Source organism: Streptomyces sp. NPDC043427 (genome assembly GCF_056436655.1).
Window position 1 is genome coordinate 1 of the sequence record NZ_JBWKCC010000051.1, and the last position, 47,751, is coordinate 47,751.

General features: G+C 69.9%; 37 protein-coding genes and 1 tRNA gene. 3 read left to right on the plus strand and 35 right to left on the minus strand.

Translation table 11 applies throughout. The features are described from left to right. Nucleotides 1–1,167: dihydrolipoamide acetyltransferase family protein (locus tag AC067M_RS44290; protein WP_478702677.1), on the plus strand; the 1,167-nt coding region annotated here is incomplete at its 5' end. Between the two features lie 66 nt (nucleotides 1,168–1,233). Here the strand turns inward: AC067M_RS44290 and AC067M_RS44295 are convergent. The 7 genes from AC067M_RS44295 to AC067M_RS44325 form a co-directional block, all read right to left on the minus strand. Next, nucleotides 1,234–1,306: transfer RNA gene (locus AC067M_RS44295), tRNA-Ala, on the minus strand. A 92-nt stretch (nucleotides 1,307–1,398) separates the two neighbouring features. Then, nucleotides 1,399–2,061, minus strand: coding sequence for a histidine phosphatase family protein (locus AC067M_RS44300; RefSeq protein ID WP_478702678.1), 663 nt, complete (start codon nucleotides 2,059–2,061; stop codon nucleotides 1,399–1,401). Beyond that, nucleotides 2,058–2,504, minus strand: coding sequence for a ribosome silencing factor (gene rsfS / locus AC067M_RS44305; protein ID WP_478702679.1), 447 nt, complete (start codon nucleotides 2,502–2,504; stop codon nucleotides 2,058–2,060). Before rsfS ends, AC067M_RS44300 begins: the two co-directional genes overlap by 4 nt. 69 nt (nucleotides 2,505–2,573) lie before the next feature. Then, entirely contained in the window at nucleotides 2,574–4,301 is a 1,728-nt protein-coding gene (locus AC067M_RS44310) for an LCP family protein (RefSeq protein ID WP_478702680.1), read from the minus strand. 16 nt (nucleotides 4,302–4,317) lie between these two features. Further along, complete coding sequence (nadD, locus tag AC067M_RS44315; protein WP_478702681.1) at nucleotides 4,318–4,992, minus strand: nicotinate-nucleotide adenylyltransferase; 675 nt, start codon at nucleotides 4,990–4,992, stop codon at nucleotides 4,318–4,320. A gap of 79 nt (nucleotides 4,993–5,071) precedes the next feature. Next, nucleotides 5,072–5,236, minus strand: coding sequence for a hypothetical protein (locus tag AC067M_RS44320; RefSeq protein WP_037675646.1), 165 nt, complete (start codon nucleotides 5,234–5,236; stop codon nucleotides 5,072–5,074). 127 nt (nucleotides 5,237–5,363) lie between these two features. Next, on the minus strand, nucleotides 5,364–5,525 hold the full coding sequence (locus tag AC067M_RS44325; RefSeq protein WP_478702682.1) for a hypothetical protein: 162 nt from the start codon (nucleotides 5,523–5,525) through the stop codon (nucleotides 5,364–5,366). A 128-nt stretch (nucleotides 5,526–5,653) separates the two neighbouring features. Between AC067M_RS44325 and AC067M_RS44330 the strand changes: the two genes are divergently transcribed. Next, nucleotides 5,654–6,748 (plus strand): M48 family metallopeptidase, encoded by a 1,095-nt coding sequence (locus AC067M_RS44330; RefSeq protein WP_478702683.1) that lies wholly within the window; start codon nucleotides 5,654–5,656, stop codon nucleotides 6,746–6,748. A gap of 60 nt (nucleotides 6,749–6,808) precedes the next feature. Here the strand turns inward: AC067M_RS44330 and AC067M_RS44335 are convergent, their stop codons facing one another. The 15 genes from AC067M_RS44335 to AC067M_RS44405 all read right to left on the minus strand — a co-directional run bounded on the left by AC067M_RS44335 (nucleotide 6,809) and on the right by AC067M_RS44405 (nucleotide 28,080). After that, entirely contained in the window at nucleotides 6,809–7,879 is a 1,071-nt protein-coding gene (locus AC067M_RS44335) for an SCO2583 family membrane protein (protein ID WP_478702684.1), read from the minus strand. A gap of 88 nt (nucleotides 7,880–7,967) precedes the next feature. Then, nucleotides 7,968–8,534 carry an SCO2584 family spore wall biosynthesis protein gene (locus AC067M_RS44340; protein WP_478702685.1) on the minus strand — a complete coding sequence of 189 codons (567 nt, stop codon included), beginning with the start codon at nucleotides 8,532–8,534 and terminating at the stop codon, nucleotides 7,968–7,970. Nucleotides 8,535–8,633: 99 nt separating this feature from the next. Next, nucleotides 8,634–9,920 (minus strand): glutamate-5-semialdehyde dehydrogenase, encoded by a 1,287-nt coding sequence (locus AC067M_RS44345; RefSeq protein ID WP_478702686.1) that lies wholly within the window; start codon nucleotides 9,918–9,920, stop codon nucleotides 8,634–8,636. A 70-nt stretch (nucleotides 9,921–9,990) separates the two neighbouring features. Beyond that, the gene (locus AC067M_RS44350) at nucleotides 9,991–10,458 is read right to left on the minus strand and encodes a hypothetical protein (RefSeq protein WP_478702708.1); all 468 of its coding nucleotides are present in this window, start codon (nucleotides 10,456–10,458) and stop codon (nucleotides 9,991–9,993) included. A gap of 189 nt (nucleotides 10,459–10,647) precedes the next feature. Next, nucleotides 10,648–11,751 carry a glutamate 5-kinase gene (gene proB, locus AC067M_RS44355; protein WP_478702687.1) on the minus strand — a complete coding sequence of 368 codons (1,104 nt, stop codon included), beginning with the start codon at nucleotides 11,749–11,751 and terminating at the stop codon, nucleotides 10,648–10,650. A gap of 117 nt (nucleotides 11,752–11,868) precedes the next feature. Then, nucleotides 11,869–13,101, minus strand: coding sequence for a glycosyltransferase family 2 protein (locus tag AC067M_RS44360; protein ID WP_478702688.1), 1,233 nt, complete (start codon nucleotides 13,099–13,101; stop codon nucleotides 11,869–11,871). 177 nt (nucleotides 13,102–13,278) lie between these two features. Beyond that, a complete protein-coding gene (locus AC067M_RS44365) occupies nucleotides 13,279–15,396 on the minus strand; it encodes a hypothetical protein (RefSeq protein WP_478702709.1) in 2,118 nt (705 codons plus the stop codon). A gap of 187 nt (nucleotides 15,397–15,583) precedes the next feature. Continuing rightward, entirely contained in the window at nucleotides 15,584–17,083 is a 1,500-nt protein-coding gene (locus tag AC067M_RS44370; RefSeq protein ID WP_478702689.1) for a D-ribitol-5-phosphate cytidylyltransferase, read from the minus strand. 332 nt (nucleotides 17,084–17,415) lie between these two features. Continuing rightward, on the minus strand, nucleotides 17,416–18,975 hold the full coding sequence (locus AC067M_RS44375; RefSeq protein WP_478702690.1) for an alkaline phosphatase D family protein: 1,560 nt from the start codon (nucleotides 18,973–18,975) through the stop codon (nucleotides 17,416–17,418). A gap of 170 nt (nucleotides 18,976–19,145) precedes the next feature. Further along, nucleotides 19,146–20,582: a GTPase ObgE gene (obgE, locus tag AC067M_RS44380; protein ID WP_478702691.1), complete on the minus strand. Its 1,437-nt coding sequence runs from the start codon at nucleotides 20,580–20,582 to the stop codon at nucleotides 19,146–19,148. Nucleotides 20,583–20,702: 120 nt separating this feature from the next. Beyond that, a complete protein-coding gene (gene rpmA / locus AC067M_RS44385; protein WP_133926294.1) occupies nucleotides 20,703–20,957 on the minus strand; it encodes a 50S ribosomal protein L27 in 255 nt (84 codons plus the stop codon). 14 nt (nucleotides 20,958–20,971) lie between these two features. Then, a complete protein-coding gene (gene rplU, locus AC067M_RS44390) occupies nucleotides 20,972–21,292 on the minus strand; it encodes a 50S ribosomal protein L21 (protein WP_007381993.1) in 321 nt (106 codons plus the stop codon). Nucleotides 21,293–21,548: 256 nt separating this feature from the next. Beyond that, nucleotides 21,549–25,925, minus strand: coding sequence for an Rne/Rng family ribonuclease (locus AC067M_RS44395; protein WP_478702692.1), 4,377 nt, complete (start codon nucleotides 25,923–25,925; stop codon nucleotides 21,549–21,551). Nucleotides 25,926–26,198: 273 nt separating this feature from the next. Further along, nucleotides 26,199–26,963 (minus strand): TIGR03936 family radical SAM-associated protein, encoded by a 765-nt coding sequence (locus AC067M_RS44400; RefSeq protein WP_478702693.1) that lies wholly within the window; start codon nucleotides 26,961–26,963, stop codon nucleotides 26,199–26,201. Nucleotides 26,964–27,009: 46 nt separating this feature from the next. Then, complete coding sequence (locus AC067M_RS44405) at nucleotides 27,010–28,080, minus strand: hypothetical protein (protein WP_478702694.1); 1,071 nt, start codon at nucleotides 28,078–28,080, stop codon at nucleotides 27,010–27,012. A 679-nt stretch (nucleotides 28,081–28,759) separates the two neighbouring features. On the opposite strand from AC067M_RS44405, the gene AC067M_RS44410 reads away from it, so the two are divergent. Further along, nucleotides 28,760–29,776, plus strand: a complete 1,017-nt coding sequence (locus AC067M_RS44410) for a hypothetical protein (protein ID WP_478702695.1) — start codon at nucleotides 28,760–28,762, stop codon at nucleotides 29,774–29,776. 12 nt (nucleotides 29,777–29,788) lie between these two features. On the opposite strand, the gene AC067M_RS44415 is transcribed toward AC067M_RS44410, so the two are convergent. The 13 genes from AC067M_RS44415 to folC all read right to left on the minus strand — a co-directional run bounded on the left by AC067M_RS44415 (nucleotide 29,789) and on the right by folC (nucleotide 47,514). Next, nucleotides 29,789–31,243, minus strand: a complete 1,455-nt coding sequence (locus tag AC067M_RS44415) for a COX15/CtaA family protein (RefSeq protein WP_478702696.1) — start codon at nucleotides 31,241–31,243, stop codon at nucleotides 29,789–29,791. 72 nt (nucleotides 31,244–31,315) lie between these two features. After that, nucleotides 31,316–33,670, minus strand: a complete 2,355-nt coding sequence (locus AC067M_RS44420; RefSeq protein ID WP_478702697.1) for an ATP-binding cassette domain-containing protein — start codon at nucleotides 33,668–33,670, stop codon at nucleotides 31,316–31,318. Between the two features lie 214 nt (nucleotides 33,671–33,884). Then, a complete protein-coding gene (locus AC067M_RS44425) occupies nucleotides 33,885–35,864 on the minus strand; it encodes a TIGR03960 family B12-binding radical SAM protein (protein WP_478702698.1) in 1,980 nt (659 codons plus the stop codon). Between the two features lie 104 nt (nucleotides 35,865–35,968). Continuing rightward, nucleotides 35,969–37,477: a CYTH and CHAD domain-containing protein gene (locus tag AC067M_RS44430; RefSeq protein WP_478702699.1), complete on the minus strand. Its 1,509-nt coding sequence runs from the start codon at nucleotides 37,475–37,477 to the stop codon at nucleotides 35,969–35,971. Nucleotides 37,478–37,522: 45 nt separating this feature from the next. Beyond that, nucleotides 37,523–38,131 (minus strand): hypothetical protein, encoded by a 609-nt coding sequence (locus AC067M_RS44435; RefSeq protein ID WP_478702700.1) that lies wholly within the window; start codon nucleotides 38,129–38,131, stop codon nucleotides 37,523–37,525. Nucleotides 38,132–38,163: 32 nt separating this feature from the next. Next, on the minus strand, nucleotides 38,164–39,363 hold the full coding sequence (gene rodA / locus AC067M_RS44440) for a rod shape-determining protein RodA (protein WP_478702701.1): 1,200 nt from the start codon (nucleotides 39,361–39,363) through the stop codon (nucleotides 38,164–38,166). Beyond that, entirely contained in the window at nucleotides 39,360–41,615 is a 2,256-nt protein-coding gene (gene mrdA, locus AC067M_RS44445; protein ID WP_478702702.1) for a penicillin-binding protein 2, read from the minus strand. The genes rodA and mrdA overlap by 4 nt, the downstream gene beginning before the upstream one ends. 149 nt (nucleotides 41,616–41,764) lie before the next feature. Further along, nucleotides 41,765–42,436, minus strand: a complete 672-nt coding sequence (gene mreD, locus AC067M_RS44450; protein WP_478702703.1) for a rod shape-determining protein MreD — start codon at nucleotides 42,434–42,436, stop codon at nucleotides 41,765–41,767. Nucleotides 42,437–42,449: 13 nt separating this feature from the next. After that, nucleotides 42,450–43,397, minus strand: a complete 948-nt coding sequence (mreC, locus tag AC067M_RS44455) for a rod shape-determining protein MreC (protein ID WP_478702704.1) — start codon at nucleotides 43,395–43,397, stop codon at nucleotides 42,450–42,452. A gap of 142 nt (nucleotides 43,398–43,539) precedes the next feature. After that, complete coding sequence (locus AC067M_RS44460) at nucleotides 43,540–44,559, minus strand: rod shape-determining protein (protein WP_478702705.1); 1,020 nt, start codon at nucleotides 44,557–44,559, stop codon at nucleotides 43,540–43,542. Nucleotides 44,560–45,159: 600 nt separating this feature from the next. Continuing rightward, nucleotides 45,160–45,573: a nucleoside-diphosphate kinase gene (gene ndk, locus AC067M_RS44465; RefSeq protein WP_133926279.1), complete on the minus strand. Its 414-nt coding sequence runs from the start codon at nucleotides 45,571–45,573 to the stop codon at nucleotides 45,160–45,162. A 51-nt stretch (nucleotides 45,574–45,624) separates the two neighbouring features. After that, a complete protein-coding gene (locus AC067M_RS44470) occupies nucleotides 45,625–45,981 on the minus strand; it encodes a DUF4233 domain-containing protein (protein WP_478702706.1) in 357 nt (118 codons plus the stop codon). A 9-nt stretch (nucleotides 45,982–45,990) separates the two neighbouring features. Next, nucleotides 45,991–47,514, minus strand: coding sequence for a bifunctional tetrahydrofolate synthase/dihydrofolate synthase (gene folC, locus AC067M_RS44475; RefSeq protein ID WP_478702707.1), 1,524 nt, complete (start codon nucleotides 47,512–47,514; stop codon nucleotides 45,991–45,993). Nucleotides 47,515–47,751: the final 237 nt, after the last annotated feature.

Sequence of the window (47,751 nt, forward strand, 5' to 3'; positions counted from 1 at the left end):
TACGTCCAGCCCGGCGACACGGTCACCGACGGCCAGGTGGTCTGCGAGGTCGAGACCGCCAAGGCGGCCGTCGAACTCCCCATCCCCTACGACGGGGTCGTCCGCGCGCTCCACTTCACCGAGGGCACCACGGTGGACGTCGGCGCCCCCATCATCGCGGTGGAGACAGCCCCCCGAGCCCCCGCACCGGAACCCGCGAACCGCGTCCCCGTCCTGGTCGGCTACGGCGTGGCCGAGTCCCCCACCCGCCGCCGCCCCCGCACCACCACACCGACCGAGCACAACGGCCACACCCCCACCGCCCGCCCCCTGGCCAAGCCCCCCGTCCGCAAGCTCGCCAAGGACCTCGGCGTCGACCTGACCGCCGTCATCCCCTCCGGCACCGACGGCATCATCACCCGCGAGGACGTCCACGCGGCGGCAGCGCCCGCACCCGCGCCCGAGCCGGCGGAGATCACCACTGCCCCCCGCGAGACCCGTATCCCGGTCAAGGGCGTCCGCAAGGCAACGGCCGCGGCGATGGTCGGCTCGGCCTTCACCGCACCCCACGTCACCGAGTTCATCACCGTGGACGTGACCCGCACGATGAAGCTCGTCGAAGAGCTCAAGCGGGACAAGGACATGCAGGGCCTGCGCGTCAACCCGCTGCTGCTGATCACCAAGGCCCTCCTGGTCGCCGTCAAGCGCAACCCGGACATCAACGCCTCCTGGGACGAGGCGACCCAGGAGATCATCCAGAAGCACTACGTCAACCTCGGCATCGCCGCCGCCACGCCCCGCGGCCTGCTCGTCCCGAACATCAAGGACGCCCACACCAAGACGCTCCCACAGCTCGCGGAGGCCCTCGGCGAGCTGGTGACCGCCGCCCGCCTGGGCACGACCGCTCCCGCGGATCTGCGCGGCGGCACGATCACCGTCACGAACATCGGCGTCTTCGGCATCGACACGGGCACCCCGCTCCTCAACCCGGGCGAGGCGGCGATCCTCGCGGTCGGCGCGATCAAGCTGCGGCCATGGGTCCACGAGGGCGAGGTCAAGCCCCGCCGGGTCACCACGCTGGCGCTGAGCTTCGACCACCGCCTGGTCGACGGGGAGCTGGGCTCGAAGGTCCTCGCCGACATCGCGGAGACCCTGGAGAACCCGAAGCGGCTCATCACCTGGGCCTGACGGGCCTCAGGGACACGAGAACGGCCCGTACGATGTCGTACGGGCCGTTCTTCGATGGAGCCTCTGTGGAGCTAAGGAGAATTGAACTCCTGACCTCCTGCATGCCATGCAGGCGCTCTACCAACTGAGCTATAGCCCCGTGTGTTCTTCCGCTCGGCGGGCGAACAAGAAGAACTTTAGCCTGCGACCTGCCGGAAAGTGAAATCCGGGTACCGGGGCTGCCCGGGCTGCTCAGTCGTCGTCGCCGAGCACCGGCTCCGGCAGGGTGCCGGCGTTGTGCTCGAGGAGGCGCCAGCCGCGGGCGCCCTCGCCGAGGACGGACCAGCAGCAGTTGGAGAGGCCGCCGAGGCTCTCCCAGTGGTCGGCCTCCAGGCCGAGAAGACGGCCGATGGTCGTGCGGATGGTGCCGCCGTGGCTGACCACGACGAGGGTGCCGTCCTCAGGGAGCTTCTCGGCGTGGCGCAGGACGACGGGGGCGGCGCGGTCGGCGACCTCCGTCTCCAGTTCACCGCCGCCGCGGCGCACGGGCTCGCCGCGCTTCCACGCCGAGTACTCCTCGCCGTGCCGGGCGAGGATCTCCTCGTGCGTCAGGCCCTGCCAGACGCCGGCGTAGGTCTCGCGCAGGCCCTCGTCGTGGGCGATGTCGAGGCCGGTGAGCGCGGCGAGCTCGGCGGCGGTGTGCGCGGCCCGCTGGAGGTCGGAGGCGACGATCGCGTCGGGCTCCAGGGAGGCGAGCAGCCGGGCGGCGCGGCGAGCCTGGGCGACGCCGGCCTCGGTCAGCGGGACGTCCGTGGTGCCCTGGAAGCGGCGCTCCACGTTCCACGAGGTCTGGCCGTGCCGCCACAGGATGACCCGGCGTCCCCGTCCGGCGCCACGGCCGGCGGGTGCGCTCACCGCAGGTCCCCGAACGAGGTCGTGGTGTCCTGAGCGGCCTGCAGCTTGGCGTGCTCCTCGGCCTTGCCGCGGGTGGCCCTGGCGTCCTCGGGCAGCTCCAGCTCGGGGCAGTCCTTCCACAGCCGCTCCAAGGCGTAGAAGACGCGCTCCTCGCTGTGCTGGACGTGGACGACGATGTCGACGTAGTCGAGGAGGACCCAGCGGGCCTCGCGGTCGCCCTCGCGGCGCACCGGCTTGGCGCCGAGCTCCTTCTGCAGGCGCTCCTCGATCTCGTCCACGATGGACTTGACCTGGCGGTCGTTGGGCGCGGAGGCCAGCAGGAAGGCGTCCGTGATCGACAGCACGTCGCTGACGTCGTAGGCGATGATGTCGTGCGCGAGCTTGTCGGCTGCCGCGTGGGCGGCGGTGTTGATGAGCTCGATGGAACGGTCAGTGGCGGTCACTACATGGCTTTCCGTCGGCGGTCACTTGAGACCAAGGGTCTCACGGACCACCGACGGCACCTCATCCGATTACGACGACGAGGGCTTGTAGTCCTGGCCGAGGACCACCGCGACGTCCGCGTTTCCGGGGACGCCGCCCTTGGTGACGCTGCTGTCGGGCAGGCCCAGGGTCTTGGCGACCTCGGTGGCGTTCGCCTTGTCGGCGGCGTCGGAGTAGGTGACCTTGGAGGTGGCCTGCGCGCTGGACGCCGTACCGGCCTCCAGGAAGGTGAAGCCACCGTTCAGGAGCACCACGCGCGCGTCCTCGGTGTCGGCCTTGCTGCCGCTGGCGTTCTGGACGGAGACACTGACGGCCGCGTCCTGGTCGGGGCTCTTCGCGGTGCCGCCGAGGACGTCCTTGACCACGCTCGCGCCGGCCTGGGCGCTGAGGGTGCCGTCCGTCTGCACCGGCAGCAGGGCGGATTTGTAGTCGCCGCCCTTGGCGAGGTCGGCGAGCTTGGCGAGGAAGGTGCCGAGGTCGTTGTCGGTCAGCGACGGGTCGAGGATCTGGGCCAGAGTCTGCACCGTGGTGGTCGCGCCCTTGGGGTCGGAGGACATCTTGCGCAGCACGCCCTGCATGACCTGCCCGAACCGCTCCAGCTGGGCGTTCTGGGCCTCACCGGAGGCGCGGTAGGTGGCGTAGGCGACGGCCATCTTGCCGCTGAGGGTCTGCTCCTGGCCCTTGCGGACGAGTGGGGCGGCGCCCTTCTTCTTGGCGCTCGGGTCCGGCACGTCGGTGTTGGTGTCGACCTCGATGTTGCCGATGAGGTCGACGAGGTTCTGCAGGTACGGCGTGTCCAGGCGCCAGGTGCCCTGGATGTCGGTGCCGAGGACGGTGTCCAGGGCGTCCCGGGTGCCGGAGGAACCGTCGTCGTCGACGGACTTGGCGAGGGTGGTCGTGGTGCCGTCCTCGTCGGTGAGGACGAGGGAGTTGGGCAGCAGCACGGTGGTGCCCTGCTTGGTGGTGGTGTTGTCGACGAGCAGCGCCGTGGAGGTGCCGCCCTTGGCGGTGTTGTGCAGGTGGACGACGATCACGTCCCGCTTCTGGGCGCCCGTGGCCGTGGTGGTGCCGGTCTTCGTGTCCGACGACGACAGGCCGGGCAGCTTCCCGGCGTACCAGAGGTAGCCGACCCCGCCGACCGCGACCAGCGCCAGGACCACGGTGAGGACGATGAGGCGGCTGCGGGCGCGGCGCTTGGCCTCCTCGCGGCGCTCTGTGCGGTTCTCGGTGAAGTTCAGCCAGTCGATGACGTCCTCGGAGTCCTGGTCGGGCTCCTCGACGAACGAGAACTGCTCGGTGTGGTACTCCCGCTGCTCGGGCTCCTGCGCGGGGGCCTCCTCCTCGGGCGGGCCGGCCTGCTGCGGGATGTGGGCGGTCTGCTCGGCGACCCGTGGCTGCTGCCCGCTCGATGCGGTCTGCCCGTAGGGGTCGTACGGGGCCGAGGTGCCGTAGGTACCGGTGTCGTACGAGCCGGTGTCGTACGAGCCCGTGCCGTAGGAGCCGGTGTGGTACGAGCCTGTGTCGTACGCACCGTGTGGCTGCGCCTGCTGCTGGCCGGTGTGGTACGGGTCATAGCCGTAGCCCTGCTGCCCGTAGCTGTCGTACGACGTCTGGGACGCCTGCTGTGACTGCTGCTGCGGCACCTGTGGCTGTGCCTGGGCCTGCCGGTATACCGGTCGGCCGTACTCGTCGTAGCCGACGAGTTCGTACTGGTCGTCGTGACCGCCGCCGTAACCCGCGTCGTATCGGTCGTTCACCGGTGCCCCTCTCGGCTCACTCGCCGCGGTACAGCTCGCGCTTGTCGATGTAGCGCACGACACCGTCCGGCACCAGATACCAGACGGGGTCGCCCTTGGCGACTCTCGCACGGCAGTCGGTCGAGGAGATGGCCAGGGCGGGAACCTCGACGAGCGAGACGCCGCCCTCCGGGAGTCCGGGGTCGGCCAGGTTGTGGCCGGGCCGGGTCACCCCGATGAAGTGCGCGAGGGAGAACAGTTCCGCCGAGTCCCGCCAGGTGATGATCTGGCCGAGGGCGTCGGCACCGGTGATGAAGAACAGGTCCGTGTCGGGGTTGAGCGCCCGCAGGTCGCGCAGGGTGTCCACGGTGTAGGTGGGTCCGCCGCGGTCGATGTCGATGCGGCTCACCGAGAACTGGGGGTTCTCGGCGGTCGCGATGACCGTCATCAGGTAGCGGTCCTCGGCCGGGGAGACCTTGCGGTGGGTCTTCTGCCACGGCTGCCCGGTCGGGACGAACACCACCTCGTCGAGGTGGAACTGCGCGGCGACCTCACTGGCCGCCACGAGGTGCCCGTGGTGGATCGGGTCGAACGTTCCGCCCATGACGCCGAGGCGGCGCTTGGCGGGGTTCGACCGGTCGGTGCGGGGGTTCACCGCGGTGTCAGCGGCGGTGTGCTCCGCCGGACCGGTAGGCATGTCCTGCTCTCCCATGCGTGCAGACCCTACCGGCCCGGCCCCGGGGCCCCGGAAGCCGGACGCCCGGGGTGTACCGGTATGGGCCGACTGCGACTCAGCGGTCGCGGTTGAAGCGGGTGGTGATCCACAGCAGGAGCAGCAGGATGATGAACGCTCCACCGCCGGTGACCAACGGGTTCAGGCTCTCGTGGTTGCCGCCGCGCTCCTCGCCCTCGGCGGCGAGGGTGACCAGCTGGGCAGCGGCGCTGTGAAGGCTCATCTTCGGCAGGACCTATCCGGTGGGCGGGATAAAGATGTCGGCCCATGGTAAGGGGGCGACTCGGCGGCGCTCACGCCGACTCCGCCGTTGGGGATCACGGGCGGGCCGGGGGAACCTTCGCGCGCGTTCAGTCGTCCTTCCGCTTGTAGCCCCGCAGCAGGAACCAGGCGGTCAGCGCACAGCCGAGGATCATCACGATCAGGACGATCCGGAGCAGGTTTCCCGCTCCTTGTTGCGGTGCGGCGCTCGCGGCCTCGACGATCCAGGCGGACGCGGGGTTGTGCTCCATGGACGGGACTCCTTCGCTGTACTGCCCGTCCACCGTATCTCCGCCTAGGCTGGGCTCCGCCTCGGGGACGCAAAGGGCCACACAAGGGTCCGCAAAAGGGCCACAGACGCGTAGTGGGGGAAGAGGACATGTCCGAAGACGGCCACCAGCAGGGCGAGCACGCGAGGGTGCCGAGCAGGCAGCGCAGGCGCTTCCCGGAGATCTCCTCGCGTGCGTACGAGCACCCCGCCGACCGCAGCGCCCTGGTGGCCCTGCGCAAGCTGAGCGGCTTCGACACGGTGTTCAAGGCCCTCAGCGGTCTGCTGCCCGAGCGCAGCCTGCGCCTGCTGTTCCTGTCCGACTCGGTCCGCGTCTCCGACCAGCAGTTCGCCCACCTCAACGTCATGCTGCGGGACGCCTGTTACATCCTGGACCTGGAGAAGGTCCCGCCGATGTACGTCAACCAGGACCCGCAGCCGAACGCCATGTGCATCGGCCTGGACGAGCCGATCATCGTCGTCACCACGGGCCTGGTGGAGCTGCTCGACGAGGAGGAGATGCGGGCGGTCGTCGGCCACGAGGTGGGGCACGCCCTGTCCGGCCACTCCGTCTACCGCACGATCCTGCTGTTCCTGACCAGCCTGGCCCTCCGCGTCGCGTGGATCCCGCTGGGCAACATCGCGATCATGGCGATCGTGACCGCGCTGCGCGAGTGGTTCCGCAAGTCGGAGCTGTCCGCCGACCGCGCGGGGCTGCTCGTGGGCCAGGACGTGCAGGCCTCCATGCGCGGCCTGATGAAGATCGCGGGTGGCAACCATCTGCACGAGATGAACGTGGACGCGTTCCTCGAGCAGGCCGAGGAGTACGAGTCGGGCGGCGACCTGCGCGACTCCGTCCTGAAGATCCTCAACGTGCTGCCCCGCTCCCACCCCTTCACCACGGTCCGCGCCGCCGAGCTGAAGAAGTGGGCCGAGTCCCGCGACTACCAGCGGATCATGGACGGCCACTACCCGCGCCGCACCGAGGACAAGGACACCTCGGTCAGCGACTCCTTCCGCGAGTCGGCGTCGCACTACGCCGACCACGTCAAGAACTCCAAGGACCCCCTGATGAAGCTGGTCACCGACTTCGCGGGCGGCGCCGGCGATCTCGGCGGCCGAGTCCGCCGAGGCTTCAACGGCTTCACGGCCCCTGCGCCCCCGAAGGACCAGCCCCGCGACGAGCCACCGACCACCGAGGACTGAGCTCCGTCTCCCGCCGGTTCCCCTTCCCGCCGGGTCGGCCGCCGTCGGGGCAGCCGCTGCTCACACCTTCGGTTCCGCGCTCGCCGCCAGCGACCCGCACAGCGCCGTCGTGCCGCCCGTCGCGTACGGGTCGGTTCCGGCCGGGCCGCCCGTCTTCGCGGTCTGGCCGGCCAGCAGCGGGTGCAGGTGGTTGGCCGAGTCCTCCGCGCAGGACAGGGGACCGGCCTGGACGTAGGAGACGGCGAGCTGGGTCTGGTGCAGCCGCAGGTCGTCGCGGTCGAAGCGGAAGTGCAGCTCGCGCCGGACGGTGAACAGGGACGCCTTCGCTCCGTCGTCGGAGCCGGTCGGCCGCAGCGCGTAAACGAAGGTGTGGTCCGCGGTGACCTCAAGCGTGGACGAGTCGGTCTCGGCGGCCTGCAGCGAGCCCTGCACACGGATCTTCGGGTCGGCCAGCTCGGCCTGCGAGGGGTCGAAGCGGACCAGCCACCCGGTCGGGGCGTGCCTGCCGTCGGCGGTCGGCCGCTCGAAGCTCTCGTCGAACTGGTCGAGCTGGTCCACGTCGAGCAGCATCCGCGCGGGCCGCACCTGCTCACCGGTGAGCACCTCGGGGTCCAGCGAGGAGCGGACGATGTACTCCTTCGCCGTGGTCAGGGCGGTGACGACCTGGCTGTCAGAGAAGTGCGCGGTCCGGCGGGAGGCGGGCAGCGGAATGCCCTCCGCGCCCACCCGGAACTGCGCTGCGGGGCTGTGCGCGTACAGGTACGCGGTGTCACTGGCCCCGGGCACCTTGCCCTGCGGGGCGAGCGGGATGACCGTCATCCGCAGCGGTTCCGCGGGCTGCTGCGCGGTGGGGCTCTGGTAGGGGTGGCGGATGCCCATGTAGACGGCCGTGCCGAAGGCGACGGCGACCAGCAGGACCAGGATCAGCGCCTGCCGGGACAGCCCCCGGCGCAACGGCGGGCGGCGGCGTACGGCGGGCGCGTGGTCGGCCATCCGCTCCCGCGCGGAGTACTCCTGAAGGCGGGCAGCACGGACGAACGACTCGTCGAAGACGACGGATCGGTACTCGTCCTCTCCACCTCCGGGAGCTCCCTCGGGTGTCCCCTCCGGTGGGTCTCCAGGCCCGCCCATACCTTCAGGGTAGGTCTCAGCGACCTCGCATAAACGCCCTCCCGCGCGCCAAGTTCAGACAGGTGCCCACCAAGGCGGGCGCGATCGCTCAGGGCGTGCGCGGGGTGGCCGACACGGCTGGCCGAGAGAAGTCGGCGGAGGCCGAGGGCGACGCCGGGCCGCCCTGTTCCAGGCCGGTCGAGGCGGGCATCGGAACCTGGTCCCGGCTGCCCGAGGAGGCGCCCCGGTACACCGCGGCGAAGGCCAGCGCGACCATGCCGACGCCCATCACCACGGCGAGCACCCAGGCGACGGGACGGTGCCAGCGGACCTGCTTGCCGTACGACCCGGGGGCGCCGTAGCGGCCGTCGAGGGCGTAGGGGTCGTCCAGGTCGTCGTCGAAGTCGGGATCATGGCCGAAACCGCCGTACCCGTCGTCGTAGCGTTCGCCGCTGCCCCGGGCGGTGCGGCGGGCCTCCGCCTCGGAGGCCTCGGCTCTCGCCTGCGCGGCGGCCAGGAGGCGTTCGACGGCGGTCGGCTCGTGCACCACGGCCGCCTGTACGAAGGCCTCGTCGAAGACCACGGAGGCGAACTCTTCGTCCGACACCCCGCGGTCGTGGTCGTCGTCGGGCTCCCAGCCGTCAGGGAACGGCGTGCCCCCCACGTCCTCCGGCACGGATCCAGAGTAGACCTGGGGGTTCGCTTTGGGCAGACGGTACGGAAATTCATCCGCCTGGTGAGACGTCTCCGCACGGACTCCGCACGGTCGCCGGACTCAGCGCCGGACGTGCCCGTCGCCGGTGACGATGTACTTGGTGCTGGTCAGCTCGGGCAGGCCCATCGGGCCGCGGGCGTGCAGCTTCTGGGTGGAGATGCCGATCTCCGCTCCGAAGCCGAACTGGCCGCCGTCCGTGAACCGGGTCGACGCGTTGACGGCCACCGTCGTGGAGTCGACCAGCTGGGTGAAGCGACGCGCCGCCTGCTGCGAGGTCGTCACGATGGCCTCGGTGTGCCCGGAGGTCCACAGCCGGATGTGCTCGACGGCCCGGTCGAGCGAGTCGACGACGGCGGCGGCGATGTCGTACGACAGGTACTCCGTCTCCCAGTCCTCGGTCGTCGCCTCGACGACGGTCGCCTTGGAGTCCTTGGCGTACGCCAGCACCCGCTCGTCGGCGTGCACGGTCACCCCGGCCTCGGCGAGGGCGTCCAGGGCGCGGGGCAGGAACTCGGGGGCGATGTCCTGGTGGACCAGCAGGGTCTCGGCGGCGTTGCAGACGCCGACCCGCTGGGCCTTGGAGTTGATCAGGATGTCGATCGCGGTGTCGAGGTCGGCGTGGGCGTCGACGTAGACGTGACAGTTGCCGGTGCCGGTCTCGATGACGGGGACGACGGACTCCTGGACGACGGCGTTGATCAGCGAGGCGCCGCCGCGCGGGATCAGCACGTCGACCAGGCCCCGGGCGCGCATCAGCTCGCGCACGGACTCGCGGCTCTCGCCCGGAACCAGCTGGATCGCGTCGGCGGGCAGCCCGGCGCCGCCCACTGCGTCGCGCAGCACCCGCACGAGCGCGGTGTTCGACTCGTACGCCGAGGAGGAGCCCCGCAGCAGCACCGCGTTGCCGGACTTCAGGCACAGGGCGGCGGCGTCGACCGTCACGTTGGGGCGGCCCTCGTAGATGATCCCGACGACGCCGAGCGGGACGCGGACCTGGCGCAGGTCGATGCCGTTGGGCAGGGTGGACCCGCGCACGACCTCGCCGACCGGGTCGGGCAGCGCGACGATGTCACGTACGTCGGAGGCGATGGCGCGCACCCGCTCCGGGGTGAGCGTGAGCCGGTCGATCATGCCTTCGCTGATGCCGGCCTCGCGCGCCTTGGCGACGTCCTTGGCGTTCGCGTCGACGATCTCACCCGTACGGACCTCCAGCGCGTCGGCGATGGCCAGCAGCGCGTCGTCCTTCGCGGCCCGGGGCAGCGGCGCGAGGTCGGCGGCGGCGGCCTTGGCGCGGTAGGCGGCCTGGGTGACCGGGGACATGGCGTCGTACGGGGAGAGCGTGGTCATGAGGGAAGCGTAGTGCGCCGGGCGGCGACGGCGAGCGTTCATCCCACTCGGCGAGACGGGATGAGACGGATCAAAAGGGATGGACTCCGACCGGGCTCGCCGGTGGCGGCCCGTACCCCTCGGCGACGCGCTGGTGGTAGGTCTGGCGGTCGATGACCTCCAGGCCGACGATCTCCCAGGGCGGCAGCCCCGCGGTCTGGCGGTGCTCGCCCCACAGCCGCAGCGCCACGGCGGCCGCGTCGTGCAGGTCGCGGGCCTCCTCCCAGTAGCGGATCTCCGCGTGGTCCTGCGCGTAGCGGCTGGTCAGCAGGAAGGGGTGGTCGTGGGCCAGCTGTTCGAGGGCGCGGCGCACCTCCGGCAGCGGGGCCTGCCGTCCGGAGACGCTGAGAGTGATGTGCCACAGGCGGGGCAGGTCGGCGGGCTCCTCGCCCTCGTAGCGGTCACCGGCGGCGACGCTGGTCAGCGCGCGTTCCTCGCCCGTCGCACGCGCGGGGCCGCCGCCCGTACCACCGCGGGACGCCGCCGCCCCAGGGCGCACTCGTCTCACGACGGCCTCCTTTACGCATGGTCGAGCACTGCTCGTGCGGGTCGGGTCCCCCGAGACACAGTTGACCAGGCCGGAGGGCGTCGTGGGGCGGTTTCACGGAACGTCCCACACCTGGAGCGGCCGTTCGAGCACTTCACGGACGCCGGACCGCAGCAGGATCACAGCTGGATCAGTGCAGGCTCAGTGCAGGATCACCAGATCGTCCCGGTGGACGACCTCCCGCTCGTACTCCGCACCCAGCTCACGCGCCAGCTCACGAGTGGAGCGGCCGATCAGCTGGGGGATCTCCTTGGCGTCGAAGTTGACGAGCCCGCGCGCCACGGCGCGGCCCCGGCCGTCCCGCAGTTCGACGGGGTCCCCGGCGCTGAACTCGCCCTCGACGCCCGCGATCCCGGCCGGCAGCAGTGACGTGCGCCGTTCGACGACGGCCCGCACCGCCCCGTCGTCCAGGGTCAGGGAGCCCTGCGGGGTGGAGGCGTGCTGGAGCCACAGGAGCCGGTCGGCGGAGCGTTTGCCGGCGGGGTGGAAGTAGGTGCCGGTGTCGCCCCCGGAGAGCGCGTCGGCCGCGTGGACGGCGCTGGTGAGCACCACGGGAATGCCGGCGGCGGCGGCGATGCGGGCGGCCTCGACCTTGGTCACCATGCCGCCGGTGCCGACGCCCGCCTTGCCCGCGCTGCCGATCTCCACGTGCGCGAGGTCCTCGGGCCCCCGGACCTCCGCTATCCGCGAGGTGCCGGGCTTGCTGGGGTCGCCGTCGTAGACGCCGTCCACGTCGGACAGCAGCACCAGAAGGTCGGCGTGGACGAGGTGGGCGACGAGGGCGGCGAGTCGGTCGTTGTCGCCGAAGCGGATCTCGTCCGTGGCGACGGTGTCGTTCTCGTTGACGATCGGGAAAGCGCCCATCGCCAGGAGCTTGTCGAGGGTGCGGGAGGCGTTGCGGTGGTGGGCGCGGCGGCTCATGTCGTCACTGGTCAGCAGCACCTGGCCGACCCGGACGCCGTAGCGGGCGAAGGAGGCCGTGTAGCGGGCCACGAGCAGGCCCTGGCCCACGCTGGCGGCGGCCTGCTGGCGGGCGAGGTCCCTGGGGCGGCGACGCAGGCCGAGCGGCGCGAGTCCGGCGGCGATGGCACCGGAGGAAACCAGGACGATCTCCCTCTCCCCCCCGCTGCGGCTCTTGGCGAGGACATCGACGAGGGCGTCGACGCGGTCGGCGTCGAGACCGCCGGAGGCGGTGGTCAGCGACGAGGAACCCACCTTGACGACGATCCTGCGGGCCTCGCTCACGGCCTGCCTTGCACCTGCCACCTTGGTGTCTGTCCCCTCGCGCAGTTACGGCTACCCGCCTGGCAATCTACGCGAAGGGGACCCCTCGGCGCGCCCCGGTCCAGCCTCCGGACAGCGCTACGCGGCCCGCGCCCCGCCGGGCCTGCTCCCGCGCGACGGGAGCACCCTGCGTATCGTGCGCCGCACCTTGCGCCGGGCCCGGCGCAGGAACGACTCCGCCGGTCCCTTGCGCCAGCCCGGGTAGCCCTTGGCCTCGCGCGCCTCGGCGAGGTAGACGCGGTCGGGGACGCCCGCCTTGCGGTCGCGGAAGTGGGGATAGGCGAGATAGAGCCGGGTGTTCTGCTTCCTCAGGACGGCGTCGGGTTCGCGCTTGGCCTTGACGAACTCGAGGACGTCCTTGAGGAGGTCGGGGCGCTGCATGGCCACCAGGTGCAGCCGCAGCCGCTCCTGGACCTTCAGACGCTGTGCCACGCCCTCGTTCCAGTGGGCGTCCATCAGCGGCTTGGCCAGCTCCATCTTGGTACGCCGGACCTCCTCGCTGTCCCGCAGGAACACCGGCCCGAACTGCGGCAGCAGGGTCACGGTGAAGGGGCGGACCATCAGCACGTCCCGCTTGGGGCCGGCCGGGACCATCCGCTCGATGAGACCCATCAGGGCGCGCGCGGAGTCGAAGCGCAGGGTGTAGCTGCCGCTCTTCGTGACGTGCTTGCCGTCGTCGCGGCCCACCAGGTAGTAGCAGGTGTAGTCGGCGACGACGGAGATGCCGTCGGCCCGCAGATAGGCCTCCAGCGTGAACAGCGCGTCCTCACCGGTCCACAGGGACTCGTCGAACCGGATGCTGTGACGTTCCAGCAAGGCGCGGCGGAAGAGCTTCTGGGCACTGAGGGTGAACTTGATGTTGGAGGAGTAGACGTCGGTGCGCTCCAGCGTCTTGCCCCACATCGACTTGGGCGCGCTGCGGTTGACGCCCTCGACCTTGCCGAGGACGACGTCCGTGCCGGCCTTGTCGGCCATGGCGACCATGCGCTCCAGGGCCTCGGGGCCGAGCCGGTCGTCGGCGTCGAGGAAGAAGACGTAGCGCCCGGCCGCCTTGCCGAGGCCGACGTTGCGCGGACCGCTGGGGCCGCCGGAGTTCTCCTGGCGGATCACCGTCACGGGCATCGGGGCGCGCGCGGCGAACTCCTCCAGGTACTCACCGGTGCCGTCCTTGGAGCCGTCGTCGATGGCGACGACCTCGATGCGCGCCGGATCGAGGGTCTGCGCTTCGACGGACGCGAGGCACTCGACCAGATACGGCATGGCCTCGTACGCCCCGATGACCACGGTGACGTCAGGCTGCGTAACGGCCACATTTCCCCCTCATTACGGGGAGTTCACCCCGTATCAACAGCTTGGATACCAGGTAGACGGGTAACCGGAACAAGCGGTTGCCTCCCCTCTTCAGTGATCCGTATCACATAAATGAAACAGGCTCGGCTCCAAGGATCGCGCCCCGGAACCGAGCCCTACGCATGGAAAACTTCCAGGTCAGCCCGCCGTCGCGCCCTCCGCGTCGCCTGAGGCCGTCACCCGTGGCCCGGGAACCGCGTTCGCCAACTCCGCCTGATCGGCCAGGTCCGCCTCCTCGGCCAGCTCCGCCTGCTCCGCCTGCTCCGCCGCGATCCGTGAGTTCTGACCGACGTTGCGGGCCTCGGCCTTGAGCGCGAGGTTCGTCACCGCGGTGTTGAACTGCTGGATGGAGGTCGGCTCGTCCGGCCCCAGCAGGTACTGCTTCAACTCCGTCCGGTCCTCGGCCAGCGGGTCGGCTGCCGGGTCGCGTACGGCGTCGAGCAGCTCGCCGAGTTCGGCGGCGCTGTTGGACAGGATCACCGCCGCGCGCACCGCCGTGTTCTGCAGCTTGAACTCCTCCACCCCGAGCTCGGCGGAGTCCGTCACCGCGTACGGCTTGCCACTGGCGATGAAGTCGGAGACCACGCTGGAGATGTCGGAGACCATCGCGTCGGAGACGTTGAAGCAGTCGTACAGGCGCGGCTGGGCGCCCGTGACGACCCGGTGCTCCCACGTCGGGATGGAACGCCAGTGGGCGTCGTTCCACTCGGCGCGCAGCCGGGCGATCTCCTGGTGCTTCTTGATGTCGACCATGCCGTCGCGGCTTCCCTCGGCCTCGTCGCCCTTGTCGCTGCCGCCGCCGGACAGCGCGGCGAGGCGGGCCTCGATCCGGGTCAGGTCGGCCTTGGCCTCGGCCTGGGCGGCCGTGTCGGTCTTGAAGGCGGGGTCGGCGGCGCGCTCGGCGGCGGCCTTCTCGATCAGGGCCTTGATGCGCCGGTGGGCGGCCGCGGCCTTGGGGCTGCGGGTGCCGGTGAAGGGGTGCGGCTTGTACAGAACGCGGACCTGCGGGTCGGCCTTCAGCAGCCGCTTCACGATGTTCTCGCCCGCGAGCAGGATGGAGGTGTTGCCGGGGTTGTCGTCCCAGCCCTCCCAGGTCGGGGCGTACAGCACGGTCGGGATGCGCCCGTCGGGCACGCCCTGCCAGGCCTGGATCGGCGCCAGCTGCGGGCGGCCGACCTCCACGATGTCCTCGTCGCGGACACCGACGTCGGCGATGGCGTAGCGGTCGCGGCCGGCGCGGCCGGCGGTCCACACCTCGTCGTACACCTTGCTGTACGGGTTGACGCTGGCGAGCTTGTCGCTGTCGCCGTGGCCGATGAAGACGTGCTTCATGGTGGGTACGCGCAGCATGTGGATGTTCTTGCCGACGTTCGCCGCGTACAGCGCGACCCGAACCGTGGACAGGTTCATGTTCATCAGGTGCACCCCTCCGGGCACGCAGATGACGGGAACCGTGGTGGGCGCCAGGTTGGCCAGGATGACGCGCTCACGCAGGATGATCAGCGGCCGGGACTCCAGCTGCTCCATGGTCTCCAGCCACATGTTGACCTGGTAGGCGGAGTCCTTGGAACCGGAGAAGTACAGCACCGTCTGCGGCTTGTACACGCCCAGCCAGTCGTCGACGGCGGCCAGCACCTCGTCGCCCCTCGGGGGCGTCTTCTTGCCGCGCGCGTACGGCATCAGCGCGAGGACGTACAGGCTGCCGAGCGCCAGCGTGAGGCCGATGCCGACGAACCCGGCCACGGAGGAGTCGGTGGCCGCCGAGACCAGGATGCCGACGACGGCCGCGAGGTCGAGGTGCAGGATCTTCTCCGCGGAGCGGTTCAGCAGCCTCTTCGGCGGCGCGTCCGGGATACGGATGCGCGTCTTCAGGTCGACGTTGCGGGTGGCGACCGGCATCCGGCGGCGGTTGCGGATGAAGGTGGTCAGCGCGCCGTGCGGGGCCTGAAGGCCGTAGAAGGCGATGAAGCAGGCGATCGCCGCGTAGAAGACCAGGTCGTCTCTGAGGTCCAGGCGGGCCAGCAGCAGCACCAGCAGCAGCTGTCGGATCAGGAAGCGGATCGACAGACCGGCCCGCACCTTGCTCAGACGGCTGACGAGGTAGCTGCCCTTGCGGTGCAGATAGTGGTCCGCCAGGTACGTCACGGCGGTCGCGGCCGCGAAGGCGGGAACGTTCGGGACGAGCGCGGCCAGCATGAGCGCCGGGAAGCCCAGCATCATGAGGACCGCCGCGGCCAGTTCGGCCGCGCTTCCCACCCGGGCGACGCGGATTGCGGTGGATATCACGGAGGAACCTGCTCTTGGAGGGGGCCGGTTGCAAAGCTGAAAAGGTCCGGAAAATACCTTGTGAACGATCTGGGAATTTTACGGACTCAGGCCTCTGTGAATGCCAGGTGAACCGGCAGCCACAGAGGCCTGAATAACAGAAGCTATTTAGAGATGATTATGCCACGCCGTCCTGGCGGTCCAGAACACTGGCCAGTGCCTGCTCGAAGCCGGAGGCCTTGCCCGCGGCCGCCGTCGGGTCCTGCTGACGGACGTCGATGACGTGCCCGGTCAGCTCGGACAGCAGCACGTCGAGCGAGGTACGGGCCACGGCCTCGGAGGACAGCAGGCTGCCGGCGGGCTCCTGACCGAAGGCCTTGGTGCGCATCGGGGTCGCGGTGCGCTCCGGATTGATGCAGTTGACGCGGATGCCGTCGCCGGCCCACTCGTCGGACAGCGCCTGGGTGAGGTTCACCATGGCGGCCTTGGTCGAGGAGTAGAGGCTGTACTCGGCGCGGCCGCGGGTGTAGCTGCTGGAGGTGTAGAGCAGCAACTGGCCCTTGGTCTCCGACAGGTACTTGTAGGAGGAGCGCGCGATCTGCACCGGCGCCAGGTAGTTGACCTTCAGCGCCTCCTCGATGGTGGCGTTGTCGGTCTCGGCCAGCTTCCCTATGCGCAGCACGCCCGCGGTGTTGACGACGTAGTCGATGCGCCCGGTCTCGGCGTACGCCTTGGACAGCGCGTCGTCGACCTCCTCCGGGTTCTCCACGTGCGTGCCGGTGGTGGAGCGGCCCAGCGCGTACACCTTGGCGCCGTAGGACTCGGCGAGTTCGGAGATGTCCTTGCCGATGCCGTACGAACCGCCGAAGACCACAACCGTCTTGCCGGTCAGCAGCTCGCGGTAGGCCTCCTCGCTCACCTGCTCGGGCGTGGCGGTCGAGGCGAGCTGGAACAGCTTGTCGGCGATGAAGACGTCGACCGGCTGTGTCACCTTCATGTTGTACTCGTCGCCCGCGACGACATGGATCGGCACGTCCGGCAGGTACTTGAGCACGACGGAGCAGTCGTCGGTGGCCTGGAAGTTGGGGTCACCGGCGGCGACCTCGTAGGCCCGCTTGATCGTGGACAGCTTGAAGGCCTGCGGGGTCTGGCCGCGGCGCAGCCGGGAGCGGTCCGGGATCTCGGTGATGAACTCGCCGTCCTCGCCGTGGGTGCGCGTGACGATGATGGTGTCCGCGGACGGGATGGCCACGTCGACGGCCTGGTAGCGCTCCAGCGCGGCGACACAGTCGTCGATGACGCGCTGCGACAGCAGCGGGCGTACGGCGTCGTGGAAGAGGACGTTGAGGTCCTCACCCTCGGCCAAGCCCTCACCGAGGGCGCTGATGGCGCGCTCGGTGGTCTCGTTGCGGGTGGAACCACCCTCGATGACCTTCTTGACCTTCGTGAACCCGGCCTTGGAGACGATCTTCTCGATGTCGGGCACGTAGCCCGGCGCCATCAGCACGATGATGTCATCGATGGAGTCGGCCTTCTCGAAGGTCGTCAGGGTGTGCTCGATGACTGCCTTGCCGGCGATCTTCAGCAGCTGCTTGGGGATCGAAAGACCCACCCGCTGGCCGGTGCCACCGGCCAGGATCACTGCGGTGGTACGGGGCTTGGCTATGTGCTGGGACACAGAGGACCTACCTTGGGGCGACAGGGGACGGGGAAATGGTCCCACTTGCGGCAACCGCAGTGCAAGGTGAGCGCCTCGCACCGCATATGTGCGCGCAACCTTGCATTCATCTTGGACTGCTGGTGATGGCGAGACGTTGCCCGGACGCCCCCGAAATTGCTGTGAGTAACTCCACAGGTATCCGACATTGCGGATAGTGACGCCGGATGAACCCAGCGGTACGGGTACCCCGGAAACATCGAAAGGTGCCCGGGACGTGTCCCGGGCACCTCTCACGCCAATTTCACGATCGTCTCGCCGGCCCTACGTCGGTCACGTCGGCCTTACGCGGGTCATACGACCCGCACACCCGGCTTCCCCGCGTCGACCCGCAGCCGGGCCAGCGTGCTGGGTGTCGCGGTGGGCTTCAGCACCGTGTTCACGATGCGGACCTGCGCGTCGATGCGGTCGCGGCGGATGTCGAAGAGGTGGTAACCGCGGTGGGCGTCGACGAGCTTCCAGTGCGGGTTGTCCGCCCGCCTCGGGTCCCACTCCTTGCGGAAGGCGGCCTGGTCCTGGTCGCCGTTGCTGGAGATGGAGGTGCCGACGAACTCGGCGCCGACGACGGCGGATTTCGGGTTGGCGAAGTCGGCCTTCAGGTCGCTGACCATCGTCAGATGCCGGTCGCCGGTCAGCACCACCGGGTTGCGCACGTTCCTGAACTCCTTCAGGAACTGGTTGCGTTCGGCCTGGTAGCCGTCCCAGGCGTCGTAGAACCACTGCTTGCCCGCGCCGACCAGCAGGTCCGTCTCCGCCATCATGATCTGCGAGGCGACGAGGTTCCAGCGGGCGGGCGAGTCGCGCAGCCCGTCGAGGAGCCACCGCTTCTGCGTGGCGCCGAGCATGGTGAGGGCTGGGTTCTGGGCGCCCGCCTGGCTGGTGGCCTGGTCGCTGCGGTACTGCCGGGTGTCGAGCACGTTGAGCCGGGCCAACCGCCCGAACTCCAGCCGACGGTACATCCGGATGTGCGGCCCCTTCGGGACCGCCGTGGCCCGCACCGGCATGTGCTCGTAGTACGCCTGGTAGGCCGCCGTCAGCCGGGCCACGAACGCGGCGTGCGTCTGCTTGTCGGGGTCCTGGGGGATCTCACCGGCGAAGTCGTTGTCGACCTCGTGGTCGTCGAAGGTGACCACCCAGGGGGCGCCGGCGTGCATCTTCTGCAGGTTCGGGTCGGTGCGGTACTGGGCGTACCGGTTGCGGTACTGCGTGAGGGTGTACGGCTCACCGCTCCCCTCGTGCTTGCGCAGCGCGGTCGCCGACGGCGTCGACTCGTAGATGTAGTCGCCGACGAAGAGGACGACGTCCGGGTCCTGGGCCAGCATGTCGGCGTACGGCGTGAAGTAGCCCTGCTGCCAGTTCTGGCAGGAGGCGAGCGCCAGGCGCACCGAACCGGCGGTGCTGCGAAGGTGGGGGGCGGTGCGGGTGCGGCCGACGCGGGAGATCTGCCCGCCGGCCCGGAAGCGGTACCAGTACGTCCGTCCGGGCCCCAGCCCCCGTACATCCACGTGAACGCTGTGCCCGTACTCGGGCCGCGCCTGGGCCGCACCGCGTCGTATCACCTTGCTGAACCGCTCGTCCTGAGCGATCTCCCACTCCACGGACACGACCTGGTTCGGCATGCCGCCGCCGTTCAGCGGATCAGGGGCGAGCCGCGTCCACAACACGACCCCGTCCGGCAGCGGGTCCCCCGACGCGACCCCGAGTTTGAACACCCCGTCGGGCAGCACGTTCCCGGCCGCCCGGGCGGTCGCCGGCACCCACAACTGCGCGGAGGCGGCGGCTCCGACGACCGCGGCACCGGCGGTCAGAAAACGACGACGGTCGTGCGAAACGGCTCCGGTCACGCCGGTCATCGGGAAACTCCCTTACCTCGCAGGCCTCTTGACCTTCGGAAGCTCCCACGCCAGCCGGGTCCACCCGCTGAACGCCCGCATTCACGTACATGACAAGAAAGCGGACAAGAGAAAACCCGTTGCCCCTGGGGGCAACGGGTTGAACGTGACTTTACGTCAGGGGGTCGTCACTAGAACGGCTCGAAGCCCTCGAACTCCTCCGCCGCTTCGTCCCGCTCGGCCTGGCGGTCGCGGCGGCGTTGGGCCGCGGGGCGCGGAGCCTCGAAGCGGTGGTCCTCACCGCGCCGGCCCAGCATCTCCGCCCCGGACATCACGGACGGCTCCCAGTCGAAGACGACCGCGTTGTCCTCGGGCCCGATGGCCACGCCATCGCCCGAGCGCGCACCGGCCTTCATCAACTCCTCTTCCACACCGAGTCGGTTGAGACGGTCGGCGAGGTACCCCACCGCCTCGTCGTTGTTGAAGTCGGTCTGCCGCACCCAGCGTTCGGGCTTCTCACCCCGGACCCGGAACAGCCCGTCCTCCTCGCGCGTGACCGTGAAGCCCGCGTCGTCCACGGCCTTGGGCCGGATGACGATCCGCGTGGCCTCCTCCTTGGGCTTGGCGGCGCGCGCCTTGCCCACGAGATCCGCCAGCGCGAACGACAGCTCCTTGAGCCCCATGTGCGCGACGGCCGACACCTCGAAGACGCGGTAGCCGCGCGCCTCCAGGTCGGGCCGCACCATCTCGGCGAGGTCCTTGCCGTCCGGTACGTCGATCTTGTTCAGGACGACCATCCGCGGCCGGTCCCCGAGCCCGCCGTACTGCCGGAGCTCCTCCTCGATGATGTCGAGGTCGGAGACCGGGTCACGGTCGGACTCGAGCGTGGCCGTGTCGAGGACGTGCACCAGCACGCTGCACCGCTCGACGTGCCGCAGGAACTCCAGGCCGAGGCCCTTGCCCTGGCTGGCGCCCGGGATGAGGCCGGGGACGTCGGCGATGGTGTAGACGGTCGACCCCGCGGTCACGACCCCCAGGTTCGGGACGAGGGTGGTGAACGGATAGTCGGCGATCTTCGGCTTGGCGGCGCTCAGCACGGAGATCAGGGACGACTTCCCCGCGCTCGGGTAGCCGACCAGCGCCACGTCGGCGACGGTCTTCAGCTCCAGCACGATGTCGTGGAGATCCCCCGGCTCACCCAGCAGCGCGAACCCGGGCGCCTTCCGCCGTGCCGACGCCAGCGCCGCGTTGCCGAGCCCGCCCCGGCCGCCCTGCGCGGCGACGAACGACGTGCCGTGTCCGACGAGGTCGGCCAGTACGTTGCCCGCCTTGTCGAGGACGACCGTGCCGTCCGGCACCGGCAGGACCAGGTCCTGCCCGTCCTTGCCGGACCGGTTGCCGCCCTCACCGGGCTTGCCGTTGGTGGCCTTGCGGTGCGGGGAGTGGTGGTACTCGAGGAGCGTGGTGACGGACTGGTCGACGGTGAGGATCACATCGCCGCCGCGTCCGCCGTTGCCGCCGTCGGGACCGCCGAGCGGCTTGAACTTCTCCCGGTGGACGGAGGCACAGCCGTGACCTCCGTTACCTGCGCCGACATGCAGTTCGACGCGGTCCACGAAGGTGGTCATGGTGGGTGCCTCCAAAGACGTTCGGGTATTACCTGGTCAACACGCGAAAGGCGGACCCGCTTCCCGCCCGGGAAGTGAGGTCCGCCTCGCGAAGCGTTCGGTCTGGTGAGTTCAGACGACTCAGGCGACCGGAACGATGTTCACGACCTTGCGGCCACGGTGGGTACCGAACTCCACCGCACCGGCCTGCAGCGCGAACAGCGTGTCGTCGCCGCCACGGCCGACGCCGGAGCCCGGGTGGAAGTGGGTGCCACGCTGGCGGATCAGGATCTCACCCGCGTTGACGACCTGACCGCCGAAGCGCTTCACGCCGAGCCGCTGGGCATTGGAGTCGCGACCGTTCCGGGTGGACGATGCGCCCTTCTTGTGTGCCATTTCTCCTCAGTCCCTTACTTCGCAGCCGCGGGGATCTCAGTGACCTTGATCGCCGTGTACTGCTGGCGGTGGCCCTGACGACGGCGGTAGCCGGTCTTGTTCTTGTAGCGAAGGATGTCGATCTTCACACCCTTGTGGTGGTCCACGACCTCGGCCTGGACCTTGATGCCGGCCAGCACCCACGGGTCGCTGGTCACAGCGTCGCCGTCGACAACGAGCAGGGTCGAGAGCTCGACCGTGTCGCCAACCTTGGCGGTGGAAATCTTGTCAACCTCAACGATGTCGCCGACAGCAACCTTGTGCTGGCGACCACCGCTGCGCACGATGGCGTACACGCGGATCTCACTCTCTCGCTCGGAAACGGCACCCCCGCAGTCCAGCCACCCGGGAACGAACACGGACGGCCTCTCCCAGCCACCGAGGCAACCGGGAGGAAGAGGTTTACGGGGATGTGGCATGCCACTCGACACGCCGACGGTCAAGGTTACGGGGCCCCGGCCGAGGGGGTCAAACCGGGACCGGCCCCACGAGTGTGGAGCCGGTCACGTCGACACGGGTCCCGGGGCGCGGGCCCCGGTACCCGCGCCGCGATCAGCCCTCGTCGGTGGAGGCCGACACGGAGGACGGCGCCTGCTCCGTCGCCGCCACGGTCTTCTTCGACGCGGTCTTGGCGGCCGTCTTGGTGGTCTTCGCCGCCTTCTTGGCCGTCGTCTTCTTCGCGGCCGTCTTCTTGGCCGCGGTCTTCTTGGTGGCGGCCTTCTTCGCCGTGGCCTTCTTGGCCGTCTTGCGGGCGGCAGTCTTCTTGGCCGGCGCGGCCTCCTCGCCCGGGGCCTCACCCGCCTCCTCGGCTGCCGGGGTCTCGGCGGCCGGGGTCTCGGCTGCCTCCTCCGTCGGGGCCGCGGGGACGACCACGACGGCCGTCTCCTCGGACGCGGTGGGCGCGGTGGCCTTGCGCACGGCGCGGCGCCGCGGACGGGCCGGAGCCGCGCTCTCGGCGGGCGCCTCGGCCTCGGCCTCGGCAGAGGTCGCCTCGGCCTGAGTGGCCCCGGTCGGCTCCGCGGCTTGCGGCGCCTGAGTCGTCTCCGGTGCCTGTGCCGTCGGCGCCGGCTCGGAGACCGTCACCACGGCCGCCTCCGCACCGGCCGGCGAACCGGCGGGCGCGGACACCTTGCGGGTCGCACGACGGCGCGTACGGCCCTTCGGTGCGGCCTCCTCGGCTGCGGGAGCCTCGACGACCGGGTCCTCGACGGCGACCGGTTCGGCGTGCGCGACGGCGGTCTCCTGCGGCAGCACCGGACGCTCGACCTCGTCCTGGGCCGTGACCTCCTGAGCCGTCGGGGCCTCGGCGACCTCGGCCTTCCTCGCCGTCTCACCCCGCGCACCGCCCCTCGGCGCACCCGCCGGAGCCGAAGCCCGCCGGCTCGCCCGGCGCCTGCCGCGGCCACGCCCGGCGGCAGCCTCCGCCTCCTCGACGCTGCTGTACAGCTCCTCGTCCGGCGCGAAGTCGGGCGCGGTGAGCGCGACCGGCTCGGCCACCTCCGCGACGACCTCGGCCTCGCTCTCGGCCTCCTCCTCGGCGGTCTCGGCGATCGCAAGGGCCTCGGTGGTCTCCACGGCCGCGGCCTCGTGCTCGTGGACGTGCCCGTCGCCGCCGCGCCCGCGCTTCTTGCGCTTGCCGCCGCCTCCGGCGGAGGTCGGCTGCTCCATGTGGACGATGACACCGCGCCCGTTGCAGTGGACACAGGTCTCGGAGAACGACTCCAGCAGGCCCTGGCCGACCCGCTTGCGGGTCATCTGCACGAGCCCCAGCGAGGTCACCTCGGCGACCTGGTGCTTCGTACGGTCCCGGCCCAGGCACTCCAGGAGGCGCCGCAGCACCAGGTCCCGGTTGGACTCCAGCACCATGTCGATGAAGTCGATGACGATGATGCCGCCCAGGTCGCGCAGCCTCAGCTGACGCACGATCTCCTCGGCCGCCTCCAGGTTGTTCCTGGTGACCGTCTCCTCGAGGTTGCCGCCCTGACCGGTGAACTTGCCGGTGTTGACGTCGACCACGACCATCGCCTCGGTCCGGTCGATCACCAGCGAACCGCCACTGGGCAGCCAGACCTTGCGGTCCAGCGCCTTGGCGAGCTGCTCGTCGATCCGGTACGTGGCGAAGACGTCGACCTCGGAGGTCCACTTCGACAGGCGCTCGGCCAGGTCCGGGGCCACGTGCGAGACGTAGCCGTGGATGGTCGACCAGGCGTCGTCACCGCTGACGACGACCTTGGAGAAGTCCTCGTTGAAGATGTCGCGCACGACCCGGACGGTCATGTCCGGCTCGCCGTACAGCAGCGTCGGTGCGCTTGAGCTGCCGCCGCTCTTCGCCTTCTTCTTGATGTCCTCCCACTGCCCCTGGAGCCGTTCGACGTCCCTGCGCAGCTCGTCCTCGCTCGCGCCCTCGGCGGCGGTGCGCACGATGACGCCCGCGTCCTCGGGGACGATCTTCTTGAGGATGGTCTTCAGCCGGGCCCGCTCGGTGTCGGGCAGCTTGCGGCTGATGCCGGTCATCGAGCCCTCGGGCACGTACACGAGGTAGCGGCCCGGCAGCGACACCTGGCTGGTGAGCCGGGCGCCCTTGTGCCCGATCGGGTCCTTGGTGACCTGGACGAGCACCGACTGGCCCGACTTCAGGGCGGACTCGATGCGCCGCGGCCCGTTGGCCATGCCCAGCGCCTCGAAGTTGACCTCACCGGCGTACAGGACGGCGTTGCGCCCCTTGCCGATGTCGATGAAGGCGGCCTCCATGGACGGCAGCACGTTCTGGACCTTGCCCAGGTAGACGTTGCCGACGTACGAGGTCGCCTGCTCCTTGTTGACGTAGTGCTCGACGAGCACGCCGTCCTCCAGGACGCCGATCTGCGTGCGCTCACCGCTCTGGCGGACGACCATCACCCGCTCGACGGCCTCGCGCCGGGCCAGGAACTCGGCCTCGGTGATGATCGGCACGCGGCGACGGCCCTGCTCACGGCCCTCGCGGCGGCGCTGCTTCTTGGCCTCCAGACGGGTCGAGCCCTTGATGGACTGCACCTCGTCGGACGGCTCGGACGGCTTGCGCGGCTCGCGGACCTTCACGACGGTGCGCTCGGGGTCGCCGTCGCCCGGCTCGGCGTCGGAGGCGGAGTCACCGGCCCGACGGCGCCGGCGGCGACGGCGGCGGCTGCTGGAGCTGGACCCGCCGGACTCATCGCCGTGTGCGTCGTCGTCCTCGGCGTCCTCGTCGATCTGCTCGGCGGTGTCCTCGGCGTCCTGCTCGGCCTGCTCGGCGGCGAGCTCCTCGGACTCGGCGTCCCCGGACTCGCTCCCCTCGGCGTCACCGGAGTCGCCCCGGCGCCGACGCCGGCCACCGCGCCGACGGCGTCGCCGCGCCCCGGTCTCCTCCGTCTCGTCGCCCTCGGCGGCGTCCTCGGCCGACTCCTCGGCCTCCTCCGCGTCGCCTTCCTCCACGACCGTCTCGGCGGCCCGTACGGCGGTCTCGGCGGCCCGGCCGGTCTCGGCCTCGTCGCCACCCGCACCCCGGCGCCGACGGCGCCGACGCGACCCCGTCTGCTCCTCCGCGAACTCCGCGGTGGCCTCGGTGGTCTCGGTGGCCTCGGTCCTGACAGCCTCCTCGGCGACGTCCTCCGTCGCCTCGGCGGCAGCTTCGGCGGCGGCCCGCTGCGGCGTCTGGAACCTCGGCTCGGCGAACACCGGCGCCTGGAACACGGCGACGGCGGGCCGCGCCGCCCGACGCGGCGCCTCGGCCTCTCCGGCCTCGCCGCGCCCGGGCTCGGAGAACCCGACAGCTGCCTTGCGCACCGACCTGCGCCGGGCGCGGCGCGGGGAGCCGGCCTCGTCGGCCTGGGCGGCGGCGTCTTCGGCGGCGGAACGGCTCTCGGCGCTCGTGGCAGCATTCGCCGTGTCGGCGTCGGCTGCCTCGGAGACCTGCGCCTCGGCGGCACCGGCGGGCTCGACCTCGCCCCCGGCGGTCCCGGTGGCCGGCGACGACTCGTCGCTCACGGCCGCCTCCGCCGGAGCGGTGACGCGACGCGTGGCACGTCGACGCACCCGGCGCGGAGCGGCGTCCTCGCCGGGGCCGGCGGTCTCACCGGAGGCAACGTTCTCGGTGGAGGCGACGGCGGCCTCGGCGGGAGCGGCGGCCTCGGCCTCCCCAGCACCAGCAGCAGCAGTCTCCGACTCCGCAGCGGCCTGAGCCACGCCCGTCTCCGCGGTCTCCACGTCCTTCGGCGCACTCGCAGGCGCGGAGGCCCGGCGACTGGCCCGGCGTCGCGGACGCGCGGCGGGCGCGGGCTCCTCGACGGCGGCGGCTGCAGGCGCCTCTACAGGCTCGGAAGCGGAGGCGGCCTCGGCAGCGGGAACCTCAGCGGTCGCGGACGCGTCGGCCGCACTCGCGACGGCCTCGGCCGGAGCGGGAGCCCCGGCGGGCGCGGACGCGCGGCGTGTCGCACGACGACGGGTCCGAGGCGGAGCGGCCTCGGCCTCTTCGGCCTGCTCCGACACCTCGGCGGCAGCAGGGGCCGCTTGCTCAGGCGCGGCAGCCACCGGCACGACGGTCTCGGCGATCTCGGTGGCCTCGGCCGCGCTCGGCGCACCGGCCGGCGCGGACACGCGCCGGGTCGCCCGACGCCGGGTACGCCCGGCGGGGGCAGCCTCCTCAGCCGGAGCCGCAGCCTCGGTGCTCTCCGCACCCTCGGCTTCCTCGACGGCCGCGACCGACTCGTCGGTCTTCTTCTCTTCCTCGTCCTCTTCCGCCACAGCCGGTATGGCCGGCGCGACGATCTCCGCCGACTCTTCGGCGGGGCCGGCGGTCGGCGGACCGGCCGGGCGGGACGCGGCGCGGCGCCGACGGCGCGGCGGCAGCGTGTCGCTGGGGCTGTTGTTGTCGGAGTCCGTCACGGACTCATTGGATTCGGTCGGCTCGAGCATGCGGGCGTTTCTCCCGTCAGGCTCCCGGGCGCCGCGCCTGGTCCGGCGTCGATCACATCGATGCCGTTGACGTCCGCGACTCGCGCGATGCGCGGTGCCGCCGTCCGGGGCGCGGGCGCCACACGGGAGCTCTCTGTGTCCTGTCTCGCCGGTTCCGTACGCCCTTGTTGGGTACGGCCTGGCGAAAGTCTTGTGGTCGGTGCGCTGCCCGACCCAGGTGGCTCCCGAGTCCGAGGGCGGCGCTACGACGTCCGTCCCTTCGCGGGACCTTCCTTACGCCGGCGCCTTCGCGGTGGCAGTCGGATCGGCCGTTGTGGGGGCCGGTGCTGCCTCGCGGTCGGGCGCGAGCGGGTCGGTCACCGTGCCGGTCTCTTCATCGAGCAGCCCCTGCGCCAGCCTGGTCACCGCTGCGGGGACCGGCGGCGCCAGGTCGGCCACGGCGCGGAGACCGGACAGGACGTCGTCGGGTCGAACGGCAGGCGTCACGTGCCGAACAACCAGCCGCAGTATCGCACAGGGCTGGTCGGTCGGCCTATCAGCCAGATCACTGTGTGCTTCAAGTTGTACGACCGCGGGACGGGCGTCGAAGGTGCGGACGCCGTTCTTGGTCATGCGCTGGACCTCGACGGCCCCGGCCTCGTTGAAGGCCTCGACCGCGCGGCCGGCGTCGGCCGGGTCCACTCCCTCCAGCCGCAGCTCCCACACGGAGGCCGTCAGCCGGTCGGCCAGGCCCGAGGTGCGGGCCTCGACCGCGTCGACGATGTCGAGCCCGGTGGGCAGCGACTCGTCGAGGAGGAGCCTGAGTTTTTCCGGGTCGCGCGCGTCGGTGAGCGCGATCTCCAGGTACTCCGCCTCACTGCCCGTGCCGGTGGGTGCGGCATTGGCGTACGACACCTTCGGATGCGGCGTGAATCCGGCCGAGTACGCCATCGGCACCTCGGCACGACGCAACGCACGCTCGAAGGCGCGCTGGAAGTCACGGTGGCTGGTGAACCGGAGGCGGCCGCGCTTGGTGTAGCGCAGTCGGATGCGCTGCACCGCAGGTGCGGGCGGCGGGCCTTCGGGCTGTCGCTTGCCCAGTGTCCTAGTCCTTCGTGAGAGCGGTCGTACTACTACCAAGAGTACGTGTCTCACGGCCCTGAGGTTCCCGCCGGGCCACCGCCTCCCGCTCCCGCGGCTCACCGAAGAGCATGCGGCGGAAGTCGGCGCGCGCCTGCCGTACGGAGTCACGGGCGGCGGCGAGGGCCTGTCGGGTGGTCCGTCCCACGGCGCGGGCGGCGTCGGCGGCGGGCCGCAGCACCAGGTCCCGTACGACGTGTCCGACCGGGGTCAGCACCGTGCGGTACACCCATCGCACCGGTTCCACGAAGATCCACCGGAAGAGGGCCCCCAGGAACCGTCCGACGGCGAGCGAGATGTGCCCGGCGATCCGCCAGGCGTGCCCGAGCGCGTCCCACACCTCGCGCCCGATGACGGCGAGGACGCGTCCGACGGGTGCGAGGATCCAGCGCCACACGGCGAGCGCGGGCAGCACGACGAGGATGCGGGTGGTCCAGTAGAGGACCATGCCGACCAGCCGCACGAGCCCGGTCACGCACCAGGCAACGGCCCGGCCGACGGGCGCGAGGATCCACTCGTACAGCCAGACGGCGGGTACGACGACCAGGTACCGGGCGAGCCAGGCCACAGCGGTGTACACGCCGAGGCCGAGGGCGGCGAACCCTACCCCGATGCCCTTGAGCAGCCACATGATGGCGTGCCCGATCGGCGTCAGCCCGTGCGCGTACAGCCACGCGAGGGCATGCCCGACCGGTGTGAGCACGTACCGGTACAACCACACGAGCGGCACGACGACGAGCACATTCCCGAGCCAGGCCAGCGCCTTGCCGACGGGGACGAGGAGGTAGCGCCAGAGGGCGACCAACGGCCAGACGAACAGGGCTTTGCCGAGCCACAGCAGCGCCCTGCCCAGTGGCCTGAGCACGGTGTCCCTCAGAACGCGCCCGACCACGACGAGCGCGTCCCACACCATCCGCACCGGCACGACCAGCACGAGCACCACGATCCGCACGGGAATCCGGATCGCGACGGCGAGACACCCTTCGGGCGGGGCCTGTTGTTGCTGGGGCTGAGCTGGTGACTTCTCGAGGTCCATGACGGCGTAGACGCTTCAGGCCCGTGTCCGGATCCCGTACCGCGCCATCTGCTCCACTCGTCCTCGAACTCCCCACACACCGACCGCGTTGCGGGATGCGCCGACCGGGTGAACAGTGGATTCATAGGCCCGGGTCCGCGACGGATGAACGCGACGGACGAAGCAGCACACGCCAAGCGCATCTGGAACCACTATGGCCAGAACCCCCCGGCGATACGCCTTCCACAGGGCCAACGCGTCCCTCTTGGCTGCGGCGCTTGCCTTTCCAGCAGGTCTGACAGGTGCGGTGACAGCGCTTCAGGCCCCGATCGCGAGCAGGACGGACGTACCCGCGCAGACGACACCACCTCCTGAACCCACGGCCCCCGAGCCTCCCCCGTCGACACCGGGTGATACGGCGCCACCTCCGCCCACCGCCTCCGAACCGACCGGCACGCCGAGTTCGGGTGGCACACCGCCCCCCGACAGCCCCGACAGCCCCGACAGCCCCGACAGCCCTGACAGCCCCGACAGCCCTGACAGTCCTGACAGCCCTGATAACTCGTCAGACACTGGCGACACAGAGCAAGAGGGGTCCGATCCCCCGGCGGAACAGACGGAACAGATTCAAGACGTAACGACGAGTCTGAACGAGACGAAGGCTGACGTCCCCGAGGAACTCGCGTCGACAGTTGACCAATTGACGACCACCCTCGAAGCAGCCGAAGCCCCGGAGACATCGCCGCAGGACCGGCAGGGAGTCATCGATAGCGCGCGGCAGATGACCACCGCGCTGACCACCATCGCTGACGACAGCACCTCCGACGAACTGCGAGAACAGCTGATCACGCTCGTGCAGCAGACGTCCTCCGCCCTGCAGATGGGCCACGACCCGCAGGTGCCGCCCGAGGAGCGGTCCTTGGTCATCCTGGTGGAGAAGCGGGCGACGTCCGTGCTGGAGATGATCTGCGACCCCGAGACACCGCCGGAGCAGCAGGAACACCTCATCGCGACTCTGGGAAATCTGCACTACTCGCTGAGGGAAGGCCAGGGTGAGCCGCAGGTCGGTGAGAAAGCCAGGGATCTGAGCACCGGGTTGGCCACGGCCGCCGCCCTGAACACCGGGTTGGCCACGGCCTCCGCCCCGGAGACGTCCCAGGAGCAGAGTGAAGAGCTCATTGAGACCGCGCACCAGCAGAGTCAGTCACTCAGGAAGTTCAGCGACCCCAAGACGGCACCGGAGGACAAGGCCCAGGCCGAGAAGGAGTGGAAGGATCAGGGCGCTCGCATGAGCCAGGAGCAGAAGGACGCCGCGGCGGCTCAGGAGGAGCAGGACGCATCCCTCGCCGAAGAGGCCACCGTGTGCACCACCGCCATCTTCGAGTCGGTGGCGGAGCACAGGCTCACCAAGGGACTCAAGAGCCTGGTTCCCGACAGTTGGGACACCGAAGGAGTCAAGGACTTCTGGAAGGCCGAGGAGGCCGAGGAGGAGGACGAGTTTCTCGACGTCCTCGCACAGTTGCGGAACGACGAGCACGTCCAAACCCCGGTCGAAATCGCGCCGCTCATCACCGAGCTAGCCGAACTCTTGCCGAAGGACAGACTGTTCCCCACTCTCGGCACACCGGCCTCCCAGTGCGAGCAGACGGCTTCCGACCTCGACCAGGACTTCGGCGTCGAAGTGGGAAACTGGCTCGCGGAGGCTGGCGATGAGTAGCCCGGCCCGTTGTCAGACGCCCGAAGACCTCAGTAGTTCCGCGAGGGACACCTCTGATCTGAGGGACACGTCCGCAGCCCCGTATCTGTCCATCTCCCTCTTTTCTTCCGGTGCGAAGCCCGACTCCCCCCTGAAGTCGAACGACGAAATGGAAGACGTGGGATCGCGCACCGGAGACCAGATCGCAGTCACATAACGCGGCCTGCGGGTCAGATTGACGAGGTTGTTGTTGTGCCGCACCCTCGCGTGGTAAATGACCGTCCGACTGCACCCCTTCTCCAAGGGGCAGTAGTATCGCCCTTCCCCCTCCTTCCAGGAATAATGAGGAGTTTCGAACTCCTCCACATCGAGCTTTCCTCGGTCCTTCCTCATGTATGAAATCCTGAGGTCGACGCTCACCGTGTCGTAGCTGGCATCCTTGGGCAGCTGGAACACGTGCCTGAACGTGTATTCCTGGCCGGCTTCGATCCGGCTGCCCGGTCCGTAGAAATGTCCGCTGCTTATCCTGGTGTACTTGATTTTCCGGACATACTGTTCCGCTTCCTCACCCCGCTTCCCCGCGCTCTCCTGCCACTCCAACTCCAGGTTCCTCTTTCCGGGATACTTGTCGTAATTGGCGCCTCGGGCGCGGACCGTGTAGATGTCATTGATGATGTACACCGGAATCCCTCCGGTGTTCTTCATGTAAAGCGTCAACGGAACCTGAACGAACGGGACCGTGCGGTCCAGCCGCGAATTCCCGAAATCCGCCCTCAGAGAGAAATGCATCGGGGCCGCCGCGGGTTGGTACATGGTGGAATACGCCAGGCTGATGCCCGTCAGAAGCGCGGTGGCGACCACCCCGGCCGCGAATCTCTTGGGCTGCGGGATTCCCTTCCACGATTTGTCGCGGACCAGTACGAACAGCGCCCAGAGGGACCAGCACCACAGGGGCATGAAAACCAGCACGTAGGGCGTGAACTCCATCTCCTCGAACCACATGAACAGCAGCAGACTGTCCGTGGCCAGCGCGATGAGCACGCCCAGCAGGACGATCGCCCCGGCGGCCTTGAACTGCCGTTTCCCCCCGTAGTCCAGGGCCGCGACGGCCGCCGCGGCCTGCACCGCCCCCGACAGGACGAACAGCACCCCGGTGAGCCGTTGCGCGAAGGTCAGCGCCCCGGAGGCGTCCGGCCACCCGATGACCGCGTTGAGGGCCATGGACGCGAGCAGTCCGGCCACCATCAGGGCAGTAACCGCACGCCTCCGCCAGGCCCGGTCGGGCCATGCCCCGCTGCCACCGCCGCGCCAGCAGACGGACACCGGATCCTCCAGATCCATGGCCTCCGGATAGCCGAGGCGTCCGAGCATCTTCCGCAGTTCGTCCAGCGACCAGGCACGGCCCACCGTCTCGCCGCCCACGACGACCCGACGCAGCCCACGGCTGTCCGGTGGCTCGACAACGACCCACGGGTGGATGCTCCTCATGCCCCCAGGCTCGAACCCCGAACAGCCCTGTGCACGCGGAGCTACCCCGTTCGGCCCCCGCGACGACCCCGATCAGGCACCGACGTACGCCGCGAGGTGCTCCCCCGTGAGAGTGGAGCGCGCGGCGACCAGGTCGGCCGGGGTGCCCTCGAAGACGATGCGGCCGCCGTCGTGGCCGGCGCCGGGGCCGAGGTCGATGATCCAGTCGGCGTGCGCCATGACCGCCTGGTGGTGCTCGATGACGATGACCGACTTGCCGGAGTCGACGAGCCGGTCGAGCAGGCCGAGCAGCTGCTCGACGTCGGCGAGGTGAAGGCCGGTGGTCGGCTCGTCGAGGACGTACACGCCGCCCTTCTCGCCCATGTGCGTGGCCAGCTTCAGCCGCTGCCGCTCGCCGCCGGACAGCGTGGTGAGCGGCTGGCCGAGGGTGAGGTAGCCGAGCCCGACGTCGGCGAGCCGGTCGAGGATCTTGTGCGCGGCCGGCGTACGCGCCTCGCCCGCGCCGAAGAACTCCTCGGCCTCGGTCACCGACATGGCGAGCACCTCGCTGATGTCGCGGCCGCCGAGGTGGTGGTCGAGGACCGACGCCTGGAACCGCTTCCCCTCGCAGGCCTCGCAGGTGGTGGCGACGCCGGCCATCATCGCCAGGTCGGTGTAGACGACACCGGCGCCGTTGCAGGCCGGGCAGGCGCCCTCGGAGTTGGCGCTGAACAGCGCCGGCTTGACGCCGTTGGCCTTGGCGAACGCCTTGCGGATCGGGTCGAGCAGTCCGGTGTACGTCGCCGGGTTGCTCCGTCTGGAGCCGCGAATCGCGGTCTGGTCGACCGAGACCACTCCGTCCCGCCCTGACACCGAGCCGTGGATCAGCGAGCTCTTGCCCGAGCCCGCCACCCCGGTGACCACGACCAGCGTGCCGAGCGGGATGTCCACGGCGACGTCCCGCAGGTTGTTCGTGTCGGCGCCGCGCACCTCGAGCACGCCCGACGCCGTCCGCACCGAGGGCTTCAGCACGGCCCGGTCGTCGAGATGCCGCCCGGTGAGCGTGCCACTGCCCCGCAGCCCCTCGACGGTGCCCTCGAACACCACCTCGCCGCCCTCCGCGCCGGCGCGCGGACCGAGGTCGACGACATGGTCGGCGATCGTGATCGCCTCCGGCTTGTGCTCCACGACCAGCACGGTGTTGCCCTTGTCGCGCAACTGCAGCAGCAGGCCGTTCATCCGCTGGATGTCATGGGGGTGCAGCCCGATCGTCGGCTCGTCGAAGACGTAGGTGACGTCGGTGAGGGAGGAGCCGAGGTGGCGGATCATCTTGGTGCGCTGCGCCTCACCGCCCGAGAGGGTGCCCGAGGGGCGGTCGAGGCTGAGGTAGCCGAGGCCGATCTCGACGAACGACTCGAGCGTGTGCCCCAGCGCGGTCAGCAGGGGCGCCACCGACGGCTCGTCGAGCCCGCGGACCCAGTCGGCCACATCACTGATCTGCATCGAGCAGACGTCGGCGATGTTCTTCCCGTCGATCTTCGACGCCCGGGCCTCGGCGCTGAGTCGGGTGCCGTCGCACTCGGGACAGGTCGAGAACGTCACCGCCCGCTCCACGAAGGCGCGGATGTGCGGCTGCAGCGCGTCGACGTCCTTGGACAGGAACGACTTCTGGACCTTCGGGATCAGCCCTTCGTACGTCAGGTTGATCCCGTCGACCTTGATCTTGGTCGGTTCCTTGTGGAGCAGGTCGTGCAGCTCCTTCTTGGTGAACCTGCGGATCGGCTTGTCCGGGTCGAAGAAGCCGCAGCCGCGGTAGATACGCCCGTACCAGCCCTCCATGCTGTAGCCGGGGATCGTGAGCGCGCCCTCGTTGAGCGACAGGCTGTCGTCGTACAGCGCCGACAGGTCGAAGTCGGTGACCGCGCCCATGCCCTCACAGCGCGGACACATGCCGCCCAGCCGGTTGAACGTGGCCTTCTCGGCCTTCGTCCTGCCACCGCGCTCGACAGTGATCGCCCCGCTGGCCTTCACCGACGGGACGTTGAACGAGTACGCGTTGGGCGGGCCGACGTGCGGCTTCCCCATCCGACTGAACAGGATGCGCAGCATCGCGTTGGCGTCCGTCACGGTCCCGACGGTCGAGCGGGCGTTGGCCCCCATCCGCTCCTGGTCCACGATGATCGCGGTCGTCAGCCCGTCCAGCACATCGACCTCGGGCCGCGCCAACGTCGGCATGAACCCTTGCACGAACGCGCTGTACGTCTCGTTGATCAGCCGCTGCGACTCCGCGGCGACCGTGTCGAAGACCAGCGAGCTCTTGCCCGACCCGGACACACCGGTGAACACCGTCAGCCGACGCTTCGGAATCTCGACACTGACGTCCTTGAGATTGTTCACCCGCGCCCCATGCACGCGAATCACATCATGCCGATCCGCATCATGCACCATGCCCACGATCTCTCCCTCGCTCACCCGTTCCCGCCCTCAAGGTAGACGCGACAAGGCCCCCAGCGCTTCTCAAATACTGACCATCACACAACATATGAGCCCCCTCCGATACGGACGCTGTTGGTTACCAACAGCGTCCGCTACGGAGGGGGCTCCCCTCATCAGCGCATACGAACCGACCCAGGCCCAGAGCTACAACCGGGCCTTGCCCGCCTCAGTGCGAGTGACCACTCGAAGCGGGCGTCGGCGCCGCGTTCTTGACCGTCAGCGGCAGCAGCTTCTTGCCCGTCGGGCCGATCTGGATGGACGTGTCCATCTGCGGGCACACGCCACAGTCGAAGCAGGGTGTCCAGCGGCAGTCCTCGACCTCTGTCTCGTCGAGGGCGTCCTGCCAGTCCTCCCAGAGCCAGTCCTTGTCGAGGCCGGAGTCGAGGTGGTCCCAGGGGAGGACCTCCTCGTAGGAGCGCTCGCGGGTGGTGTACCAGTCGACGTCGACGCCGAAGGGGGCCAGGGCCTTGTCGGCGCACTGCATCCAGCGGTCGTAGGAGAAGTGCTCGCGCCAGCCGTCGAAGCGGCCGCCGTCGTCGTAGACCGCGCGGATGACGGCGCCGATGCGGCGGTCGCCCCTGGAGAGCAGGCCTTCCACGATGCCGGGCTTGCCGTCGTGGTAGCGGAAGCCGATGGAGCGGCCGTACTTCTTGTCGCCGCGGATCTTGTCGCGGAGCTTCGTCAGGCGCGCGTCCGTCTCCTCGGCCGACAGTTGCGGCGCCCACTGGAAGGGGGTGTGGGGCTTGGGGACGAAGCCGCCGATCGACACCGTGCAGCGGATGTCGTTGGAGCCGGAGACCTCGCGGCCCTTCTGGATGACGCGGGTGGCCATGTCGGCGATCTGGAGGACGTCGTCGTCGGTCTCCGTCGGCAGACCGCACATGAAGTACAGCTTCACCTGCCGCCAGCCGTTGCCGTAGGCCGTGGAGACGGTCCTGATCAGGTCGTCTTCCGAGACCATCTTGTTGATGACCTTGCGGATGCGTTCCGAGCCGCCCTCGGGGGCGAAGGTCAGGCCCGAGCGGCGGCCGTTCCTCGTCAGCTCGTTCGCCAGGTCGATGTTGAAGGCGTCGACTCGGGTGGAGGGGAGGGAGAGGCCGATCTTGTCTTCCTCGTAGCGGTCGGCCAGGCCCTTGGCGATGTCGCCGATCTCCGAGTGGTCCGCGGAGGACAGGGAGAGCAGGCCCACCTCCTCGAAGCCCGTCGCCTTCAGGCCCTTGTCGACCATGTCGCCGATGCCCGTGATCGAGCGCTCGCGCACCGGGCGCGTGATCATGCCGGCCTGGCAGAAGCGGCAGCCGCGCGTGCAGCCGCGGAAGATCTCCACCGACATGCGCTCGTGGACCGTCTCGGCGAGCGGGACGAGCGGCTGCTTCGGGTACGGCCACTCGTCCAGGTCCATGACCGTGTGCTTGGACACACGCCACGGGACACCCGACCGGTTGGGGACGACACGGGCGATACGGCCGTCCGGCAGGTACTCCACGTCGTAGAACGCCGGGATGTACACCCCGCCCGTCTTCGCCAGGCGGAGGAGGACCTCCTCGCGGCCACCCGGCCGGCCCTCCGCCTTCCACGCACGGATGATCCGCGTCATGTCGAGCACGGCCTGCTCGCCGTCGCCGATGACCGCCGCGTCGATGAAGTCGGCGATCGGCTCCGGGTTGAAGGCGGCGTGGCCGCCGGCCAGCACGATCGGGTCGTCGACCGTCCGCTCGCGGGACTCCAGCGGGATGCCCGCCAGGTCGAGCGCCGTCAGCATGTTCGTGTAGCCCAGCTCCGTGGAGAAGGACAGGCCGAACACGTCGAAGGCCTTGACCGGACGGTGACTGTCCACCGTGAACTGCGGGACGCGGTGCTCCCGCATCAGCGCCTCGAGGTCCGGCCACACGCTGTACGTGCGCTCGGCGAGGACGCCCTCCTGCTCGTTCAGAACCTCGTAGAGGATCATGACGCCCTGGTTGGGCAGGCCGACCTCGTAGGCGTCCGGGTACATGAGCGCCCAGCGGACGTCACAGGACTCCCACGGCTTGACCGTGGAGTTGAGCTCTCCGCCGACGTACTGAATCGGCTTCTGCACATGCGGGAGCAGAGCTTCGAGCTGCGGAAACACAGACTCAGCGGCCTCCGCGGATTCGGCAGGCATCTCGCGAACCTTCGTGAGCTGACAGGGGTGACCACCTAGCGTAACGCGGCCACGGCCCTCCCCCGTACGCTCGGACGGCCGAACAGCCGGTTCCCCCACCACGCTCAGACGTCCATGGCGCTCCGCACCGACGCCCACCTCCCCGGCAGCTCCGCCTCCACCGTCGCCGCGCGGTGCTCCTCACGGCCGTACAGCACCCCGTACGTGAACGCGCTCTCGCCCGCCGCGTGCGCCACGGCGGACAGCTCCCGCAGCGTCGTGCGGGCCATGACACTGTCCTGGTGCTCGCCGAGCAGGGTCTGCAGCGACTTCATGGACTTGACCAGGTCCTTGGCCGGGCTGCCGAGCGCCGGGAGGGCCGCCTCCGCCGCGTAGCGGGTCCGCTTGGTCTTCTTGCGGGCCTCGTGCAGCCCGAGATCCCGGTCGTGACCGGGCGGCTGCTCCATGGCCTCCTCGACCAGCGCGGAGACCTTGTCGAAGTCCTTGCGTACGGCCTTGGCGAGCACCTTGGACGGTTTACGGCCGGCCGCCTTGCGCACGGGCGGGTCGGTGACCAGGGCGTCCAAAGTGTCGAGCAGGGTCAGATAGCGCTTGGAGTCCAGCACGCCCAGCACCCGGCGGCGCGAACCGCCGAGCCCGGTGCCGGCCCAGTGGTTCAGCCGCTCCCGCACCGGGCCGGAGACCAGGCGGGGGGACAGCTCGTCGAGGGACACGGTGAGGCGCTCGACGAGCACCTCCTGGTCGCGGCCCACGCCCAGCTCGCCCGCCAGCCACTTCAGCTCCGCGCCGACCTCGTCGGTGACGGTCCGGTCGAGGACCTTGCCGAAAGAGCGGAGGGTGCTGCGCAGCCGACGGGTGGCGACCCGCATGTCGTGCACGGAGTCCTCGGCGTCCCTGCGCACGGCCGGGTCGAGCTCGACGATGGCGTCCCGCTGGGCCCGGACGTACGCCATGACGTGGTCGCCGGCGGTGACGGGCTCGCCCGGTCCCGTCGCCGCCTTCGGCCGTTTACGCCGGGGAGCCGTCTCGGCGAGCGCCCGTGCCAGCTTCGACGCGGACTTCGACGGCCGTACGCCCGCCTTGCGCAACCGCTTCTCCACCTTGTCCAGGAAGACCGGGTCACCACCGTCGGCGAGCTCCACCTCGAGCTCGCTCCACTGGGCGGTGCCCTCGCCGCCGAAGAGCCGCTCCGCCCGTACGGCGTCCACGCTGACCTCGGCGAGCAGCCGCCCGGCGTGGTCGACGAGGTCGCGCACGTCCCGGTCGGAGCGCAGCCGGATCACGGCCACCAGCTGACCCTCGCGGACGCGTGAGCGGACCAGCCCCGCGATCTCGTCCGGGACGGTGTCGGAGAGGGGCGCCTGGACCTCGTCCCGGACACCGGGACCCACCGGGAGCTTCAGGTGCCAGCCGGCGTCGGAGCCGCCGGTGCGGCGGCGCAGGGTGATCGAAGCCGCGGCCAGACGCAGGTCCGACGTGTCGTAATAGGTGGCGTCCAACTCCGCGACACCCTTGTCGAGGACGGCCGCGACCCCGGCGACACCGGTCAGGTCCGGCAGCCCGCTGTCGTCGGATTCGTACTTGCGCTCGATCTCGCGTTTCGTCTCCGCCATGGAACGAATCTAGTCGCAGACGAGCGCACGGGGCAGAGGGGCACCTCAGGTCGTCAGCAGGGCGCGCATCGCCTCCCCGTCCGGGAACGGCGCGTCCTTCGCCGTCCGGGAGACCAGGTAGACGTGCGCGTCCTCGAACTGGTGGTACGACAGGGGCTCCGGTCCCTGTCCCACGATCAGCACGTTGTGCTCCAGGCGCCAGCTGACATACCGGGTGTCGTACCGGGGCTGTCGGATGTCGTGGTTCGGCAGACCGAGCCGGTCGGTGAAACGCTGCACGACAGCACCGAAGTGGGCGTCGAACTCCGCACGCCAGGCGCCCTCCTCGCTGGTCCAGCCGGGCAACGTGCCCCAGCAGTCCTCGTCGAGCAGGCCGCCGTCGACCGAGTAGAGGTAGGCGAAGGGCAGGTACAGCGAGCCGTCGCCGTCGCAGGTGACGAAGTGGCCCAGCGGTGTGACGTGGGTGGCTTCGGGGACGTCGGGAGTGTCCTCGTACGCCCGTCCCCGCACCGCCTCCGACCAGTCGGGCCAGCCGACCTCGCGCATCCGCGCCTCGACGACGTCGTCATCGGTCAGGTCCAGCGCCGCCAGGCCGAGGAGATGGCCGACCAGCTCCTCGGTCACCGGGCACAGGGCCACATACTCCTCGGACATCCCGCTCCCCCCTGAGGTCACTGACCCCACCGCTACGCCGACATGGGCCGCTGCACCCGGATCGACTGCAACAGCCCTATCGCCAACCACACCGCGAACATCGACGATCCGCCGTACGACACGAACGGCAGGGGCAGGCCGGTGACGGGCATGATGCCGAGGGTCATGCCGATGTTCTCGAAGGCCTGGAAGGCGAACCAGGCGACGATCCCGGCGGCGACGATCGTGCCGTACAACTCGGTCGTCTCACGGGCGATACGGCAGGCGCGCCACAGGACGATGCCGAGCAGGACGATGATGAGCCCCGCTCCGACGAAGCCCAGCTCCTCCCCCGCGACGGTGAAGACGAAGTCGGTCTGCTGCTCGGGCACGAACTGTCCGGTGGTCTGGGAGCCGTGGAAGAGCCCCGCACCGGTCAGCCCGCCCGAACCGATCGCGATCCGCGCCTGGTTGGTGTTGTAGCCGACGCCCGCCGGGTCGAGCTCGGGGTTGGCGAAGGCGGCGAAGCGAGCGATCTGGTACTCGTCCAGGATGTGCAGCTGCCAGACGGCGACGGCGCCGGCCGCGCCCGCGCCGATCAGGCCGAAGACCCAGCGGTTGGAGGCGCCGGAGGCGAGCAGCACACCCAGCACGATGATCACCATGACCATGACCGAGCCGAGGTCGGGCATCAGCATCACGATCAGCATCGGCACGGCGGCCAGGCCCAGGGCCTGCAGGACGGTCCGCTGGTCGGGGTGCTGCCGGTCCCCCGCGTCGACCCGGGCGGCCAGCAGCATCGCCATGCCCAGGATGATCGTGATCTTCACGAACTCCGAGGGCTGGAGGGAGAAGCCGCCGCCGAGCACGATCCACGAGTGCGCGCCGTTGACGGTGGAGCCGAGCGGGGTGAGCACCAGCAGGATCAGGAAGACCGAGAGACCGTAGAGGATCGGCACGACGTTGCGCAGGGCGCGGTGGCCGAGCCAGACCGTGCCGATCATCAGGGCGAACCCGATGCCGGTGTTCATGAGGTGCCGGACCAGGAAGTAGTACGGGTCGCCCTGGTTGATCTCGGTGCGGTTGCGGGTCGCCGAGTAGACCAGGATCGAGCCGATCAGCGACAGGGCGAGGCCCGACAGCAGTATCGGCCAGTCGAGTCGGCGGGCCAGCGAGTCGCGGGCGAAGATCCGCGTCCAGCCGGCCCGTTCGGGCCCGTAACCGGAGACCTGGAAGCTGTTGGCCCCGGTCATGTGAGCATCCTCCGGGTTCCCCTCTTACGGCCACGGCCTCGTCTGCGAGTGTCCCGGTTGGTGGCCGTCGGTGAGGCGACGGTGCCCGCCGGCTGGCCCTCGTCCGGGGCCTTCTCGCCCTCCTGGCTGGCCCGCTGGTCCTTGGCCGGGTCCTTGGCGACCTTCGGGGCGGTGATCGAACCGTCCGTCCTGATCTTCGGCAGGCTCTTCTGCGGAGTGGGCAGCAGGGCGTTCTTCTTGTCGATCTTGCCGTCGTCGGAGACGCCGTACAGCGCGTTGTAGATGTGGCGCACCGCCTCACCGGAGGCACCCGAACCCGTACCGGCCTGGGCGATCGTCATGACGACCGTGTAGTCCTTGCTGTAGGTGGCGAGCCAGGACGTCGTCTGCTTGCCGTAGACCTCGGCGGTACCGGTCTTGGCGTGCAGCGGGATCTTGTCCTGCGGCCAGCCGCCGAACTTCCACGCGGCGGTACCGCGGGTGACCACGCCCTCGAGGGCCGCGTTCATGCCCTTGAGGGTCGCCTGATTTATTGGCAGCCTGCCCTTTGCCTTGGGCTTGATCTCGTGGACGGTCTTGCCGTCGGGGCTGACGATCGCCTTGCCGATGGTCGGCTGGTACATGGTGCCGCCGTTGGCGAGGGCTCCGTAGATCGCGGCCTCCTGGATCGGCGTGACGAGGGTGTCGCCCTGGCCGATGGAGTAGTTGATCGAGTCGCCCTCGCGCATCTTGTTGCCTTCGAGGCAGTTCTCGTAGGCGATCTTCTCGACGTAACTGCCGTTCTTCTTACCGGTCTTGCACCAGGCGTCCTTGTTGGCCTTCCAGTACGCCTCCTTCCACGCCCGGTCGGGGACGCGGCCGGTGACCTCGTTGGGCAGGTCGATGCCGGTCTCCTTGCCGAGGCCGAACTGGTGGGCGGCCTTGTAGAAGTAGTCCTTGGGTTCGCCCTTCTTGGGGTTGATCCCGCCGTCCCTCTTCCACTCCCGGTCGGCGAGGCCGTAGAAGACGGTGTCGCAGGAGACCTCGAGGGCCCGGCCGAGGGAGATGGGGCCGAAGTTCTCGCCCTCGAAGTTTTTGAAGACCTGGCCGCCGACCGAGTAGGAGCTGGTGCAGGGGTAGCCGCCGTCCCACTCGTAGCCGGCCTCGACCGCGGCGGCCGTGGAGACCACCTTGAACGTCGAACCGGGCGCGGACTGCCCCTGGATGGCCCGGTTGAGCAGCGGGTAGTCGGAGTTCTTGCCGGTGAGCCGCTTGTAGTCCTTGGCGGAGATGCCGCCGACCCAGACGTTCGGGTCGTAGGTCGGGGCGGACGACATGGCGACGATCCGGCCGGTCTTGGCCTCCATCACGACGACGGCGCCCGAGTCGGCCTTGTAGTTCTCACCGGTGATCTTGTCGAACTGGGTCCGGGCGATCTTCATCGCGTTGTTCAGCTCGTACTCCGCGACCCGCTGGACCCGGGCGTCGATGCTGGTGACGAGGCTGGAGCCGGACTCGGCAGGGGTGGCCTCGGCCTGGCCGATGACGCGGCCGAGGTTGTCGACCTCGTAACGCGTGACGCCGGCCTTGCCGCGCAGCTGCTTGTCGTACTGCCGTTCAAGGCCCGACCGGCCGACCTGGTCGGAGCGCAGGTAGGGCGAGTCGGTGTCCTGGGCCTTGGTGATCTCCTCGTCGGTGACCGGCGAGAGGTAGCCGAGGACCTGGGCGGTGTTGGCCTTGGCGGGCGCGGCGTAGCGCCGGACGGCCTCGGGCTCGGCGGTGATACCGGGGAAGTCCTCGGCGCGCTCGCGGATCTGCAGGGCCTGCTTGGCCGTGGCCTCGTCGGTGATGGGGATCGGCTGATAGGGCGAGCCGTTCCAGCAGGGCTGTGGCGTCTTCGCGTCGCACAGCCGGACCTTCATCATGACGTCTTCGGGAGTCATCCCGAGGACGCCCGCGAGCTTGGTGAGGACGGCCTTGCCGTCGTCCTTCATCTTCAGCAGTTCGGTGCGGGAGGCGGAGACGACCAGCCGGGTCTCGTTGTCGGCGAGGGGCACTCCGCGCGCGTCCAGGATCGAGCCGCGCACGGCGGGTTCGACGACCTGCTGGACGTGGTTGCCGGAGGCCTCCTTGGCGTACGCCGCGCCCTCGCGGATCTGGAGGTACCACAGGCGCCCGCCGAGGGTGCCGAGGAGGGAGAGGACGAGGATCTGGATCACGACGAGCCGGATCTGGACGCGTGGGGTCCGCCCGGTCTCGGGAATGTTGGTCACTGCGGCTGCCTCCCCCTCTCAGTGCGCGGACGCGTGTGCACGAACGTGTGTACCAACGGCAGATCTGTGTGCCCGTACGCATGATGAACGACCGACCTGTGAGGCCCCGTTCCGCCGGAACCTCCCCGTTCGGGTGAACTCCTCTGCCCTCACAGCCGCTTGACTCCCTTGATGCGGCCCGCGCGGGCGACCCGCGACCGGGCGGCCTTCACGCGCAGCCCGGTGCGTTGTCCGCCGATCTTCAGGCCGGTGCCGCCGGAGAGCCAGCCGGAGGAGATGTCGGTGGCCTTGGCGGCGGAGTTGGTCTCGGCGAGCGGGTCGTTCTCGGCGCGTCTGGCCAGCGCCATGATGCCGGGGACGACGAACGGCGCGAGCAGCAGGTCGTAGAGAGCGGCCGTGAACAGCAGGCTGCCGAGGCCCACATGGCGGGCGGCAGTGTCACCGACGAGGGCGCCGACGCTCGCGTAGAGCAGGGTGGAGCCGATGGAGGCGCCGACCACCACGACCATCGGGCCGGTGGCCGACTTGATCTGGCCGGTCTCCGGTTTGATGAGCCCGGCAAGGTAGCCGATGACACACAGCACCAGGGCGTAGCGGCCGGCGGCGTGGTCGGCGGGCGGCGCGAGGTCGGCGAGGAGGCCCGCGCCGAAGCCGATGAGGGCGCCGCCGACATGGCCGTAGACCAGGGCCAGGCCCAGGACGGTGAGCAGCAGTATGTCGGGGACGGCGCCGGGCAGATGGAGGCGGGCGAGAACGCTCACCTGGAGCACCAGGGCCACGACGACGAGCGAGGTGGACAGCAGGATCCGGTTGACGCGCACGGGAAATCAGCTCCTACTGCTCTTGCTCGGACTGGCCGTCGACGGGCGCGCTCGCGGACGGGGTGACCGTGACAGTGACCGTCGGCGTGGGGGTCGGTTTGGGCTTGGCCGGGAGCACGGTGTCGCGTGGATCCTTCTTCGGGGCCTCGACGACGACCCCGACGATGTCGAGTTTCGTGAAGCCGACGTACGGCGTGACAGAGAGCGTGCGGGTCAGACCGCCGCCGGAGGGGTCGACGCGGGAGACGACACCGACGGGGACGCCGGGCACGAACGGCTTGTCGGCCTGGGAGCCGAAGGTGACGAGCCGGTCGCCCTTCTTCACCTCCGCCTTGCCGTTGAGCAGTTCGACGCGCAGTGGCTGGTCGCCCTGCCCGGAGGCGAAGCCGAGCTCGTCGGTGGACTCCATGCGGGTGCCGACGGTGAAGTCGGGGTCGCTGGCGAGCAGGACGGTGGCGGTGTGGGGGCCCACGGTGGTCACGCGGCCCACCAGTCCGTCCCCGTTGAGGACGGTCATGTCGCGCTTGATGCCGTCGCCCGCGCCGACGTCGATGGTGATGGTCCAGGAGAAACCCTGGGCCGCTCCGATCGCGATGACCTCGGCGCCCTTGATGCCGTACTGGCCGGCGCCGGCGGTCCTCAGCATCTTGTCGAGCTGCTTGAGGCGGCTGCGGTTGCGGTCGTCGCTGCCGAGCTTCGCCTTGAGGGCCGCGTTCTCCTTCTCCAGGGCGGCGAGCCGGTCATGGCGCTCACCGGAGTCGCGTACGGCGGAGACGGCGTTGCCGACGGGATCGACCGCCGACGACACCCCGTCCTCGATCGGTCCGAAGACCGCGGCCGCGGCCTGCCGGGCACCGTCGACCGGGGAGTCCTCCCCGCCGCGGATGTCCACCGTGATCAGTGCGAACGCGATGGCGATCAGCAGCACCAGGAGCAGCCGGCTCTCTCGTGTGTCCCTCACGTGCGGCGGCCGTGCCCTTCCCTCTAGGAATGTGCGGGGTGTTTGGAACGTACAGGTTGTTTATGGGTGAGCTTATGCCTCGATATCAACGATCCGCCGCACGAGAGGAGATCGTCTCGTACGGCGGAATCGAAGAGTTACGTCATCTGCGCGGCGCGGCGTCCAGGACTTGCTGGAGCGCCTCGAACTCCTCGACGCACTTGCCCGAGCCGAGCGCCACGCTGTCCAGCGGGTCCTCGGCGATGTGGATGGGCATGCCGGTCTCGCGGCGCAGCCGCTCGTCGAGCCCGCGCAGCAGCGCTCCACCACCGGTCAGAACGATTCCGCGGTCCATGATGTCGCCGGACAGCTCCGGCGGACACTTGTCGAGGGTCGTCTTGACCGCGTCCACGATGGCGTTGACGGGTTCCTCGATCGCCTTGCGCACTTCGGCGGCCGAGATGACCACGGTCTTGGGCAGCCCGGATACGAGGTCCCGGCCGCGGATTTCGGTGTGCTCGTCGGTGTCGAGGTCGTACGCCGAGCCGATGGTGATCTTGATCTGCTCGGCCGTCCGCTCACCAAGAAGAAGGCTGTACTCCTTCTTGATGTGCTGGATGATCGAGCTGTCCAGTTCGTCGCCGGCGACGCGGATGGACTGGGCGGTGACGATGCCGCCGAGGGAGATGACCGCGACCTCCGTGGTGCCGCCGCCGATGTCCACCACCATGTTGCCCGTGGCCTCGTGGACCGGCAGGCCGGAGCCGATGGCCGCGGCCATGGGCTCCTCGATGATGTGCACCTGGCGAGCGCCGGCCTGGGTCGACGCCTCGATGACGGCACGGCGCTCGACACCGGTGATGCCGGACGGCACACAGACGACGACCCGGGGCCGGGCGAGATACCGCCGCTTGTGGATCTTCAGAATGAAGTAGCGGAGCATCCGCTCGGTGATCTCGAAGTCGGCGATGACACCGTCCTTCAACGGACGCACGGCGACGATGTTGCCAGGGGTCCGTCCGATCATCTTCTTGGCTTCGGCGCCGACCGCGAGGATGCCACCGGTGTTGGTGTTGATCGCGACGACGGACGGCTCGTTGAGTACGATCCCGCGACCCCTGACGTACACCAGCGTGTTGGCGGTCCCGAGGTCGACAGCCATGTCACGGCCGATGAACGACATTGAGTTCCCCATCAGGATTCGTCTGGCCTTCCCACGAGCTTTTGAGGGCTTTTCAGGTCGGCGAAGGTGGGTGCTGTGACGTGAAGGCTTCCATCGTAAACGCGCCTGCACGAACACTGCGCGAGGGTCTTCGCCATTGTCAGCAGATGCGGAGCCGCCTCGCTTGTGGAGACGGTCCATAGGGGGCACACGTTCCCCCGATCGCCACGGCATATGCCGAGGGACGGCCGAAAACGCACGGCCGTCCCTGGTCAGGCGTCACCTCGAACTGACGACTCCTCAGAAAAATCCTCGAAAACTCCGCCACCCACTCGGGCGTGGGGCCGCTGGGCCGAACAGCCGCGAGGCCCCCGGTTCCGGCGAACCCCCGGAGGGGCTAAGGCCTGTCCGGCGGATCAGGTCGGAGGGTGGCCACGGCGCCGAGTCGGCGCAGGTGAGCGGGGCTTGGTGCGTGCAGCTGCAAGGCGGAGGGGGGCGTCGACGCGATGGGGGGTCCCCCCGCGCGAGCGCAGCCGAGCGTGGGGGAGTCGGCAACCGACGACAAGGCCGCAGATGGGCGTGCCAAGCCCCGTTTCTCCGGCATGATCCGCCGGACAGGCCCTAAGCGCGGCCGGGGAAGAAGATCTTGACCTCGCGCTCGGCGGACTCCTCGGAGTCGGAGGCGTGGATCAGGTTCTCGCGGACGATGACGCCGAAGTCGCCACGGATGGAGCCGGGCGCGGCGGCGATCGGGTCGGTGGGGCCGGCCAGGGCACGGACGCCCTCGATGACCCGCTCGCCCTCGACGATCAGGGCGACGACCGGGCCGGAGGACATGAAGTCGACCAGCGGCTCGTAGAAGGGCTTGCCCTTGTGCTCGCCGTAGTGCTGCTCCAGGGTCTCCTGGTCCAGGGTGCGCAGCTCCAGCGCGGTGATCTGCCAGCCGGCCTTGCGCTCGATACGGCTGATGATCTCGCCGGTCAGGCCGCGACGGACGGCGTCGGGCTTGAGCAGGACGAGGGTGCGCTGGGTCACGAGGGCTCCTTCGGAGTCAAAGCTTGTGCGGGTGATGAGATTACCCGGTTGTTACGCAGCGTCAGCCCCGGAGGATCCCGCCTGGGCCGCGAATCTCGCCTTCGCCTCGTCGACCTTCCGCCCGAAGTGCACCGACGCCCACCACAGCGCCGCGAACACCACCCCGAGGAAGAACATCGCCGGCACGACGAACCCGGACGCGATCAGCGCGATCTGCAGGGCCCAGCCGAGGACGACACCGCCCGGTCGGGTCACCAGACCGCACAGCACCAGGCTCAGGAACATCGCGACCCCGCACACCGTCCACACCGTGGACGTGGACAGGTCTTCATCCTTCATCGCGACCAGTCCTGCGAAGCCGATGACGAAGAACTCGCCGATGAGGGTCGAGGAACAGAGCGTACGCATGGTGAGGACTCAGCCCTTCCCGAGCAGCAGTCGGGCCTCGCCGACGGTGATGACGGATCCGGTGACCAGGACGCCACCGCCGGAGAACTCGCCCTCCTCCTCGGCCAGCGTGATCGCCGCCTCCAGCGCGTCCGGCAGTCGCGGCTCCACCTGCACCCGCTCCTCGCCGAACACCTCGACGGCGATCGCGGCCAGCTCGTCCGCGTCCATCGCGCGGTGACTGGAGTTCTGCGTGACGACGACCTCCGCGAAGATCGGCTCGAAGGCCTCCAGCAGCCCCCGCACGTTCTTGTCGCCGCTCGCGCCCACGACCCCGATCAGCCGGCTGAAGTCGAACGCCTCGCCGACCGCCTCCGTTGTCGCGGCCGCGCCCGCCGGGTTGTGGGCCGCGTCCAGGACCACGGTCGGGGACCGCCGTACGACTTCCATCCGCCCCGGCGAGGACACCGCCGCGAAGGCCTTGCGGACCGTGTCGATGTCGAGCGGTTCGGGCCGCTGGGAGCCGACGCCGAAGAACGCCTCCACCGCGGCGAGCGCCACGGCGGCGTTGTGCGCCTGGTACGCGCCGTGCAGCGGCAGGTACACCTCGGTGTACTCACCGCCCAGGCCGCGCAGGGTCAGCAGCTGTCCGCCCACGGCGACCTGCCGCGCCACCACCCCGAACTCCAGGCCCTCACGGGCCACGGTCGCGTCGACCTCCACGGCCTTCTTCAGCATCACCTGCGCCGCGTCCACCGGCTGCTGGGCCAGGATCACGGTCGCGTCCTGCTTGAGGATGCCGGCCTTCTCCGTGGCGATCTCGGCGTGCGTCTCACCGAGCCGGTCCGTGTGGTCGAGGTCGATGGGCGTCACCACGGCGACGTCCCCGTCGATCACGTTCGTGGCGTCCCAGCTGCCTCCCATGCCCACCTCGACGACGGCCACGTCGACCGGCGCGTCGGCGAAGGCGGCGTACGCCATTCCGGTCAGTACCTCGAAGAAGGACAGCCGGAACTCCTGCTGGCCGTCGACCATCTCCACGTACGGCTTGATGTCCTCGTACGTCTCGACGAAGCGCTCGGCGGAGATCGGCGCCCCGTCGAGGCTGATCCGTTCGGTGATCGACTGGACGTGCGGGGAGGTGTACCGCCCGGTGCGCAGCTCGAAGGCGCCGAGCAGGGCCTCGATCATGCGGGCGGTGGAGGTCTTGCCGTTCGTCCCCGTGATGTGGATCGAGGGGTACGACCGCTGCGGCTCCCCCAGCATGTCCATCAGCGCGGCGATCCTGCTGACGGACGGCTCCAGCTTGGTCTCGCCCCACCGCGTGGCCAGGTCCGCCTCGACCTCGCGCAGGGCCTTGTCGACCTCGGGGTCGGCGGGACGCGCGGGCACGTCGGACTGCGGCGGGCCGCCCTGAGTGCGCAGGGTGCGGCTGCCGGCCTCGATCACCGCGAGATCGGGGTCGCGGTCGGTCTCGGCCGCGATGATCTCCTCGAAGGAGTCGAGGGGGTCGGGCTGGTCGTCGTGGTTGCCGTTCGGGGGGAGCTCGCTCACGGGGCCCAGTCTACGGAGGGGCAGTGACAGAGGTGGGCGAAGGCCCCCCGAACTGTACGTTCCGGGGGCCTTCGGTTACCGTCGCGGGTTTCGCTCACCCGCGCTTACGGGGTGCCGCCCGCGCCCCCCCCCCCCCCCCCCCCCCCCCGGGGGGGGGGGGGGGGTGGGGGCCCCCCCCCCCGGCGCCGCTCCCCCTCCCGTCAAACTCCCGGGGAAGCCATCTTCCACCCCGGCCGA

What these genes read in the sequence shown, in the direction of transcription:
- AC067M_RS44375 (WP_478702690.1), bottom strand. Translation starts at nt 18,975, where the DNA reads ATGACCGGCGTGACCGGAGCCGTTTCGCACGACCGTCGTCGTTTTCTG.
- AC067M_RS44460 (WP_478702705.1), bottom strand. Translation starts at nt 44,559, where the DNA reads ATGTCGTTCATCGGCCGTGACATGGCTGTCGACCTCGGGACCGCCAAC.
- rpmA (WP_133926294.1), bottom strand. Translation starts at nt 20,957, where the DNA reads ATGGCACACAAGAAGGGCGCATCGTCCACCCGGAACGGTCGCGACTCC.
- AC067M_RS44320 (WP_037675646.1), bottom strand. Translation starts at nt 5,236, where the DNA reads ATGAGCCTTCACAGCGCCGCTGCCCAGCTGGTCACCCTCGCCGCCGAG.
- AC067M_RS44430 (WP_478702699.1), bottom strand. Translation starts at nt 37,477, where the DNA reads ATGGCGGAGACGAAACGCGAGATCGAGCGCAAGTACGAATCCGACGAC.
- AC067M_RS44325 (WP_478702682.1), bottom strand. Translation starts at nt 5,525, where the DNA reads ATGGAGCACAACCCCGCGTCCGCCTGGATCGTCGAGGCCGCGAGCGCC.
- rodA (WP_478702701.1), bottom strand. Translation starts at nt 39,363, where the DNA reads ATGACCGGGGCCAACAGCTTCCAGGTCTCCGGTTACGGGCCCGAACGG.
- AC067M_RS44420 (WP_478702697.1), bottom strand. Translation starts at nt 33,670, where the DNA reads ATGGTGCATGATGCGGATCGGCATGATGTGATTCGCGTGCATGGGGCG.
- AC067M_RS44425 (WP_478702698.1), bottom strand. Translation starts at nt 35,864, where the DNA reads ATGCCTGCCGAATCCGCGGAGGCCGCTGAGTCTGTGTTTCCGCAGCTC.
- obgE (WP_478702691.1), bottom strand. Translation starts at nt 20,582, where the DNA reads ATGACCACCTTCGTGGACCGCGTCGAACTGCATGTCGGCGCAGGTAAC.
- AC067M_RS44415 (WP_478702696.1), bottom strand. Translation starts at nt 31,243, where the DNA reads ATGAGGAGCATCCACCCGTGGGTCGTTGTCGAGCCACCGGACAGCCGT.
- nadD (WP_478702681.1), bottom strand. Translation starts at nt 4,992, where the DNA reads ATGGGAGAGCAGGACATGCCTACCGGTCCGGCGGAGCACACCGCCGCT.
- AC067M_RS44345 (WP_478702686.1), bottom strand. Translation starts at nt 9,920, where the DNA reads ATGACCACGCTCTCCCCGTACGACGCCATGTCCCCGGTCACCCAGGCC.
- AC067M_RS44395 (WP_478702692.1), bottom strand. Translation starts at nt 25,925, where the DNA reads ATGCTCGAGCCGACCGAATCCAATGAGTCCGTGACGGACTCCGACAAC.
- AC067M_RS44330 (WP_478702683.1), top strand. Translation starts at nt 5,654, where the DNA reads ATGTCCGAAGACGGCCACCAGCAGGGCGAGCACGCGAGGGTGCCGAGC.
- AC067M_RS44435 (WP_478702700.1), bottom strand. Translation starts at nt 38,131, where the DNA reads ATGTCCGAGGAGTATGTGGCCCTGTGCCCGGTGACCGAGGAGCTGGTC.
- AC067M_RS44335 (WP_478702684.1), bottom strand. Translation starts at nt 7,879, where the DNA reads ATGGGCGGGCCTGGAGACCCACCGGAGGGGACACCCGAGGGAGCTCCC.
- AC067M_RS44470 (WP_478702706.1), bottom strand. Translation starts at nt 45,981, where the DNA reads ATGCGTACGCTCTGTTCCTCGACCCTCATCGGCGAGTTCTTCGTCATC.
- AC067M_RS44405 (WP_478702694.1), bottom strand. Translation starts at nt 28,080, where the DNA reads ATGGACCTCGAGAAGTCACCAGCTCAGCCCCAGCAACAACAGGCCCCG.